We start from the raw sequence: 57,671 nt of genomic DNA on the forward strand, positions 1-57,671 counted from the left end.
CATGTTGCCGAAGAAGCGCAGCAGCAGGATGCGCTTCTCCCGCGGAGGCAGGTCCTCCAGGAGCGGCTTGAGCGACTCGCGGTACTCGACGCCCTCCAGGGCCTCGTCCTCGGCGCCCAGGGTGTCCGCGACGGCCGGGGACTCGTCGTCCGTGTCGGGGACGTCCAGGGACAGCGTGGAGTACGCATTGGCGGACTCCAGGCCCTCCAGGACCTCCTCCTCGGAGATGGCCAGCTTCTCGGCCAGCTCGTGCACGGTGGGGGATCGGCCGTGCAGCTGGGACAGCTCGGCCGTCGCCGTCGTCAGTGCGAGCCGCAGCTCCTGGAGACGCCGCGGGACACGGACCGCCCACCCCTTGTCGCGGAAGTGCCGCTTGATCTCGCCGACGACCGTCGGGGTCGCGTACGTGGAGAACTCCACGCCGCGCTCCGGGTCGAAGCGGTCCACGGACTTGATCAGGCCGATCGTGGCGACCTGGGTGAGGTCGTCCAGCGGCTCGCCGCGGTTGCGGAAGCGGCGGGCCAGGTGCTCGACGAGCGGCAGATGCATGCGGACCAGCTGGTTGCGCAGCTCCGCGTACTCCCGACTGCCGCCGTCCAGGGTGCGCAGCTCGATGAACATCGCGCGTGCGCCGCTGCGGTCCTGCGGATCGTGCCGACCGTGCTCGCTCATGTTTCCCGCCCGTCGCCCGCCGCCCCGGCCGGAGAGCTGCTTGAGCTCGTCCTTGGCGGTCGGCTCTGCCTGCTCCGACACATCGGCCACCCTCAGCGGACCTGACCGGTCCGGCTCCTCCGGGTGCGGTTTGGCCTGCTGTTCGGGGATTCCGGTGGTCATACGGCGCAACCCCTCCCTGCCGTCGGCGGGCAGACCTCGTGTGCCGCGCTCTTCGTCCCGCACCGGCCCGTCCCCGTCCCTCACGCCGGCCCGGGTCCCGCGCCGCGCTTCTTGTAGAGGCTGATCGAGACGGTCTTGTCCTCGGCGACGGTCGAGTCCACCTGGCCCGCGAGGGCCGACAGCACCGTCCAGGCGAAGGTGTCCCGCTCCGGGGCCCGGCCGTCGGTCGTGGGCGCCGAAACCGTCACCTCCAACGAGTCGTCGACGAGGCGGAAGACGCAGCTGAGCACCGAGCCGGGCACGGCCTGCTGGAGCAGGATCGCGCAGGCCTCGTCGACCGCGATGCGGAGGTCCTCGATCTCGTCGAGAGTGAAGTCCAAACGCGCTGCAAGGCCGGCCGTGGCCGTCCGCAGCACCGACAGGTAGGCACCCGCAGCCGGAAGGCGGACCTCCACGAAGTCCTGATTCCCGGGCTCGCCTGCGATCTGGGACACCCTCACCTCCAAGGTGGTACAAGCACTTTCGGGGTTCCGGAGCCGCCGTCCAGCGGCGGTCCGGGCTGCGTCACACGGGTAACGCCCCACGTCGTTCTGCGGTGACGCTACCGCGCTCCCCAGCTCCGTGTCCCGGGGACCCCGGCCTGATGCTGTCACTCATAGTAAGCCTATGAGTACGGACAGTGGCTAGGGGTCGCGCAGGCCCAATTGGAAAGAACGGGCGCCGGGTTGACGTACCCAAACGTCAGACGATCGAACCGTCCACGAAGCACCAGCGCCAGCTCTCGCCCGGCTCGAAGGTCCTCATCACAGGGTGTGAGCTCTCCCTGAAATGTGCCGTCGCGTGCTGGAAAGGGGAAGAGTCGCAACAGCCCACATGCCCGCACTCCAGACACAGCCGCAACTGGACCGGGTGGCTGCCGGCGGCCTGGCACTCGAGACACGTTTCGCTCAGCGGGGGCACCTCGGGGTGCGGCAGCGCTGTGACGTGCGGGCACTCGTTCATGATTGCCAGGTTACGACGGGAACACGGAGGGCGGAGGGGTCTGTCGATGGATGTATTGCCGCTGGTGGCACTGATCGCGGCGAGCGCCGTAGTGGCCGGGGCAGCACGCAGGACTCCGGTGCCGGCGCCGCTGCTCCTCGTCGGGGTCGGGCTCATCGCCTCGAACCTCCCCGGCGTGCCCGACTACCACCTCGACCCGCACATCGTGCTGCCGCTGATCCTGCCCCCGCTGCTGCACACGGCCGCCCTGGAGAGCTCCTACCTGGACCTGCGGGCCAACATCAGACCCGTCGCGCTCCTCTCGGTCGGTTACGTCCTGTTCGCCACGGTCGCCGTCGGCTGGCTCGCGTACCTGCTCATCCCCGACCTGCCGCTGACCGCCGCGCTCGTCCTCGGCGCCGTGATCGCGCCACCGGACGCGGTCGCCGCGACCGCCATCGCGCGCAAGGTGGGCCTCCCGTCGAGGATCACCACGATCCTCCAGGGCGAGTCCCTGGTGAACGACGCGACCGCGATCACCGCCTACAAGGTGGCCATCGCGGCGGCGGTCGGCGAGGGCGCGAGCTGGTCGGGCGGTGTCCGGGAGTTCCTGGTGGCCGCGGTCGGCGGGGTCGGCGTCGGGCTGCTGCTCATGGTGCCGATCCACTGGCTGCGCACCCACCTCAAGGAGGCGATGCTGCAGAACACGCTGTCCCTGCTCATCCCCTTCGTCGCCTACGCCGCCGCGGAACAGGTCGGCGCCTCCGGAGTGCTCGCCGTGGTCGTCGTCGCGCTGTACCTGGGGCACCGCTCCTGGCAGGTCGACTTCGAGACGCGGCTGCAGGAGGCCGCGGTGTGGAAGGTCGTCGCGTTCATCCTGGAGTCGGCGGTCTTCGCGCTGATCGGGCTGCAGCTGCCCGTCGTGCTCAAGGGGCTCGGCGAGTACAGCGTGGCGCAGGCCGTCTGGTACGCGTTCGGAGTGTTCGTCTTCGTCGTGGTGGCGCGCTTCGTGTGGTCGTATCCGGCGACGTACCTGCCGCGCGGGCTCTCGGCGCGGATCAAGGAGCGCGAGGCCGACATGGACTGGCGGCGGCCGCTGATCGTCAGCTGGGCGGGCATGCGGGGAGTGGTCTCGCTGGCCATCGCCTTCTCGATCCCGCTCGTCACGGACGACGGGGAGCCTTTCCCGGCGCGCAATCTTGTCCTGTTTCTGACGTTCACCACGGTGATCGGAACGCTCGTCGTGCAGGGGCTCTCGCTGCCGTGGCTGATCCGCGTCCTGAAACTGCCGGGCCGGGACGCGCAGGCGGAGACGCTCGCCGAGGCGCAGGCGCAGAACGCCGCCTCGCAGGCCGCGGAGGCCCGGGTGGAGGAACTCATGCAGGACGAGCGCAATCGCCTCCCACGGCCCCTCCAGGACCGTCTGCGCACCGTCCTGGAGCGCCGCCGCAACTCCGTGTGGGAGCGGCTCGGTCAGGCGAACCCGGTGACGGGGGAGTCGGCGGACGGCACCTACCGGCGGCTGGCGCGCGAGGCGATCGCCGCGGAGCGCGAGGTGTTCGTGAAGATGCGGGACGAGCGGCGCATCGACGACGAGATGATGCGGACGCTGCTGCGCAAGCTCGACCTGGAGGAGGCGGCCGCCCACCACGAGATCGAGGACTGAACCGAGGGCTGAGACGCCTACCCGCGCGTGCCGGTGATGACCGCGGTGAGGCGGGTGCCGGGCCGGAAAGCGCCCTCTTCGGAGAGGACGGTCAGGGCGTACAGCAGTTTGGCGACGTAGAGGTGTTCGACCAAGAGGCCGGTCGAGGGCCCGTGCCGCTGCTCGAAGTCCTCGGCGAAGGCGATGAGTTCCGGCGGGGTGCGGGCGTAGCCGCCCCAGTGGAAGCGCTCGTCCAGGTGCCAGTTGGCGGTCGGTTCGCCGAACGTGCGCCGTTGCAGGGCGGCTATGTCGTCGCCCAGGAAGCCGCCTTTGAGGACCGGTATGCCGAGGGCCTGCCGGTCCGGGCCGAGCCCCGCGGCGAGGCCCGCGAGGGTGCCGCCGGTGCCGCACGCCACGGCCGCCACGTCGGTGTGCCCGCGCAGTTCCTCGCCGAGGGCCGTGCAGCCCTGGACGGCGAGGGGGTTGCTGCCGCCCTCCGGGATCACGTACGCGCCCCGGCAGCCCGTCTCGCCCAGGAGCGCGGCCAGCGTGCCGGGCTCGGTCTTCTTCCGGTACGTCGACCGGTCGACGAAGTGCAGGCGCATGCCGTCGGCCGCGCAGCGGGCCAGCGAGGGGTTCAGCGGGCGCCCTGCGAGTTCGTCGCCGCGGACGACGCCGACCGTGGCGAGGCCCAGGAGGCGGCCCGCCGCGGCGGTGGCGCGCAGGTGGTTGGAGTAGGCGCCGCCGAACGTGAGCAGGGTGTCGTGGCCCGCGTCGGCGGCCTTCCGCAGGTTCAGGACGAGCTTGCGGTACTTGTTGCCCGGCAGGTCCGGGTGGATCAGGTCGTCCCGCTTGAGCGACAGCTCCACGCCATGGCGGCCGAAACGGTCGTCCGCAATGCGCTGCAGCGGCGACGGCAGCCGCGGGAGCGGTCCGAGCGGGGCGGGCGGGGTGTGGTGCACCCCGCCATTGTCACTTGAGGCGCTCCTCGATGCGGTCCCGCATCGAGTCCATCGTGAAGCCGCGCGGGTCGACCTTGCCCGGCTGCCACTCCAGGTGGCCGATGACCGAACGCTCCGTCCAGCCGTGGTGACGGCAGATCGCCGCAGAGACCTTCTCGATGGCCTCCAGCTGCTCCTCGGGCCACGGGTCCTCGCCGTCGCCGAGGTTCTCGCACTCGAAGCCGTAGAAGTGGCGGTTGCCGTCGGTGTTCGCTTCGTTGTCCGGGGGCAGGCGCTTCTCCGCGATGACTGCGCGGAGCACGTCGTCGTCGCCGAGGCCCGCGTGGTTGGCGCGGCCGTACCCGACGAGGTGGACGCGGCCGTCCTTGGTGATGACGCCGTGGCAGAGCGGCCCGGGGAGCGAGGCGAAGCCGTCCCGGCAGATCTCCACCGTGCGCTGGCTGCCCGACGTCACCGTGTGGTGGATCACGACGCCGTGAACGGGGCCCCAGGGGCCTTTGTGGTTGCGGTTGTGGTGCTCCCAGTCGCCGACTTCGACGACGGTCACGCCTTCGTCTCGCAGGATGTCGAGGAACCGGCCTGCGGACATGGGTGGGGCCATGACCGCCTCCTTTGCAGGGCACGACGGCCGCTGGCCGCGGGCCGTCTCGTACGCCCTGCTTGTACCGGAACTCCGGTGCCCGGACCAGCCGTTCGGAAGCGATCCGTGGCCTGTTCGGGCACCGTGCGAGCCGATCCGGTCAATTGCCGTGCAGGAATCCGTCCCCGTTCGTCGCGATGTGGGACTCCAGGGCCTCCAGTGCCTGCTGGGTGGCCTGCGAGGAGCCGGTGCCCCGGCGCTCGGCGTAATAGGCGGCGCCGAGCTTCTTCAGGAGAGCGTCGCCCGCGCGCTTCTCCTGGACCTCGTCGATCTTCTGCTTGCCCTGGGTGAGGCCCCGCTGGGCCTGCTCTTTGGCGCGATCCAGGAAGCCTGCCATTGCTCTCTCCTGCCGGTTGGTACCAAAGGTTCTGGTGGTGCGGTGTTCCGTATCGGTTCAACGGTCGCGCGGATCTTGTGGTTCCCCGGCCGCCGTGGGCTAGCCGGTCAGCTTGCGCATCAGGCGCACTCCCTGCGACGGCTTCATGTGCGGGAGGTAGGCCTTGCCGATCGCCCGGGTGATGCTGGGAAGGGCGGCCGGGTCGGGGTAGCACATGTACATGGGCCGGTATTCGGGCTGGAACTTCGCCTTGAAGTTGAGCAGCGAACGGAAGCCGTAGACCGGCTCCAGGGTGCGGCCCGCGTAGTCGAGGAGGCGCTGCAGCGCGGCGGGCGGCTCGCCCGTGTCGGAGCGGGCGAGCGGCGCTCCGGAGAGGCTGAGGAACTGTGCGCCCTCCTCCTTGAAGCCGAGCGCGGCGGACGCGATCAGGAACTCCATGGAGCCGCGGAACCCGTCGGAGCGGCGCCGCATGAAGTCCAGGGTCCAGCCCACCGGCCGGGCCGGGGCCGTCCCCGGCAAGAAGGCGGCGGCCTCTCCCTCCTTCCGCTCCCCGGCGTTCGCGGAGTCTCCGTAGACCGGCATCCAGCTCGTGATGCCGTGCACGGTGCGGTCCCCGTCGACCGCGAGGAGGCACCGCACATGCGGGTCGTCGAGCTCGTCCAGGCCGCCGAGCGTGAAGCCCATCTCGGGGAGCCCCTTGTCGGCGACCCACTCCTCGGAGATCGAGCGGACCTGGTCGGTGAGCGCGATCGGGGCCTTCGGGAAGACGTGCCACTCCGCCGTGATGCCCTCCTTCTTGGCCTTGTTCAGGGCGGTGCGGACGTCCTGCCACTTCTTGCCCGTGAAGGCCAGCTCCGGGAGAGGTACGACCGTGTCCTCGGCGACCTGCACCGAGCTCCAGCCCAGCGCGTCCGTGCGGGCCTTGGCGTCGGCCGTCACGCTGTAGAAGCAGGGGGTCCAGCCGCGCCGGTCGCAGTACGCGGCGAAGCCGTCGATCGCGTCTGCGCGCGCGGTCGGCTCCCCGAAGGGGTCGCCCGTGGTGAGCGCGACTGTCGAATGCACGCGGTAGGCGACCGCCGCCCGGCCGTCCGCCGAGAACCAGTAGTGATTGCCCGGCCACGTCGTCAGATACGAGAGTGTGGTGCCCCCGTGCGCGGCGAGCAGGGCACGCGCGCGTGCGGCGGCGCCGGGGTCCGCGTGCAGCAGGGGCCGCCGGAACGCCACGAAGAGCGCGATCAGGGCGACCATCCAGAAGAGCATCCCGCAGTACTCGTACAGGGCCAGGGCGGTGCCGCCGACCGGGACGGGGGCCCGGCCCTGGAAGAAGAACGGCTCGTAACTCGGCGGCAGGAACTGCGTCGGCAGGCCCGAGACCAGCTTCGCGAACGTCGCGTCGGGCGTGTACTGGTCGCGCACCGCGTACCCGACGCCCACGTACGCGACGCAGGCCAGCAGCAGCGCCCCGCCGACGGTCCCCGCCAGCCACGTCACGGTGGTGCGCGGCAGGACCTGCGCGAAGAGCCGCCGGGTGAGGAAGAGCAGCACCAGGACGAGCAGCGGAAGCAGCATCTGCTCGACGACCGCCTGGATCATCGCCGCCTTCTGGTCGGACAGGTCGCTGCCCTCCAGGACGTACCGGTCCGGGTGCGAGGCGATGTCGCTCAGCAGATACGCCATGAGCCCCAGCCACACCAGCTGCGCGGCCACCGTGATCCGCCAGGACAGCCGCAGCCCGCGCCGCAGCCCCTCGGCGAGCACGAGCAGCAGCAGCGGGATCGCGATCCCCATGAGCATCGCGGGGGAGCCGTAGAAGTGGTCCTGCGCATGGACGCGGGCGCAGTCGGAGCTGCCTGCCTCGGTGCAGGCGTCCGCGATGTCCTGCGGGCTCGGCCCGCCGGAGACGTACAGATCGAGGACGTTGAACGGGCCGAGCGAGTCCTTGTAGAGGGTGGCGATGAGCGGGCCGATGGCGGAGGCGGCCACCACCAGGGCCACCAGGACGCGCCCCTCGGCGTGCGAGGCGTGCGGCATCCGCATGCGGTGGGTGTCCCCGTGCGCGAGGGCGCCGAGCGCCAGACCCACTACGACACCGGCCAGACGCAGCACCCCTTGCAGGTGTCCGACGTACAGCACGAGCATCAGCGGGAACACGATCAGGCCCAGCTGCAGCCTGCGCCGCCACAGGGCGTCGAGGCGGTAGCTGAGGAAGGCGCCGACGGCGCAGGCGCCGATGCCGGGCGTCGCCGTCAGATTCCGCGAGAGGTCGTCCAGCCAGTCCTCGCCGGCCAGCGCGCCCAGCTTCACGATCCCGGTGCCGAGCAGCGACCCCAGCACCTGGCCGAGGAACAGGACGACCGCCGTGCGCAGGGAGCCCATGCGCTGCTCGGCGGCCGAGCCCAGGAGCAGCAACAGCAGCGTGGAGCCGATGTAGTTGCCGATCCCCGGGCACCACAGGACCGAGGTGAGCGGGGTCCACCAGCGGCCGTCCGTGAGCGCGGGCACGCCCACGCCGATGTCGCTGAGGAGCGTGCCGGACGGACCGGAACCGAGGCTCCCGGTGAAGGCGCCGACGGCCCACAGCGCGACGACGACGAACACGGTCACCGGCGCGCGGCGGACCGGCTCGAACGCCCGGCCGACGGCACGCAGCAGCCGGACAGGACCGCGCTCGCCCGGCGGCGCGAGCGGAGCCGCCGGGTCCGGCCCCTGCGCACCGGTGCCGGGAGGGGCCGCGGAGGTGGTCATCTCCCGAGCCCACCAGGCAGTGGAGCCCGACACCTCCCGGGTTGAGCCGAACGAGTGGAAACGCCCCTCCTGCCCCGCCGGAGCGTGATCCATTCCCGCTCGTTTGTGTAATGGCGCCGACACGTTCCGTGCTGGAAGGGTTGGGGGCGCAGACGACCGCTGGTATCCGGGAGGGCATAGCCAATGTCGGTAGGCGAAGAGATCCGTTCTGAGTCGGAGAAGCCGCAGCAGAGCCTCGGCACTTCCGCCGCACGGAATCTGGCCACCACCACCAAGTCCGCGCCACAGATGCAGGAGATCAGCTCGCGCTGGCTGCTGCGGACGCTGCCCTGGGTCCAGGTGCAGGGTGGTACGTACCGGGTGAACCGAAGGCTGAGCTACTCGGTCGGCGACGGCCGGGTGACCTTCGTGAAGACAGCCGACCGCGTGCAGGTCATCCCGGCGGAGCTCGGCGAGCTGCCGGTGCTGCGGGACTTCGAGGACCAGGAGGTCCTCGGCGAGCTCGCACAGCGCTGCAGGCAGCGGGAGTTCGCCGCGGGAGAGGTCCTGACCTCCTTCGGCAGCCCCGCGGACGAGGTGTTCCTGCTCGCGCACGGCCGCGTCGAGAAGATCGGCACGGGTCCTTACGGGGACGACACCGTCCTGGAGACCCTCGCCGACGGCGCGTACTTCGGCGAGCAGGCGCTCGTCGACTCCGAGGCCATCTGGGAGTACACCGCGCGTGCGGTCACCGCATGCACGGTCCTCGCCCTGCCCCGCCAGGACCTCGAACAGGTCGCGGAGCGCAGCGAATCCCTCCAGGGCCACCTCCAGCGCCTGCGGTCGCTCCCGGCGCAGCGCACCAACACCTTCGGCGAGTCACCCATCGACCTGTCCGCCGGTCACGTCGGTGAAGCCGTGCTCCCCGGCACCTTCGTGGACTATGAATCGGCGCCGCGTGAGTACGAACTGAGCGTCGCCCAGACCGTCCTGCGCATCCACACGCGCGTGGCGGACCTCTACAACCAGCCGATGAACCAGACCGAGCAGCAGCTGAGGCTCACGGTCGAGGCGCTCAAGGAGCGCCAGGAGCACGAGCTCATCAACCACCGCGAGTTCGGCCTCCTCAACAACTGCGAGTACGACCAGCGGATCCAGCCGCACGACGGCGCGCCCAGCCCGGACGACCTGGACGAACTGCTCAGCCGCAGGCGCGGATCCAAGCTCTTCCTCGCCCACCCGCGCGCGATCTCCGCGTTCGGCCGCGAGCTGAACAAGCGGGGACTCGTCCCCGAGACCATCGACATGAACGGCAACAGGATCCCCACCTGGCGCGGCGTGCCGATCTTCCCGTGCAACAAGATCCCGGTCACCGAGGCCAGCACGACATCCATCATCTGTATGCGTACGGGCTTGGAGGAGCAGGGCGTCGTCGGCCTGCACCAGACCGGCATCCCGGACGAGATCGAACCGAGCCTGTCCGTCCGCTTCATGGGCATCAGCGAGCAGGCGATCATCTCCTACCTGGTGTCTACGTACTACTCCGCCGCGGTGCTCGTGCCCGACGCGCTCGGCGTCCTGGAGAACGTGGAGATCGGCCGCTGGTGACCCCGCGGCCGTGTCCCCGGTCGTGGCACGGGGTACACCCCCTCCGTACGCGCCCACACGCCGAGGAACAGCCACCGTCCGCATCCTTCCCGGGGTGAGTCCATGACGGACACGACGACGGACACGGCAGGCACGGTGCACATGGAGGGGCACACCCCGGAGCCCGGTGACGGGCCGGAGGCCGCGGACATCCTGGCGTCGACCCGGGCGCTCGTCGATCCGGAGCTGCGCAGGGCGATCGACACCCTGCCCGGGTCCCTGCGCAGGGTCGCGCGCTACCACTTCGGATGGGAGCACGCGAACGGCACACCGGCCGCGGGGAACGCGGGCAAGGCCATCAGGCCCGCGCTCGTGCTCACCGCGGTGCGCGCGCTCGGCGGGGACCCCGCCGGGGCGGTGCGGGCGGCGGCCGCCGTGGAGTTGGTGCACAACTTCACGCTCCTGCACGACGACGTGATGGACCGCGACACCACGCGCAGGCACCGGCCCACCGCCTGGACCGTGTTCGGCGACGCCGACGCGATCCTCGCCGGTGACGCCCTGCAGGCACTGGCGCAGCGGATGCTCGCCGAGGACCCCCACCCGGGGGCCCCGGCGGCGTCCGCCCGCCTCGCCAGCTGCGTCATGGAGCTCTGCGCGGGCCAGCACGCGGACTGTGCACTGGAGCGCCGCGGCCCGGACGAGGTCACGCTGGACGAGTGTCTCGCCATGGCCGAGGCCAAGACGGGGGCGCTGCTCGGCTGCGCCTGCGCGCTCGGGGCGGTGTATGCGGGCGCGGACCTCGACGAGGTCGACTCGCTCGACGGCTTCGGCCGGGAGGCGGGGCTCGCCTTCCAGCTCATCGACGACGTCATCGGCATCTGGGGCGATCCCGGGCACACCGGCAAACCGGCGGGCGCCGACCTCGCCGCCCGCAAGAAGTCCTTGCCGGTCGTCGCGGCCCTGGCCTCGGGCACACCGGCCGCGGCCGAGCTGGCCGAGCTGTACGAAAGCCCGCCCGACAAGGCGGAGAGCGCACCGGAGCAAGCGGCGCGCGCGGCCCGTGCCGTGGAGAGCGCGGGCGGCCGCGACTGGGCGCAGGTGCACGCGGCCGACCGGATGTCCCTGGCGATCGGTCAGCTCGCCAGGGCGGTGCCGGACCCGGAGTCGGCGGGCGGCCTGCTGGCCCTCGCCGAGTTCGTGACGCGGCGTACGCACTGAAGGGCACGACGGAAACAGGTCACTCGAAAGCCGCCACAAGCGGCTCGGCAGAGGCTTAGGATCGGTCGCCGCCCCCTCGCAACGACAAGCTCAGCCGGACCGTGGACGCCGAGCGGGGCGGCACCGCCCGCAGGGCCCGCACGTCCCCGCGATCCGGCCACGCTGCGGGGCCCTCCTGTGCATACGAAGGCGATCACTTACGCTGCAACCCGGCGATTCGCGGCACGGAGTTGGCACATTGGCGGGCGCGCGGTCGGCAGTGGACAAGTGATGAGGGGCGGGCTGTGGGTGTGGCGATCCGGAGAGCCGGGGAGGGCGACCGGGCGGACGTGGTCCGGCTGCTCGACGCGGCGTTGGTGCACGATCCGGTCAGCAGCTGGGTCTTCCCCGACGAGGCACACCGCCTGCGCACGCACCGTGCCCTGATGTCCGCCTTCCTCGACATCGCCCTTGACGAGGGGTACGTCGACATCACCGAGGACGGCGCGGCCGTGGCCCTGTGGTGGTCCGTTCCCGCGGGCCCGCACGAGAACGGCGGGGGCGACGCGGGGGACGCGGCGAGCGCGGAGGACGGACCGGTGCTGCTGCGCCGGGCCGTCGACCCGGAGAACGAACGGGTCGAACTGATCGGCCGGTTGACCGAAGCGATCCACCCCACCGACCGCGCGCACGAATACCTGCACCTCATCGCCGTGCACCCGGACCGCCAGGGCGAAGGACTCGGCACGGCACTCGTCTCCGCCGTGCTCGACCGCTGCGACCGCGACGGCCTGCACGCCTATCTGGAGGCAAGCAACGCGCGCAGCCGCGATCTGTACGCGCGCCTCGGCTTCACCTTCATGGGGACGACGCTCGACCTGCCGGACGGGCCGCCGATGTGGCCGATGTGGCGCGAGCCGCGGCAGGCAGGGGCGGACAGCCGGTGAGCCCGCGAAGCTGACGTAATCGTTCACGACCGGGGAGCGCTGTGGAGTTACTGCAGGACCTGACCGTTCGTTGCGCGGACCTGCTCGGGGTCTCCGCCGCTGCCGTGCTGCTCATCGGTGACCGCGAGGGCGCGGTCGCTGCGGGTGTGACGGCCGTTGTCGAGGCGTCGGACGAGCGGACGAAGGAGATCGAGCTGGCCGCCTTCCTCCGGGGCGGGAGCCCGAGCCGGGACAGCTGTCTGTCGGGCACGGCCCTGCCGCACATCGACCTCGACGGGGCGGAGGCGGCCGCACGGTGGCCATGGTTCGCACAGGAGGCGCGGGCCGCGGGGTTCGTGGCCGTGTGCGTGGTGCCGCTGCGGCAGGAGCCGTCGGGCGATGAGCAGGCGGTGGGCTCCGAGTGGGCGGTGGGTGCGGCACCGGTGGTGGGTGCGCTCGGCCTGTTCGGGGCCAGCCGCGAGGAGCCGCTGAGCGGCGAACAGCTGGCGTGCGCGCAGATGTTCGCCGACCTCGCGGCTGCCGCGGTCGCGCGCCAGCGGTCGCTGGAGCGGAGCATCGTGGAGTGCGGCCAGCTCCAGGCGGCGCTCACCAGCCGGATCGCCATCGAGCAGGCCAAGGGCGTGCTCGCCGAGCGGTGGCAGTGCTCGGTCGACGAGGCGTTCGGCGCGTTGCGCAAGCACGCGCGGCACCGGCGGCTGCGGCTCGGGGATTTCGCGCGGCAGGTGGTGGCGGGCGAGGTCGACACGACGGAGATCCGCCAGCGGTGACCGGAGACGGGGGCCGCCGCAGGACTGCCGGGACCGGTTGAACCGGAATAGCCTGGAGCCATGGGCAGCGAAAGGCCACGTGAAGGGCCACGTGAAGGGCCACGGCCCGGCCCCGCCCCGCAGGACGAGCCGCCCGTGTGCGCGGCCTGCGGAGGGCCGGTGGGTACGGCGATCCGGCGGCGCAAGGTGCTCGGGGTGTTCGTCCCCGTGTGGGGCCCCGGGCCGTGCCGCAACGCGCAGTGCGAGGCGTGTGTCGTCGAGGCGGACGAGGATGCGGCAGCGGGCGCACGGGGCGGCGGCAGTGGGAGCGGGCGCGCCATGCGGTCCCGCTCACGGAACGACAAGAGGCATGCGCAGCCCGGCGGGGAACGGCATGCGCCGCCCAGCGGCGACGGGCACGCGCCGCCCGGTGGCGAGAGCAAGTGACGTACTCCTGGCCGCCAGGCCGTCCCTTCGATCGCGGCGGTAGGGTCCCACGGATCGGCGCCACGGCCGTCCGGGAGGGGTCCGATGAAGGTGCGGTGGGGCGTACTCGCCCTGACGGGTGCGGTGTTGGCGGGGTGCGGGTCAGGATCCGGTGCGGGCTCGGAGGGCTCCTCGCTGCCCGGGTACGCGCGGGAGCCCGGCGTGCCGCGGGTGAAGAGCGCGGCCGACTTCCCGGAACTCCCTCTTGACCGCTACGAGTTCAGCGGCAGGGAGGAGAAGCGCCTGCGGGAGGCCAAGAACCGGTTGCAGCGGGAGTGCATGCGGAGCTTCGGGTTCGAGGACTTCCCGCTCGAACCCGACACCTGGATCCGCGGGACCCGGATGGCGAACAGCTTCACCTCGACGCTCGTCTACGTGTCCCCGTACGGGACGCTCGACCTCGACCGGGCCCGCCGCTGGGGCTACGGCAGCGACCCCGGCCGTACCGAGTCCATGACCGCGGAGCTGCTGCCGAAGGGGCGCGAGGTGACAGACCGCGAGGACCCCGTTCTGAACGGGACCGAGGCGGGTGAAGGCGGCCGCTCGGTGGTGCACGGCCGCAGGGTCCCGGCGGGCGGCTGCTCCGCGGAGGCGACACGGCGCACCATGGCGACGGTGGGCGACGAGACGCGCCTGTGGGCCTACGTCCCCGAGCGCACCGAGCAGATCGACACGGCCGTCGCCAAGGACGAGCGGGTCCGCAGGGCGTTCGCCGACTGGTCGCGCTGCGTCGAGGACAAGGGCTTCAAGCGGTACGCGAGCCCGGCACGGGCATTCCGCGACGAGGCGTGGCGCAGGGGGCGCGAAGACGGCAGCACCCACCGTACGAAGCGGGAGCTGGGCACGGCCGTCGCCGACGTCGAGTGCAACCGCGACCTGAACGTCGCAGGTGTGTGGTGGGCGGTCGCCGACGAGAAACAGCGCGACGACCTGCGCCGCAACAAGTCCCGGTACGAGGCCGTGCGCACGGACCAGAACCGGGTGCGGGCGGAGGTCCGGAAGGTGCTCGGGTAGGCGAGGGCGCCGGGCGAGCGGTGGGTGGAGGGAGCCGTCTGCCGTCCCGCAGGGGCGTGATAGACACATGGGATGACGATCCGCGGCCGGGCGTTCGACGCCGTACTCACTGACCTCGACGGCGTGATCCGTTTCTACGACATGGCGGAACTGGAGCAGGCGGAGCACTCGGCGGGTCTGCCTGCGGGCAGCACGGCCGAGGTGGCCTTCCGGCCCGAGACCGACCTGCCGCTGATGCGCGGCGAGATCACCAAGGAGCGGTGGATCGAGTCGATCGCCGACGGGCTTGCCGACCGGGTGCCGTGGGCGCGCGGCCACGAGCTCGGGACGACGCTCGCCGAGACGAAGTTCCGGGCCGACGACGTCGTGGTGGGGCTGCTCCGGGGGGTCCGCGCGGCCGGGCTGCCCGTCCTGCTCGTCACGAACGCGACGCCGTGGCTCGCCGACGACCTCGCCCTGCTCGGGCTGACCGGCCCCGACGGCATCCTGGACGATGTGATCAGCAGCGCCGACCTCGGCATCGCCAAGCCGGACCGGCGCATTTACGAGACGGCGGCGGAGCGGGCCGGTGCCGCCCCAGGCCGTTGCCTCTTCGTGGACGACCGCCGGGAGAACGTGGACGCCGCGGTCGCGCTCGGGATGAGCGGGCTGCTCTACCGTGAACCGGCGGATCTGCGGGGGGCGTTGGCCTCGGTCTGCGGTCTTTAGAGTCTTTGGCTTTCAGCCCGCAGCCCGCAGCCCGCAGCCCGCAGCCCGCAGCCCTCAGCAGGAGTCCTCAGCAGGAGTCCTCCAGATACGTGCGGGCGAGGGCCGCGGCGCCGGTGAGCCAGTCGGTGATCACTGCGAGCTCGTCCGCCGAGTACTTCGCGCAGAGCTCGGTGAGCAGTGCGGAGTACGGGCCGTAGACGGCCTGCACCCGCTCGGCGGCGGCCGGTTCCGCGGTGACGTGCACCCGGCGCCGGTCGGTGGGGTCGGGCCTGCGCGCCACGAACCCGCCGCGCTCCAGACGGTTGAGGATGCCGGTGACCGCGCCCGTCGTGACGTGCGCGCGGTCGGCCAGATCGCCCGCGGTGACCGGGGCGTCCGCCTCCAGGACGTGCGCGAAGCAGACCAGGTCCTTGACGCTCAGGTCGAGGTTGCGGGCCAGCTCCTGGCGGCCGATGAGGTTCGTGGCGACGAGATCGTCCAGTGCACCGATGGCGTCCGCGGCGGAGGCGGCGGGGTGGGTCTTCCCCTGCATGGAATGCATTGAACTCCCTTACTGCCTAAGATAAATTCCTTACTTGCTAAGACATCGTACGGCGTGCACAGGCAAGAAGGAGGCAGGGACGTGAGTGGACACCACGACGAAGGCCACACCGTCGCGGGGTGGACGGGATCCCTCATCGCGATGCTCGGGACCGTGGCTGCGGGTGTGGGCGTCGTCGGCTGGCGCCCGGGGATCTGGCTGGGGCTGATACTCCTGGTGGCGTCGGTGCTGGTCACCTGGGTTCTGCACCTGGCGGGCTGGGGCAAGCCGCCGACGCCGCGCAGCCCCGATCAGTGGCGGTTGTCGACGCGGGACCTCTCCGTGCGGGCCGGGCACGCGAACTGCCTCGGGTGCCGACTGGCCGGTCGGTCCGGTCGGTCCGGCGGGTCCGGCGGGTCCGTCCGGGAGGCCGAGGCGTCCTGAAGGGCTGATGCCTGACGGGCCGCGAGGGGGCTGAACTCCGGCGGGGCGAGGCCTGGCCGCTTGAGGCCCGGTGGAGTCCGGCCACATGAACGTCCTCCTCCGGTCCGCCGCCTACCTCCGGCCCACCGCGTCCAACGCCGGTGCGATGACGGCGAAGACCCGGTCGGTCAGCACGGCCGGGTCCTCCGCCCCGTCGCCCGCGCTCCACCTCTGCAGCACGGCCCCGAAGGCGGACAGGGCGATGCGGGCGGCCAGTTGGGGATAGAGGTCCGTGCGCGGATCAAGGCCGAGGCGGTGGGCGAGCTCCTCGGTGAGCTCGTCGCCCCACTGCGCCTGGCGCTCCAGGAAGCGGGCGTGCAGGGCAGGGCTTTCCAGTATCAACTGCGCCACGCGCAGGGCCTGTTGACTCGGGCCCGCACAGGCACTCACCGAGACCCAGACGGCGTGGCGCAGCGCCACCGACGGTGGCTCGTCGGCCGGGCGGGACGCGAGCTCCGCGCGCATGCCGGTGCCCACGTCGGCCAGGAACTGGATCACCACGTCCTCTTTGGACGCGAAGTACCGGAAAAAGGTCCGCTTGGACACCCCCGCGACGGCCGCGATCTCGTCGGCCGTGACCGCGTCGAACCCCCTCCGGGTCAGCAGCCGCAGCGCGGCCGACGTCAGCTCGTCCGAGACGAGCTGGCGCTTGCGTTGGGCGAGGCTCACTTCCGGGTGGGTACTCACTGCCTCAGTGTACATTTCGTGCCCTGTGCGGCATCAAGAGTACGTTCCGGCATCGAGGGAACTGCTTGACACCGAGTGCCACTTCGGGCAGCTTGTGTCGTATGAGTAATCAGCGTGGCTGGACCGCCGAGCAGATCCCTGACCAGAGCAAGCGAGTCATCGTCGTCACCGGGGCCAACAGCGGCCTGGGTCTTGCGACCACCCGGGCCTTGGCGCGCAAGGGTGCGCGCGTGATCCTGGCCGTGCGGGACGAGGCAAAGGGGCGGGCGGCGGTCGAGCAGATCACCGCCGAGGTCCCGGGCGCCGCCCTGGAGGTGCGCCGCGTCGACCTGGCGGACCTGGACTCCGTCCGCGCCTTCTCCGAGGATCTGCACGCGGATCACTCGCGCCTGGACGTGCTCGTGAACAACGCCGGTCTGATGGCGCCGCCGAGCCGCCTCCTCAGCCCGCAGGGCCACGAGGTGCAGTTCGCGGCCAACCACCTCGGCCACTTCGCGCTCACCGGGCTGCTGCTCGACCTCCTGGAGGCCGGGGAGGACCCCCGCGTCGTGACGGTGAGCTCGCCCAACCACCGCCAGGCCGATCTGTTCTTCGACGACATCAACGGCGAGCGCAAGTACTCGCCCATGGGCTACTACAACCAGTCGAAGCTGGCGAACGCCGTCTTCGGCTGGCAGCTCCACCAGAAGCTGACCGCGACCGGGAGCCCGGTGCGCAGCGTGCTCGCCCACCCCGGTTACACGTCCACCAACCTGCAGACGAGCTCGCCTGCGGGCATGGTGAAGTTCCTGTTCGGGCGGCTGCTGCTGCCGCTCGCCCAGACCCCGGCCCAGGGCGCGCTGCCCACGCTCTTCGCGGCGACCGACCCGAGCGTGACGGGTGGTCAGTTCATCGGCCCCGACGGCATGGGCGAGCTGCGCGGTGCGCCGAAGACGGTGGAGCTTGCGCCGCGGGCCTCGGACGCGGACAGCGGCCGCAGGCTGTGGGACCTGTCGGAGGAACTCACCTCCGTGTACTTCGCGTTCCCGGCCGCCGCCTGACCGGCAGAGGACGAGCGACGATGACTGCGAAGACCGCCGGGAGCAGCGCCTGGATCCGCCGGTACCGACCGGCCGAGCAGGCGCGCGCGAGGCTGCTCTGTCTGCCGCACGCCGGCGGCTCCGCTTCGTTCTACCTTCCGTTCGCCCGCGCGTTCGGGCCCGAGATCGACGTGCTGACCGTGCAGTATCCGGGGCGTCAGGACCGCTGGCACGAGCCGTGCGTGGACTCCGTCACCGGCCTGGCCGACGCGCTGGTCGACGAGGTACTGCCGTGGGCCGACCGGCCGTTGGCGCTCTTCGGGCACAGCATGGGCGCGATGGTCGGCTATGAACTGGCCGTGCGCCTGGAGCAGGCGGGGTCGCCGCCGCTCGCGGTGTTCGCCTCCGGCAGGCGCGCGCCGTCCCGGCTGCGCGACAACCCCTCGCCCATCCACCTGCGCGACGACCGTGGCCTGATCGACGAACTCCGGTCGCTCAGCGGCACCGACGCCCGGGTCTTCGACGACGAGGAGCTGCTGCGCAGGGCGCTGCCCGCGATCCGCAGCGACTACAAGGCGGCCGAAACCTACCGGTACGTTCCGCGACCCCGGCTTTCGGCTCCCGTCCACGTGATCGTCGGCGCCGATGATGGCCGGGTCACGCCTGAGGAGGCGCGCGCCTGGGCCGACCACACCGCGGGCGGCTTCGGGATGGAGACCCGTCCCGGCGGGCATTTCTATCTCACGGAACAGATGTCAAGTGTGGCGGAAGCCGTTTCGAGCCGGATTCTAGCGGGACTTTTGTCGTAATCAAGCGCCGCTATTGCGGAATTGCATTTATGGTGTGACCTCGATCACGGCAAAAGGTATTCCGGTAAACCGCCTTGTTTGAGCCAACCACCTTGTTAGGCTGAATTCCTCTTTCGGATGCGAGTCGTGCGAGGTGCAGGAAAACATGGGGGAAGTGGCCGAGGTAGACATTGCCGGCCTGCCGGCATATCCGTTCATTGGTCCGGACGACAATCCATTCATCCCGGTCACGGGGTCGGACCTGGAACGGCTCGAAGGGCCCGTGGGGAAGGTCAGGCTTCCCTTCGGGGGGTGGGCGTGGCTCGTCACCCGGCATGAGGACGTGCGGCAGCTGCTGCGGCACCCGGGCTTCAGTTCCGATCAGTACAAACCCGGGTTCCCGGTGCTCAACCCGATCCCGCCGAAGCAGGACGACGCGTCGGGCCTGTTCATCTTCATGGACGGCGACGCGCACAGCCGGTTCCGCAAGATGCTCACCGCCGAGTTCATGATCAAGAACATCCGGCGGATCGAGCCGCTCATCGAGGAGACGGTCGTCGAGGCGCTGGAGCGCCTGCAGGAGCTCGGCGCGCCCGCGGACCTGATGGCCGAGTTCGCGCTGCCCGTACCGTCGATGACGATCTGCCACCTGCTCGGTGTCCCGTACGCCGATCACGACTTCTTCCAGGACCACAGCCGCGTCATCATGGACCGGAACTCGGGCCCCGCGGAGGTCGAGGCGGCCCTCGGCGCCCTGGCCGGTCTCCTCGGCGACCTGGTCGACGCCAAGCGGCAGGATCCGGGCGAGGACCTCCTCAGCAGGCTCACCATCGAGCGGGTGGACACCGGCGAGCTGCGCAAGGACGAGCTCGTCAGCCTGGCCATGCTCCTGCTGGTGGCGGGACACGAGACCACCGCGAACATGATCGGCCTCTCGGCCCTGGTGCTCCTGCAGCACCCCGAGCACCTCGAAGCCCTGCGCGACGACCCGGAGCTGGCGCCGGGCATGGTCGAGGAGCTGCTGCGCTACCTCACCGTCGTGCGCACCGGGCTGCCGCGCCTGGCCATGGAGGACGCGGAGATCGGCGGTCAGCAGATCCGCGCGGGCGAGGGCGTCGTCGCGATGCTCGCGATGTCCAACCGCGACGAGTCGGTCTTCTCCGACCCCGACACGTTCGATCCGCAGCGGCGCGAGGCGCACCGCCACATGGCGTTCGGCTTCGGCCTCCACCAGTGCATCGGCCAGCCGCTGGCCCGCGCGGAGCTGCGGGTGGCGCTCGTCGAGCTGGCCCGCCGCTTCCCGAAGCTGCGCTCCGAGCTCACCCTCGCCGACGTCCCGCAGCGTCCCATGGCGGTGACGTTCGGCGTGGCCGAGCTGCCGGTGACGTGGTGACGTGACGATGCGGATCACGGTGAACAGGGAGCTGTGCGCGGGCGCGGGCAACTGCGTGGCGACGGTGTCGGAAGTGTTCGACCAGGACGAGAAGGAGGGGCTCGTGCTGCTGCAGCTCGCGGAACCGCCCCAGGATCTGTACGAACTGGTCGAGACGGCGGCCCAGATGTGTCCGGTGGGTGCGATCGAGATCGAGGAGCGCGTGCCCGCGTCGTGACATCCGGCGCCCGCCGGGCGTCACGACGACCGGCGCCCGCCGGGTGCCGCCCGGCGGGCCACCGTCTCACGTTTTGGAAAATCTAAATAGGCCGGTGCGTTCTTTTTCGCTGGGTGAAATATGCGCAACGAAAAGAGGGGCCGATCAACGGGGGGTCTTCCACTTGAACCGGGGAATTCAGGCACGAATCATCATTTGTGATCCACACCCTTATGCGCGTCTCGGAATTCGAAGATCGCTTGAGAAGGATCCCACGCTGTCCGTCGTGGCCGAGGTCGCCGAGCTCTCGGAGCTCCTTTCGGCGGCGGAATTGTACGATCCGGATGCCGTGATTCTCGACGGGCAACTGCACATCGGCCACGCCCAGGAACTCGCCGGTGTCGACGCCGCCCTCGTCGTCGTGGGGGACAAGGATTCGGCCACCCGCTGGATCGGCCTCACGCAGGTCAACGTGGGTGCGCTGGTGCACTGCTACGACCCCGTGGAGGACCTCGCCGTGGCGGTCCGCAAGGCGGTCGACGGCACGGGCTACGTCTCGCCGGGCCTCAGCGGCGTACTGCTCAAGCTCACCCGCGCCATGGCCCCGCGCCACCTGTCGGCGGTGCCCACACATGCGCCGCTCACCTCCCGCGAGTCCGAGGTGCTGCAACTGGTGCGCAGGGGGCTCGCGAACAAGGAGATCGCCCGGCGTCTCGGCCTGAGTGAGAAGACGATCAAATTCCACGTCTCCAATGTGCTCGCCAAGGCCCATGTGGCCTCCCGGGCCCAGCTGATCGCGTTGGCTCCGGCCATGTGAGCGCGGCGCGCTGCGCCTTGTGAACGAAGGTGCCCGCACGGTTCGTCCGTGCGGGCACCTTCGTCGTCGTACGGGGGCAGGATCCCCGTCGTTGTACGGGGTGGGGACCTGGCCGAAAGTCCAGGTTCCGCCGCCCGTACCTGCACCTAAGCCTGGTCGACGACCACCGTCCTCTGGCCGAAGTCCATACCCGGGTCCGAAACAGATACTCGCCGTATGAAGGCATCCAGGTCAGACGAGCAGAGGACGGGCGAGCCCCGCGACACCGCGATAGCAGTGATCGGAGCCTCCTGCCGAGTGCCCTCGGCGTCGACTCCTGCGGAGTTCTGGCGACTGCTCTCGGAGGGGACCGACGCCGTCTCGGCCTGGCCCCAGGAGCGCGGTCCCGGCAGCCGGTCCTGGCGCGGCGGCTTCCTCGACGACGTCGCCTCCTTCGACGCCGCCTTCTTCGGCATCGGCCCCGACGAGGCGGCCGCCATGGACCCCCAGCAGCGCCTCGCGCTGGAGCTGGTGTGGGAGGCCATGGAGGACGCCGGTGTCCGCGACGAGCGGCTGCGCGGTTCCCGCACCGGTGTCTTCGTCGGCGTCTCCTCCGACGACTACGCGGGCCTCGCCGCCCGCGGCGGTACGCAGGGACCCGGCGGCGCACACGAGTTCACCGGCCGCCACCGCGCCGTCATCGCCAACCGCGTCTCCTGGCACCTCGGCCTGCGGGGCCCCAGTCTCGCCGTCGACGCCGCACAGGCCTCGTCGCTGGTCGCCGTCCACCTGGCCTGCGAGAGCATCCGCAACGGAGACGCCGACCTCGCCTTCGCGGCCGGGGTGAACCTGATCCTCTCGCCGGACAGCATGCGGACCACCGCGGCGCTCGGCGCGCTGTCCGCCAAGGGGCGCTGCGCCACCTTCGACGAGAACGCCGACGGGTTCGTACGCGGGGAGGGCGGGGGAGTCGTCCTCCTCAAGCCCCTGCACCGCGCCCTGGCGGACGGCGACCGCATCTACTGCGTCATCGAGGGCAGCGCCGTCAACAACGACGGCGGCGGCGAGCGCCTCACCGACCCCGACGCCGACGGCCAGCGTGACGTCCTGCGCCGGGCCTACGCGGATGCCGGGGTCAGCCCCGACACCGTCCAGTACGTCGAACTCCACGGCACCGGCACGCCGGTCGGCGACCCGGTCGAGGCGGAGGCCGTCGCCGACGTCATCGCGCGCGGTGGCGTGGGTGGCGACGCGGTGAGTGGCGACGCGGTGAGTGGCGACGCGGTGGGTGGCACTGGCAGCGGCGGGGGCCGGGAACCGCTGCGGGTCGGTTCGGTGAAGACGAACCTCGGTCACCTGGAGGCGGCCGCGGGCATCGTCGGCCTGCTCAAGGCCGCGCTGTCCCTGCGCCACCGCCGGCTGCCGCCCACCCTGCACTTCACCGCCCCCAACCCGGCGATCCCGCTGGCCGACCTGAACCTCAGCGTGCAGACCGCGCTGGCCGACTGGCCCGCACCCGACGAGCAACTCGTCGCGGGTGTCAGCTCGTTCGGGATCGGCGGCACCAACTGCCACGTCGTCCTGACGGAGGCGCCCGAGACGCCTGAGGCCGCGCGCCGCGACGCGCCGGAGCACCGCCCCGCGGCCGCCCGCCCCCAGCCCTGGGTCCTGTCGGCCCGCACCGGCGAGGCCCTCGACGCCCAGGCCGAACGCCTGCTCGCCCACATCGAGCGGCACCCGGACGCCGAAGCCGCCGATGGTGCCGAAGCCACCGAAGCCGCCTATGCAGCCGACATCGCCAGGTCGCTCGCGGCCGGACGGTCCACGTTCGAGCACCGCGCCGTAGTCGTCGGCAAGGACCGGGACGACTTCACTGCGGCCCTGGCGCACCTGCACGAGCAGGCCGTGAGCGGTGTCGCCGAGCCGGGCCGGACGGCTTTCCTGTTCTCCGGCGTCGGCTCCCACCGCGTCGGCATGGGGCGTGAACTGTACGAGACGTACCCGGTGTTCGCGGCGGCGCTCGACGAGGTGCTCGACCACTTCGTCCCCGGCCTCGACCTGCGCGCGGTGCTGCTCGGCGATGACGGCGATGACGACGACGGCGCGGCGGCCGCGGAGGCGCTCGACGGCATGCGGTACATGCAGCCCGCCCTCTTCGCCTTCCAGGTCGCCCTGTACCGCCTGGTCACCTCCTGGGGCGTCACCCCCGACCTGCTCGTCGGCCACTCCTTCGGCGAGATCGTCGCCGCCCACGTCTCCGGCGCCCTGCCGCTCGCCCACGCCGCCGCGCTCGTCGCCGCCCGCGGTGAACTCATGGAGCAACTGCCGCCCGGCGGCGCCATGATCGCGGTCGAGGCGACCGAGGAGGAGCTGCTCGCCGCCCTCGAAGGCGTCGACGACGTCTCGGTCGGCGTCATCAACGGGCCCCGCGCCGTGGTGCTCTCCGGCGCCGACGAGTCGGTCACCCGGATCGCGGGGGCGCTCGCCGCCCGCGGCCACCGCACCAGCAGGCTGCGGGTCAAGAACGCCGCCCACTCGCCGCTGATGGCCCCCATGCTGGACGAGTTCGCCCGCCGCATCCACGGCCTCGACGTCTCCGAGCCCGCCATCCCCATCGTCTCCACCGTCACCGGACAGACCGGCGCCGCGCTCACGGAGGAGTACTGGATCGGGCACCTCAGTGCCACCGTCCGCTTCCACGACGCGCTCACCACTTGCCGCGCGAAGGGCGTGACCCGGTTCGTCGAACTCGGCCCCGGCAGCGTGCTCACCCCGCTCGTCGCGACGACCGAGACGGAACTCGCGGTGGCGCTGCAGCACCGCGACCACCCCGAACCGCAGGCGCTGCTGACCGGCCTCGCCACGGCCTGGACCGCGGGCACCCCCGTCGACTGGGCGTCGGTCGTCGGCGACGCCCGCACCGTCGACCTGCCCACGTACGCGTTCCGGCGCCGCCGCCACTGGCTCGACGAACGCCCCGCCGCCGAAGAGGCCGAGCAGCACCTCAGCTCGGCGACGCTCGCCCTGCGCGAGAGCATCCGCAGCGAGCCCGACGGCTTCCTGGTCCGCCGCCTCGCCGACCACCTGACGGACCTCACCGGCACCGCGGCCGTCGACCCCGACGCGACCTTCCGCGACCTCGGCCTGGACTCCGTGCTCTCCGTCGAGCTGCGCAACCGCCTCGTCTCGGCGACCGGACTGCGGCTGCCCGCGAGCATCCTCTTCGACTATCCGACGCTGCGCGACCTCGCCGACCACCTGCACGAACGCATCGTCGGCGCCCTGGACCCGGCCCCGGACACCGCGGCCCCGGCCGCCACCGCCCCCACCGCGGCCGACGACGACCCCGTCGCGATCGTCGGCATGGCCTGCCGACTGCCCGGCGGCATCGACTCCCCGCAGCGGCTGTGGGAGGCGCTCGCCGACGGCGTGGACGCCACCTCCGACTTCCCCGACGACCGCGGCTGGGACCTGGCGAACCTCTACGACCCGGACCCGGCCCACCCCGGCACGACGTACACGCGTCGCGGCGGATTCCTGGCCGGTGCGGGGGACTTCGACGCGGAGTTCTTCGGAATCAGTCCGCGGGAGGCCGCGGCGATGGACCCGCAGCAGCGGCTCCTCCTGGAGACGGCGTGGGAGGCCCTGGAGCGGACCGGCATCGACCCGGACTCCCTGCGCCGCAGCAGGACCGGCGTCTTCGTCGGCGCCACGAACATGGAGTACGGGCCGCATCTCGACGCCCCGACCGACGGCACGGAGGGCTTCCGGCTCACCGGAAACACCTCCAGTGTGGCGTCGGGCCGCATCTCCTACCAGCTGGGTCTTGAGGGCCCGGCGATGACGATCGACACGGCCTGCTCTTCGTCGCTGGTCGCGCTGCACCTCGCGGTGCAGTCGGTGCGCAACGGCGAGTGCTCGATGGCCCTGGCGGGCGGTGCGACGGTGCTGTCCACGCCGGGCATGTTCGTCGAGTTCTCCCGCCAGCGCGGCCTCGCCGCCGACGGCCGCTGCAAGCCGTTCTCCGACGACGCGGACGGCACCGGCTGGGCCGAGGGCGTGGGCATGCTGGTCGTCGAGCGGCTCTCGGAGGCGCGTCGCCTCGGACATGACGTCCTGGCCGTGGTGCGGGGCAGTGCGGTGAACCAGGACGGCGGCAGCAATGGTCTGACGGCGCCGAACGGTCCCTCGCAGCAGCGCGTCATCCGTGACGCCCTCGCCAGCGCGCACCTGACGTCCGCGGACGTGGACGTGGTCGAGGCGCACGGCACCGGCACGTCCCTGGGCGACCCGATCGAGGCGCAGGCGCTGCTCGCCACGTACGGCCAAGGGCGCGACGTGGAACAGCCGTTGTGGCTGGGTTCCATCAAGTCCAACATCGGCCACACGCAGGCCGCCGCCGGTGTATCCGGTGTCATCAAGATGGTGCAGGCGATGCGCAACGGCGTCATGCCGCGCTCGCTGCATGCCGACACCCCCTCCCGGCACGTCGACTGGGAGTCCGGTGCCGTCAGCGTGCTGGCGTCCCGCCAGGAGTGGCCCGACCTGGAGCGGCCGCGCCGCTCGGCCGTGTCGTCCTTCGGCATCAGCGGCACGAATGCGCACGTGATCCTGGAGGCGGCTCCCGTGCTCGATGGGGGTTCCTCTGAGGATGAGTTGGCTCCCTCGGGTGTGGGTTCCGTGGTGGTGCCGTGGGTGTTGTCGGCGCGGAGTGAGGCGGCTCTTGCGGGGCAGGCGGAGCGGTTGCTTGCGCGGCTCGATGAGGGTGGGGCGCTGGGGCTGCGTGATGTGGGGTTCACGTTGGCGGGTGGGCGTGCGGTGTTGGAGCACCGTGCGGTCGTACTCGGCTCCGATCTTGGTGAACTGACCGCGGCTCTGGAGGAGTTGGCGGCCGGACGTCAGGCTTCGAGCGTGGTCTCGGGGCGTGCCGGGGCGAATGCCTCCGGTGGTGCGGTGTTCGTGTTCCCGGGGCAGGGCTCGCAGTGGGTGGGCATGGCCCAAGAGCTGTTGGAGTTCTCGCCGGTGTTTGCGGCGCGGATGGCTGAGTGTGGGGCGGCGCTGGAGCCGTTCGTGGATGGCTGGGGTTTGTTGGATGTCGTCCGGGAGGGCGATGAGGAGTTGCTGCGCCGGGTGGATGTGGTGCAGCCGGTGTTGTTCGCGGTGATGGTGTCGCTGGCGGAGTTGTGGCGCTCGCTGGGCGTACGTCCGGCCGCTGTGGTGGGGCATTCGCAGGGTGAGATCGCTGCTGCGTGTGTGGCGGGTGCGTTGTCGTTGGGTGATGCGGCGCGTGTGGTGGCTCTCCGGTCGCGGGTGATTGTGCGGTTGGCGGGTCGGGGCGGGATGGTGTCCGTTCTGGCGCCCGAGGCGCAGGTTGTGGGGCGGCTCACGGATGGCCTTCAGGTGGCTGTGGTCAATGGGCCTGAGCAGGTCGTGGTGTCGGGTTCGCCTGGCGAGCTGGATGCGTTCGTGGCTGCGTGTGAGGCCGATGGTGTTCAGGTGCGGCGGATCGCGGTGGATTACGCCTCGCACTCGCCCCAGGTCGAGGACCTGCGGGACGAGCTGCTGGACGTGCTCGGGGAGATCGAGCCGCGGAGCAGCCAGGTCCCGCTGTTCTCCACGGTCACCGGGGATGTCATCGATACGGCGGTGATGGGTGCGGAGTATTGGTTCACGAATCTGCGTCAGACCGTCCGTTTCGACTCCGCTCTGCAGAACCTGTTGGAGGCGGGGCATCGCGTCTTCGTCGAGTCGAGTCCGCATCCCGTGCTGGTCGGGGCGGTGACTCAGGCTGCCGAGGGCGAAGGGGTTGCCGGTGTGGCGGCCGTGGGGACGCTGCGGCGGGGTGAGGGGGGTCCGGCTCGGCTGCTGCAGAGTCTGGCCGAGGTGTTCGTCGCGGGTATCGAGGTGGACTGGTCGCCGTGGCTGGCGGGTGGTCGGCTGGTGGAGTTGCCGACGTACGCCTTCCAGCGTCGTCGTCACTGGCTGCCCGCGGGGCGGTCCGTGGTGGATGCGGCCGGGCTGGGGCTGCGGCCCGCCGGGCACCCGCTGCTCGGCGCCGCCGTGGCCCTCGCGCCGCAGGAAGGTCTCGTCCTCACCGGTCAGCTGTCGCTGAACACGTACCCGTGGCTGGAGGACCATGCCGTCTACGGCACTGTCATTCTGCCCGGAACCGCCTTCGTCGAGCTGGCGCTGCACGCCGGGAGCGAGGTCGGCTGCGCTGTCGTCGATGAGCTGACGCTTGAGCGGCCGCTCGTGCTGTCGCGGGGCGCGTCGACCTCCGTACAGGTGTCGGTGGGTGCCCCGGACGCGGCGGGCCATCGGACGATCTCCGTGCACTCGTACGTCCAGAACGCCGAAGGGGACCTGGACGCCGGGACGGAGTGGGTCCGGCATGCCGTGGGCGTGCTGGCCGATGGGGCGTCGGCCGAGGTGGAGCGGCTGGCGGGCGTGTGGCCGCCGGTCGGTGCCGAGCGGGTCGATGTCGCGGATGCGTACGAGACGCTGGCCGGTCTTGGATACGGCTACGGGCCGGTGTTCCAGGGGCTGCGCGCGGTGTGGCGCGACGGCGACGACCTGTTCGCCGATGTGCAGCTTCCGACGGAGGCCGATGAGTTCGGCGTCCACCCCGCGCTGCTGGACGCCGCGCTGCACCCGCTGCTCGCCGGGGAGATCGTCGTCCCCTTCTCGTGGAGTGGGGTGCGGCTGCATTCGGTCGGCGCTTCTGCGCTGCGGGTGCGGTTGTCGCGGGACGCGGATGGTGCCGTGCGGTTGGTGGCGTTCGATGGTGCGGGTCTGCCGGTGGTGTCGGTGGACGAGTTGCGGTTGCAGAAGATGTCGCAGGAGCAGTTGGGTGCGGCGGTGGGCGTCGGGGACCCGCTGTTCGAGGTGCGGTGGGTCGACGTACCGGTACCAAACCCGGGTTCGGGGGCGGACGGTTCCGACGTCGTCGTTGCTCATGTCGAGCCCGGCGGGGATGCCGGTGCACGGGTCGCCGAGGTGCTGGAGACGGTTCAGCGGTTCCTCGCCGAGTCGGCGGAGGAAGCCCGGCTGGTCGTGGTCACGCAGGGCGGGATGACGGGCGGCACACCGGATCCGGCGACGGCCGCGGTGTGGGGCCTGCTGCGTTCGGCGCAGGCGGAACAGCCCGGACGGATCGTCGTCGTCGACTTGCTGGACGGCGCCGAGAGCGAGGCGGCCGTCGCTTCGGCGCTGTTGAGTGGTGAGCCTCAACTCGCCGTCGAAGGAGCCAGGTTGCTGGCGCCTCGGGTCATGACTGTCTCTGCAGAGGCAGTCGACGCTCCGGAGTGGGACCCGGACGGCACCGTCCTGATCACGGGTGCGAGTGGCGCTCTGGGTGGGCTGTTCGCCCGGCATCTCGTGGCCGAGTACGGCGTACGTCACCTGCTGCTGGTCAGCCGTCGTGGCGCCGAGGGTTCCGGTGAGCTGGCCGCAGAGCTGTCCGCGGCCGGTGCGACGGTGACCTTCGCCGCCTGTGACGTGGCGGACCGGGACGGTCTGGCGGCGGCCCTCGCGGGGATCGCGGACGATCACCCGCTGACCGCCGTGATCCACGCCGCGGGCGTGCTGGACGACGGTGTCGTCACCGCGCTCACCGCTGAGCGGGTCGACACCGTGATGCGCCCGAAGGCCGAGGGCGCCAGGCTGCTCGACGAGCTGACGCGGGGCGCCGACTTGGCCGCGTTCGTCCTGTTCTCGTCCGCCGCCGGTGTGATGGGCACGGCAGGACAGGGCAACTATGCCGCCGCCAACGCCTACTTGGATGCACTGGCTCTTGCCCGCCGTGCCGAAGGGCTGGCGGCGACGTCGCTGGCCTGGGGCCTGTGGGCCAGCGACAGTGCGATGACCGCGCACCTCGACGAGGCCGACATAGCGCGGCTCTCCCGCAGCGGCCTGGGGTCCATGTCGACGTCCCAGGGCCTCGCCCTGTTCGACGCCGCGCTGGCGGTCGACCGGGCGACCATCGTCCCGGCCCGTTTCGACATGCCCGCGCTGCGCGGCCAGGCGGCGCAGGACCGGCTGCCCGCCGTGTTCAAGTCGGTCGTCCGCGCTCCCGTACGCCGGGCCGTCGCCCCCACCGCGGAGGAAGCCTCGTCGTGGGCCGCCGGGATGGCGGCGCTGGACGACGGCGAGCGCCAGGAGGCGCTGCTCGAACTCGTGCGTGGGCAGGTGTCGTTGGTCCTTGGGCTTGGTTCGGGTGCTTCGGTGGAGGCGGATCGTGCTTTCCGTGATCTGGGCTTCGACTCGCTGACGGGGCTTGAGCTGCGGCAGCGGTTGCAGACGGTGACGGGGTTGCGGCTGCCGTCGACGCTGGTGTTCGACTATCCGACGCCGACCGCGCTGGTCGGTTTCCTTGAGGAGGAGGTCGGAGGGACGGACGCGGGTCCTGTGGCGCCGGTCCCGGTGGCGGGGGCGGCCGCGGACGACGATCCGATCGTGATCGTGGGCATGGCCTGCCGTTTCCCTGGTGGCATCCGTTCTCCGCAGGAGCTGTGGCAGGCCACTCTCGACGGCCTCGACGCCATCTCCGACTTCCCCGTCGACCGCGGCTGGGACCTGGCGAACCTCTTCGACCCGGACCCCGGCCACGTCGGTACGAGCTACTCCCGCCGGGGTGGATTCCTGTCCGGAGTAGGGGACTTCGACGCGGAGTTCTTCGGGATCAGTCCGCGGGAGGCCGCGGCGATGGACCCGCAGCAGCGGTTGCTCCTGGAGACGGCGTGGGAGGCCCTGGAGCGGACCGGCATCGATCCGGACTCCCTGCGCGGCAGCAGGACCGGCGTCTTCACCGGTCTCATGTACCACGACTACGGGACCTGGCTCGGCGAGGCGACCGAGGACGTCGAGGGCCTGATGATCACCGGCAACAGCGGTGGTGTGGCGTCGGGCCGCATCTCGTACCAGCTGGGTCTTGAAGGCCCGGCGATGACGATCGACACGGCGTGCTCGTCGTCGCTGGTTGCTCTGCACCTTGCGGTGCAGGCGCTGCGCAACGGCGAGTGCACCCTTGCCCTGGCGGGCGGTGTGACGGTGATGTCGACGCCCACGACGTTCGTGGAGTTCTCGCGGCAGCGGGCGATGTCCGTGGACGGCCGGTGCAAGGCGTTCTCCGACGATGCCGATGGTGCGGGGTGGGCCGAAGGTGTCGGTCTGCTGGTCGTCGAGCGGCTCTCCGAGGCGCGTCGCCTCGGGCATCACGTCCTGGCCGTGGTGCGGGGCAGCGCGGTGAACCAGGACGGCGGCAGCAATGGTCTGACGGCGCCGAACGGTCCCTCGCAGCAGCGTGTCATCCGTGACGCGTTGGCGGGCGCACGGCTGACCACGGCCGACGTCGACGCCGTCGAGGCGCACGGCACCGGTACCGCACTCGGCGACCCGATCGAGGCGCAGGCGCTGCTCGCTACGTACGGTCAAGGGCGGAACGAGGAGCGGCCGTTGTGGCTGGGCTCCATCAAGTCCAACATCGGCCACACACAGGCCGCGGCGGGTGTCGCGGGCATCATCAAGATGGTGCAGGCCATGCGCAACGGCGTCATGCCGCGCACGCTGCACGCCGACACCCCCTCCCACCACGTCGACTGGACCTCCGGGCAGGTCAGGCTCCTCACCGAGAACCAGGACTGGCCGGAGCTCGACCGCCCGCGCCGCTCCGGTGTGTCGTCCTTCGGCATCGGCGGGACGAACGCGCACGTGATCCTGGAGGCGGCCCCGGTCGAGGAGACCGTGCCGACCGCGCCCCCGGCTCTGCCCGAGGCGCCTGCGGTCGTGGCTGCTCCGGTGGTGCCGTGGGTGTTGTCGGCGCGGAGCGAGGCGGCTCTGGCGGAGCAGGCGGCCCGCGTACAGGCACACCTTGATGAGGGTGGTGCGCTGGGGCTGCGTGATGTGGGGTTCACGTTGGCGGGTGGGCGTGCGGTACTGGAGCACCGTGCGGTCGTACTCGGCGATGACGTGAGCGAACTGACCGCTGCTCTAGGTGAGTTGGCTGCCGGGCGTGAGGCTCCGGGCGTTGTGACGGGGCGTGCCGGGGCGAATTCCTCCGGTGGTGCGGTGTTCGTGTTCCCGGGGCAGGGCTCGCAGTGGGTGGGTATGGCCCGGGAGCTGTTGGAGTCGTCACCGGTCTTCGCGGGGCGGATGGCTGAGTGTGGGGCGGCGTTGGAGCCGTTCGTGGATGGCTGGGGTTTGTTGGATGTCGTCCGGGAGGGCGATGAGGAGTTGTTGCGCCGGGTGGATGTGGTGCAGCCGGTGTTGTTTGCGGTGATGGTGTCGCTGGCGGAGTTGTGGCGCTCGCTGGGGGTGCGTCCTGCTGCTGTGGTGGGGCATTCGCAGGGTGAGATCGCTGCTGCGTGTGTGGCGGGTGCGTTGAGCCTGGGTGATGCGGCGCGTGTGGTGGCTTTGCGGTCGCGGGCGATTGTGCGGTTGGCGGGTCGGGGCGGGATGGTGTCCGTTCTGGCGCCCGAGGCTCAGGTCGTGGGGCGGCTCACGGACGGCCTTCAGGTGGCTGTGGTCAATGGGCCTGAGCAGGTTGTGGTGTCGGGTTCGCCTGGCGAGCTGGATGCGTTCGTGGCTGCGTGTGAGGCCGATGGTGTTCAGGTGCGGCGGATCGCGGTGGATTACGCCTCGCACTCGCCGCAGGTCGAGGACCTGCGGGACGAGCTGCTGGACGTGCTCGGGGAGATCGAGCCGCGGAGCAGCCAGGTCCCGCTGTTCTCCACCGTCACCGGTGATGTGATCGACACGGCGGTGATGGGTGCGGAGTATTGGTTCACGAATCTGCGTCAGACCGTCCGTTTCGACTCCGCCCTGCAGAACCTCCTGGAGGCCGGACACCGCGTCTTCGTCGAATCCAGCCCCCACCCGGTGCTGGTCGGGGCAGTGACCCAGGCCGCCGAGGGCGAAGGCGTGTCCCAGGTGACCGCCGTGGGGACGCTGCGCCGCAATGAAGGGGGTCCGGCTCGGCTGCTGCAGAGTCTGGCCGAGGTGTTCGTGGCCGGTGTCGACGTGGACTGGTCGCCTTGGGTGGCGGGCGGTGAACTCGTCGAGCTGCCGACGTACGCCTTCCAGCGTCGTCGTCACTGGCTGCCCGCGGGGCGGTCCGTGGTGGACGCGGCCGGGCTCGGGCTGCGGCCCGCCGGGCACCCGCTGCTCGGCGCCGCCGTCCGGCTCGCAGGTGGCGATGACGTCGTCCTCACCGGGCGCCTGTCCCGCTCCACTCACCCGTGGCTCGACGACCACGGGGTCTTCGGCACCGTCCTGCTCCCGGGTACCGCGTTCATCGAGATGACGCTCCGCGCCGCCGACGAGGTCGGCTGCGATGTCATCGAGGAGCTGACGCTTGAGCGGCCGCTCGTGCTGTCGGCGGATGCCCAGGTGTCGGTGCAGGTGTCGGTGGGGGCGCCGGACGGCGACGGGCGCCGGACGGTTTCCGTGCACTCCCAGGTCCAGGACGCCGACGCCGACGTGACCGGGGGAGCGGACTGGGTGCGGCACGCCGTCGGGGTGCTCGCGGACGCCGGTCTCGTCCCGTCGGTGGAGCGGCTGGCGGGCGTGTGGCCGCCGGTCGGTGCCGAGCGGGTCGATGTCGCGGATGCGTACGAGACGCTGGCCGGTCTTGGATACGGCTACGGGCCGGTGTTCCAGGGTCTGCGCGCGCTGTGGCGCGACGGCGACGACCTGCTCGCCGAGGTCCAGTTGCCCGTGGACGCCGATGAGTTCGGCATCCATCCGGCACTCCTCGACGCCGCCCTGCATCCGCTGCCCTCGGGCGACCTGTGGGTGCCCTTCTCGTGGAGCGGGGTGCGGCTGTACTCGGTCGGTGCTTCTGCGCTGCGGGTGCGGTTGTCTCGTGACGCGGATGGTGCCGTGCGGTTGGCGGCGTTCGATGGTGCGGGTCTGCCGGTGGTGTCGGTGGACGAGTTGCGGTTGCAGAAGATGTCGCAGGAGCAGTTGGGTGCGGCGGTCGCTGCCGGGGACCCGCTGTTCGAGGTGCGATGGGTCGACGTACCGGTACCGAGCCCGGCTGCAGGGTCGGGGGCGGACGCTTCCGGTGGGCTTCCGTCCGGCGTCGTCGTCGCCCATGTCGAGCCCGGCGGCGATGTCCGTACGAGCGTGGCCGGAGTACTGGAGACGGTCCAGGACTTCCTCGCCGCGTCGGCCGACGACGAGGGCTCCCGGCTCGCCGCCGTCACCCGGGGCGACATCGCCACTCGTCCCGACCCGGCCACCGCGGCCGTATGGGGCCTGCTGCGCTCGGCGCAGACCGAGCACCCCGGACGCATCGTGGTCGTCGACGTCTCGGCGAAGGGTGCGCCGGAGTCGGCACTCAGCGCCGCCCTGGCTTCCGGCGAGCCACAACTCGCCCACATCGAAGACAAGTTGACTGCGCCGCGACTGGTGACGGTCGACTCCGAAGCCGCGTCGGCTACCTCATCTGCGTCATCTGCGTCATCTGCGTCATCTGCGTCATCTGAGTCGTCTGCGTCGTCGGCACCGCCCACGCCGCCCGCCCCCGAGTGGAACCCGGACGGCACCGCCCTGATCACCGGAGCCGGTGGATCCCTGGGGCGACTCGTCGCCCGGCACCTCGTGGCCGAGTACGGCGTACGTCACCTGCTGCTGGTCAGCCGTCGTGGCGCCGAGGGTTCCGAGGAGCTGGCCGCCGAACTGGCCGCGCTCGGCGCCACGGTGACCTTCGCCGCCTGCGACGTCGCGGACCGGGACGGTCTGGCGGAGGCCCTTGCGGGGATCGCGGACGACCACCCGCTGACCGCCGTGATCCACGCCGCCGGTGTTCTCGACGACGGCGTACTCACCGCCCTGACCCCCGACCGCCTCGACACCGTCATGCGTCCGAAGGTCGACGGAGCCCGCCTCCTGGACGAGCTGACGCGGGGCGCCGACCTGGCCGCGTTCGTCCTGTTCTCGTCCGCCGCCGGTGTGATGGGCACGGCAGGCCAGGCCAACTACGCCGCCGCCAACGCCTACTTGGACGCCCTCGCCCACGCCCGCCGTGCCGAAGGGCTGGCGGCGACCTCGCTGGCCTGGGGCCTGTGGGCAGGCGGCGACAGCGCGATGACCGCGCACCTCGACGAGACCGACATCGCCCGGCTCACCCGGGGCGGGCTCGCCCCGATGTCCGCCGCGCAGGGGCTCGCCCTGTTCGACGCGGCACTCGCCGCCGACCGCGCCAACCTGTTTCCGGCCCGCCTCGACCTGCCCGCGCTGCGCAGCCAGGCGGCGCAGGACCGGCTGCCCGCGGTGTTCAAGTCGCTCGTCCGCGCCCCGGCGCGCCGCGCGGCGGCCGCCGTCGGGGCCGGGCAGTCCTCCTCGTGGGTCGCCGACATGGCGGCGCTGGACAGCGCGAGGAGGGACGAGGCGCTGCTCGAACTCGTGCGTGGGCAGGTGTCGTTGGTCCTTGGGCTCGGTTCGGGTGCTTCGGTGGAGGAGGATCGCGCCTTCCGTGATCTGGGCTTCGACTCGCTGACGGGGCTTGAGCTGCGGCAGCGGTTGCAGACGGTGACGGGGCTGCGGCTGCCGTCGACGTTGGTGTTCGACTATCCGACGCCGACCGCGCTGGTCGGTTTCCTCCAGGAGGAGGTCGGGGGGACGGACGCGGGTCCGGTGGCGCCGTTCGTGTTGGCGGGAGCGGCTGCGGACGACGATCCGATCGTGATCGTGGGCATGGCCTGCCGCTTCCCTGGCGGCATCCGTTCTCCGCAGGAGCTGTGGCAGGCGACCCTCGACGGCCTCGACGCCATCTCCGACTTCCCCGTCGACCGCGGCTGGGACATCGCCGACCTCTACGACCCCGACCCCGACCGGGCCGGAAAGACGTACTCCCGACGCGGCGGCTTCCTGCACGACGCCGCCGTGTTCGAGGCCGAGTTCTTCGGGATCAGTCCGCGGGAGGCCGCGGCGATGGACCCGCAGCAGCGGCTGCTCCTGGAGACGGCGTGGGAGGCCCTGGAGCGGACCGGCATCGACCCGGACTCCCTGCGCGGCAGCAGGACCGGCGTCTTCACCGGACTGATGCCGATGGAGTACGGCCCGCCGCTGCACGAGCCGGTCGAGGGCATGGACGGCTTCCGCATGCTGGGCAGCGCGTCCAGCGTGGCATCGGGCCGCATCTCGTACCAGCTCGGGCTCGAAGGCCCGGCGATGACCATCGACACGGCCTGCTCGTCGTCGCTGGTTGCCCTGCACCTCGCGGTGCAGGCGCTGCGCAACGGCGAGTGCACCCTTGCCCTGGCGGGCGGTGTGACCGTGATGTCGACGCCCACGACGTTCGTGGAGTTCTCGCGGCAGCGGGCGATGTCGGTGGACGGCCGGTGCAAGGCCTTCTCCGATGACGCCGATGGTGCGGGCTGGGCCGAAGGCGTCGGTCTGCTGGTCGTCGAGCGGCTCTCCGAGGCGCGTCGCCTCGGGCACCAAGTCCTGTCCGTCGTACGAGGTTCCGCGGTGAACCAGGACGGCGGCAGCAACGGCATGACCGCCCCCAACGGGCCGTCGCAGCAGCGTGTCATCCGTGACGCGCTTGCCAGCGCGCGTCTGACGTCCGCGGACGTGGACGTGGTCGAGGCGCACGGCACCGGCACCTCGCTGGGCGACCCGATCGAGGCGCAGGCGCTGCTCGCCACGTACGGCCAAGGGCGGGACGAGGAGCGGCCGTTGTGGCTGGGCTCCATCAAGTCCAACATCGGGCACACGCAGGCCGCTGCCGGTGTCGCGGGCATCATCAAGATGGTGCAGGCCATGCGGCACGGCGTCATGCCGCGCACGCTGCACGCCGACACCCCCTCCCGGCACGTCGACTGGGAGTCCGGTGCCGTCAGCGTGCTGGCGTCCCAGCAGGAGTGGCCCGAGCTGGCGCGGCCGCGCCGCTCGGCCGTCTCGTCCTTCGGCATCAGCGGGACGAACGCGCACGTGATCCTCGAAGCGGCGCCCGAGGAGGCCCCTGAGGAGGCCCCCGAGGAGGCCTCGGCCCCGCACGCCGGGCAGGCCCCGGATACCGAGCTGGCTCAGGAAGCCCCGGTCATCCCCTGGACCCTGTCGGCCAGGACGGCCGACGGACTGCGCCGACAGGCCGCACGCCTGCTCGACCGGGTCGCCGGGGACGACACCGTCGACCCGCGCGACGTCGGCCACACCCTGGCCACGGGCCGGGCGTTGATGGACCACCGTGCCGTCGTCCTGGGCGCCGGACGCGACGACCTGACCGACGCGCTGGCCGCCCTCGCCCGTGGCGAGGACACGCCCGCCGCCGTCACCGGGGCCGTTCCGGCCGTCGGTGCGGGCGGGCTCGCGCTGGTCTTCTCCGGGCAGGGCTCCCAGCGGGCCGGTATGGGGCAGGAGCTGTACGCGCGGTACCCCGTCTTCGCGGAGGCCTTCGACGCCGTGTGCGCCGCGGTCGACGCGCACCTCGACGGGTACGCCGAACACCCGCTGCGTGACGTCGTGTTCGCGCCCGGCGACTCGCCGCTCGCGCCGCTGCTGCAGCAGAGCATGTACACCCAGACCGGCCTGTTCGCCCTTGAGGTCGGCCTTCTCGAACTGCTCAGGGACTGGGGAGTCACCCCCGGACATGTCATGGGCCACTCCCTCGGAGAGATCACCGCGGCGTACGCGGCGGAAGTGCTGTCGCTGTCCGACGCCTGCGCCCTCGTCGCGGCGCGCGGACGGCTGATGCAGGCCCTGCCGGAGGGCGGGGCGATGGTGGCCGTCGCGGCGGACGAGGAGGCGACCCGGGCGTACATCGAGCGGGCCGGGCTGACCGACTCCGTCGGGATCGCCGCCGTCAACGGTCCGGAGGCCGTCGTCGTCTCGGGCGACGAGTCCGCCGCCCTCGCCGTCGCCGACCACTTCCGGTCCGCGGGCCACCGCGTGCACCGCCTCGCGGTCTCGCACGCCTTCCACTCGCACCGCATGGACGCCATGCTCGACGAGTTCGCCGAGGCGATCTCCGGTCTGTCGTTCAACGCGCCCCGGATACCCGTGATCTCGAACGTCACCGGCGGCCCCGTCGACGCCGAGCGCCTGTGCACCGCCCGGTACTGGGTGGAGCACGTCCGCGGTGCCGTCCGCTTCGCCGACGGCGTGCGCGCCCTCGCCGAGCACGGCGTCCGCGCCTTCCTCGAGGTCGGCGCCGACGCCGCGGTGACCCCGATGGCGCACGCCACGCTCGACGAGTGCCTCGGGGACGACGGATACGTCGCCGTGGCGGCCCTCAAGTCCGGTCAGGACGAGGCCTTCGCCCTGACCCGGGCCGTCGCCGAGACGTTCGTGGCCGGTACGCCGGTGCAGTGGCACCGGCTGCTGCCGGGCGGCCGCCGCACCGACCTGCCGGGCTACGCCTTCGCGGGGCAGCGCTACTGGCAGGACGCCACCACGTCGACGGTCGGCATCCGGGCCGCGGGCCTCACCGGCACCCGGCACCCGCTGCTCGGCGCCGCCGTGCACCTGCCCGACGGGCAGACGGTGCTGACCGGCCGCATCCTGCCCGGCGCCCACCCCTGGCTCGCCGACCACGCGATCGGCGGCACGGTACTGCTGCCCGGCACCGCCTTCCTCGACCTGGCGCTGCACGCGGGCGCCGAGACGGGGTGCCCCGTCGTCGAGGAACTGACCCTCCAGGCGCCGCTGGTGCTGCCCGCCGACACCGCCGTCTACCTCCAGGTCGTCGTCGGCGCCCCCGACACGGGGGGCCGCCGCACGGTCACCGTCCACTCCTCGGCCGCCCCGGCCTCCGGCACCGAGCCGCAGGTCCAGCACGCGACGGGCACCCTGGCCGACGCACCCGCGGAGCCGGGCGACGGGTGGGACGCGCCGCCCGCCGACGCCGAGCGGATACCCGTCGACGGCCTCTACGCCGACCTGGCCGCGCGCGGCTACGGCTACGGGCCCGTCTTCCAGGGCCTGCGCACCGCGTGGCGCACGGCGGACGCGCTCTACGCGGAGGCGGAACTGCCCGCGCAGCCGGGCGCGTTCGGGATCCACCCGGCGCTCCTCGACGCGGCGCTGCACGCCGTCACGCTCGGTGTGCCGTCGCTGTCCGGTGGCGGGTCCGGCGCTGGATCCGGCGCCGACGGGTCGCGGCCGTTGCTCCCCTTCTCGTGGACGGGTGTGACGCTGCACGCGGCCGGGGCAGGAGCGGTACGGGTCCGGCTCACCGCCACCGCCGACGGGGCCGTCTCCCTGATCGCCGTCGACACCGCGGGGCAGCCCGTCGTCACCGTGGAGGCGCTGCTGCTGCGGCCGATGTCCGCGGCCACGGCGCCCGGCAGCGACGGCGGACTCCACCTGCGCTGGCGCCCGCTGACCGTTCCGGAGACGGGGGCAGGGGCGTCCGTGCCCGGCGCGTCCGTGCCCGGCGTCACCGTTGTCGGCGTCGAGCCCGGCGGCGACGTATCCGCCCGCCTGACCGAGGTGCTCGGACGCGTCCAGCGCTTCTTCGCCGATACGGCCGACGCCGACCACGGCGACGGACGGCTCGTCGTGGTCACCCGGGGCGACATGACGGGCCGCCCCGACCCGGCCACCGCCGCCGTGTGGGGCCTGATCCGGGCGGCCAGGGCCGAACACCCCGGACGTCTGCTGCTCGTCGACCTCGTCGACACGGACGCCCGGTCCGCCGACGCCGTCGCGGCGGCCGTCGCCACCGGCGAGCCCGAACTCGCCTGGCGCGACGGGCAGGCGTACGTGCCCCGGCTCAGCCGGACCGCCCCCGATCTGCTCCCGCTGCCGGACGACGCGTCCGAGTGGCGCCTTGAGACGACGACCGGTGAAGGCGACCACTCCGCAGGCCTCAACGGTCTCGACGGCCTTGACGGCCTTGACGGCCTTGCCCTCGTACCGGCCCCCGCCGCGCCCCTCGGCCCGCAGGAGATCCGGGTGGCGATGCGCGCCGCCGCCATCGGCCCCGACGACCTGACCGACGGGGACCGGACGCCCGGCGTCGAAGGCGCCGGTGTCGTGACCGAGCTCGGCGCGGCGGTCACGGGAGCGGCCGTCGGCGACCGTGTCTGGGGCGTCTTCCCCGAGGGCGGCGCCCTCGCCCGGACCGCGGTCACCGACCACCGGTCCGTCGCCCCCCTGCCGCGGGCCCTGACGTTCGCCGAGGCCGCCGCGGCGGCCACCCCGTACCTCGCCGCCTGGCACGCCCTGGTGGACGAGGGCGGAGTGCGGGCGGGGGAGCGGGTGCTGGTCCACGCGGCCGCCGACCCCGTCGGCCTCGCCGCGGTCCAGATCGCCCGGCACCTGGGCGCCGAGGTGTACGCCGCGGCGCCGCAGGCCGCCCACGGAGTCCTGCGCGGCCTCGGCCTCGACGGCACCCACCTCACCGGACCCGGGCCCGGCGACATCGCACAGGGGGTTCCGGCAGGGCTCGACCTCGTACTGGATCCGCACCGCAGCACCGGCGCCGAGGTGTCGGCCGCCCTGCTGCTCGCCGCCGAAGGACGGTTCGTGGCCGCCGACGCGCGCGCCGCGCTCACCGTCCCCGACGCCGGGCGGCGGCAGGCGGTCCTCGCCGAACTCTCCGGCCTGCTCGACTCCGGGGCGCTGCGGGCGCTGCCGGTCACGGCCCACGACATACGGTCGGCCGCGGCGGCGTTCCGAGGCCTGTCCGAGGATCTGTCCGAGGGACGGTCCGAGGGCCTGTCCGAGGCCACGGACGGCGAGCGGCTCCGCCCCACGGGCCGAACCGTCCTGACCGTCCCGCGCCCGATCGACCCGGCCGGCACAGTCGTCGTCACCGGCGCGAGCGGCACCCTCGGACGGCTCGTCCTGCGCCGTCTGGTCGCCGAACACGGCGTGCGCAACGTCCTGCTGCTCAGCCGCAGCGGCACCGAGGCGCCCCGTGACCTCCTGGACGTCCTCGACGCCCTGGAGGTCGGGGACGACGGCATCCGGATCCGTTCCGTGGCCTGCGACGTGGCCGACCGCGAGCAACTCGCCGCGGCCCTCGCGGCCATCCCCGAAGAGCATCCGCTGACCGCGGTGGTGCACACCGCGGGCGTCCTGGACGACGGGGTTCTCGCGGCCCTCACACCGGAGCGCCTCGCCACCGTGCTGCGGCCGAAGGCGGACGCGGTACGGGTCCTGCACGACCTGACCGCCGACGCGGACCTCGCGGCCTTCGTGGTGTTCTCCTCGGTCGCCGGAGTGTTCGGCTCGGCGGGGCAGGCCAACTACGCCGCCGCCAACGCCTATCTGGACGCGTACGCCGCCCGCAGGCACGCGGCGGGCGCCCCTGCGGTCTCCGTCGCCTGGGGCATGTGGGCGCAGACCAGCTCGATGACGGCCGGTCTGGGCGCCGCCGACCTCGGCCGGATCGCCCGCACCGGGCTGCTGCCCACCTCCACCGAGGAGGGCCTCGCCGCCTTCGACCTGGCGCTGACCGCGGCCACACCCCACCTCGTCCCGGTACGCGTCGACACCGCCGCGCTCCGGACGGCGGACACCGTGCCGCCGCTGCTGCGGGACCTGGCGCCCGCCCCGCAGCGCAGGACCGCGTCGAGTGCGCCGACGGCACCCGCCGAGTCGCTGGAGAGCAAGCTGCGCGGCCTCCCGGCCGAGCAGCGCACCGCACTCCTGCTCGATCTCGTCCTTGCGGACGTCGCCCAGGTGCTCGGGCACGGCGACCCGCGCGGCCTCTCCGCCGACGGGGCGTTCCGCGACCTCGGGTTCGACTCGCTGACCGCGGTGGAACTCCGTAACAGGATCAGCGGCCGGGTCGGCGTGAAGCTCACCGCGACCGCGGTGTTCGACCACCCGAGCCCGCGCGCCCTGGTCGACCACATCGCCGCCCGGCTCACCCCGGCCCCGGCACCGGCCCCGGCACCAGCGCAGGAAGCGGCTCCGGACACCGAACAGCCCGGCTACGAAGGGATCCTGGCCGACCTGGCCAGGATCGGGACCAGGCTCAACGGGCTGCACCTCACCGGCGGCCAGCGTGCCGCCCTGGCCGAGACCGTCCGCTGCCTGGCCGAACACCCGGCGCAGGGGCACCCCGCCCCGGCCGACGAAGAGCCGGACCCCGCGGACCTGGAAGCCGCCACGGCCGCGGAGGTCCTCGACTTCGTCACCAAGAACCTCGGCATCTCCATCACCGGCGAGTCCATGCCCGACACGCCCGACACGCCCGACACATCCGCCACACCTGCCGTATCCGGCATACCGGCCATACCCGCCATAGACCAGAGTTGAGAGTGAGTTCATGCCCACCGAAAGCGAACTGCTCCAATACCTCAAGGCGGTCTCGCAGGAACTGCACGCCACACGAGGGCGGTTGCAGACCCTCGAGGACCGTCGCAGCGAACCCGTGGCGATCGTCGGGATGAGCTGTCGGCTGCCCGGCGGGGTGTCCTCGCCGGACCACCTGTGGGACGTCGTCCTCAAGGGCGAGGACATGATCGGGAACTTCCCGGCCGACCGCGGCTGGGACGTCGAGGCCCTCTACGACCCGGAGCCCGGCAACCCCGGCAAGACCTACACCCGCTCCGGCGGATTCCTGCACGACGCGGCGGACTTCGACCCGGCGTTCTTCGGCATCACGCCCCGCGAGGCCCACGGGATGGACCCGCAGCACCGCCTCATGCTGGAGGCGTCGTGGCAGGCCCTGGAGAGCGCGGGCATCAACCCGCAGACCCTCAAGGACACCGCCACCGGCGTCTTCGCCGGGTCCTTCCACCACGACTACGACCCCGGCGGCGGCAGCGTCGGCAGCCTCGTGTCCGGACGCGTCTCCTACGCGCTGGGGCTGCAGGGCCCCGCCGTCACCGTCGACACGGCCTGCTCGTCCTCGCTGGTGGCGCTGCACCAGGCCGTGCAGTCGCTGCGTGCGGGCGAGTGCTCGCTCGCCCTGGCGGGCGGTGTGACGGTGCTGTCCACGCCCGGCGTCTTCATCGAGTTCTCCCGTCAGCGCGGCCTCGCCTCCGACGGCCGCTGCAAGTCCTACGCCACCGCCGCCGACGGCACCGGCTGGGGCGAGGGCGTCGCCGTCCTGGCCCTGGAGCGCCTGTCCGACGCGGAGCGCAACGGCCACCGGGTCCTGGCGGTCGTGCGGGGCAGCGCGGTGAACCAGGACGGAGCGTCCAACGGCCAGACCGCGCCCAACGGCCCCGCCCAGCAGCGCGTGATCCAGGACGCGCTGGCCGCCGCGCAGCTCGGCTCCGCGGACGTCGACGTGGTCGAGGGCCACGGCACGGGTACGACCCTGGGCGACCCGATCGAGGCGCAGGCGCTGCTGGCCACGTACGGTCAAGGGCGGGACGTGGAGCGGCCGTTGTGGCTGGGTTCCGTGAAGTCCAACATCGGGCACACGCAGGCCGCGGCGGGTGTCGCGGGCATCATCAAGATGGTGCAGGCGATGCGGCACGGCGTCATGCCCAGCACCCTCCATGTGGACGAGCCCTCGCACCACGTCGACTGGACCGAGGGCCAGGTCCGACTCCTCACGGAGAACCGCCCGTGGCCCGAGGGCGACCGGCCCCGCCGGGCCGGGGTGTCGTCCTTCGGCTACAGCGGTACGAACGCGCACGTGATCCTGGAGGCGGCTCCCGAAACCGAAGAGGTCCAGTCCGAGGGTGAGTTGGCTCCCCTGGATGAGGGTTCCGTGGTGGTTCCGTGGGTGTTGTCGGCGCGGAGTGAGGCGGCTCTTGCGGGGCAGGCGGAGCGGTTGCTTGCGCGGCTCGATGAGGGTGGGGCGCTGGGGCTGCGTGATGTGGGGTTCACGTTGGCGGGTGGGCGTGCGGTGTTGGAGCGCCGTGCGGTCGTACTCGGCTCCGATCTTGGTGAACTGACCGCGGCTCTTGAGGAGTTGGCGGCCGGACGTCAGGCTTCGAGCGTGGTCTCGGGGCGTGCCGGGGCGAGTGTCTCCGGTGGTGCGGTGTTCGTGTTCCCGGGGCAGGGCTCGCAGTGGGTGGGCATGGCTCGGGAGTTGTTGGAGTTCTCGCCGGTCTTCGCGGGGCGGATGGCTGAGTGCGGTGCGGCGCTGGAGCCGTTCGTGGACGGCTGGAGCCTGCTGGACGTCGTCCGGGAGGGCGATGAGGAGTTGCTGCGCCGGGTGGATGTGGTGCAGCCGGTGTTGTTCGCGGTGATGGTGTCGCTGGCGGAGCTGTGGCGCTCGCTGGGCGTACGTCCGGCCGCTGTGGTGGGGCATTCGCAGGGTGAGATCGCTGCTGCGTGTGTCGCGGGCGCGCTGTCGTTGGAGGACGCGGCGCGTGTGGTCGCTCTGCGGTCGCGGGCGATTGTGCGGCTGGCTGGTCGGGGCGGAATGGTGTCCGTTCTGGCGCCCGAGGCGCAGGTCGTGGGGCGGCTCACGGACGGCCTTCAGGTGGCCGTGGTCAATGGGCCTGAGCAGGTCGTGGTGTCCGGTTCGCCTGACGAGCTGGATGCGTTCATGGCCGCCTGTGAGGCCGATGGTGTTCAGGTGCGGCGGATCGCGGTGGATTACGCCTCGCACTCGCCCCAGGTCGAGGACCTGCGGGACGAGCTGCTGGAGGTCCTCGCGAAGATCGAGCCGCGGAGCGGTCAGGTCCCGTTGTTCTCCACGGTCACCGGGGATGTCATCGACACGGCCGCGATGGACGCGGAGTACTGGTTCACGAACCTCCGTCAGACCGTCCGTTTCGACTCCGCCCTGCAGAACCTCCTGGAGGCCGGACACCGCGTCTTCGTCGAATCCAGCCCCCACCCCGTCCTGCTCGGCGCCGTCGCGCAGAACGCCGACCACCTTCGTACGACGGGCGTGACCGCCGTCGGAACACTCCGCCGCAACGAGGACGAGAAGGCCCAACTGCTGCGCGGTCTGGCCGAGGTGTTCGTGGCCGGAGCCGATGTGAACTGGGCGCCGTGGCTGGCGGGGGGTGAACTCGTCGAGCTGCCGACGTACGCCTTCCAGCGCCGCCGGTACTGGCAGCCCGCCGCGGCCGCCTCCGCCGACCTCGGCTCCGCGGGCCTGGAAGCCGTGCGGCACCCGCTGCTCGGCGCGGCAGTCCGGCTCGCGGACAGCGACGACGTCGTGCTCACCGGGCGCCTGTCCCGCGCCGCACAGCCGTGGCTCGCGGACCACGCGGTCTTCGGCACGGTCATCCTGCCGGGTACCGCCTTCGTCGAGATGGCTCTGCGCGCCGCCGACGAGGTCGGCTGCGACACGGTGCGGGACCTGACGCTGACCGCGCCGCTGCAGTTGCCCGAGCAGGGCGAGGTCGACATCCAGGTGCAGATCGGCGGCGCGGACGGCGCCGGGCGCCCGCACGCTCTCGACGTATACGCCCGTCCCCGCCGCTCCGACGGCACCGGACAGTGGACCCGGCACGCGAGCGGTCTCCTGTCCGAAGCCGGGTCCCCGGGCGACGGCTCGTCGGCCGACAACCCGCTGTACGGCGCCGCATGGCCGCCCGCGGGGGCCGAACGGCTCGACGCCGCCACGCACTACGACACGATGGCCGACGCCAGTCTGGAGTACGGGCCCGCCTTCCAGGGCCTGTCCGACGTGTGGCGGCTCGACGGCGAGATCCTCGCGCAGGTCGCCCTGCCCGGGCGGCAGGCGGAGGAGGCGCGGCGCTTCGGAGCGCACCCCGCCCTCCTCGACGCCGCACTGCAGGCCGCGGCCGTGGACGGCCTCGACGGCGCCACGCCGCTGCCCTTCTCCTTCGGCGCGGTCACGCTGCACGGCCGGGGCGCGAACGAGGTGCGCGTACGCATTGTGCCCACCGGCGACGACACGTTCACGGTGGAGGCGGCCGATCCGTCCGGCACGCCGGTCGCGCGGATCGACTCCCTCCTCGTACGACCGGTGGCCGCCGGTGATCTCGCCACCCCGGACAACAGCACGCAGTCGCTGCTGTCCCTCACCTGGTCGCCGTACGCGCCGGGTGACGGTGACGGCGGGAAGGCCGCGGATCCAAAGGCCTCGAAGGCCTCGAAGACCTCGAAGGCCTCGGAGACTTCGGAGACCTCGGACGTGACGGTCCTCGACGTCGCCGCCACGGCCGCCGCCGTCACCGCTGCCGGAGACGACGACGCCGCCCGTGCGCGGGCCGTCCTCCACGACACCCTGGGGCGGATTCAGGAGTGGCTGGCGCAGGACCGGCCCGCCTCGGCGCGGCTGGTCGTGCTGACCCGTCGCGCGGTGCTCACCGGAGCCGAGGCGCCCGACGTCGCGCTCGACCTCGCCCAGGCCCCCGTCTGGGGTCTGGCCAGGGCCGCACGCGCCGAGAACCCCGGCCGCGTACTCCTCGTGGACACCGACACCGACACCGACACCGACACCGACACCGGCACCGACGGGCTTGACCCGCAGGCACTGTCGGACGTCCTGCGCTCCGGCTCGCATGAACTCGTGCTCAGGGAGGGGCAGTTGTACGTCCCCGCCCTCCGCCCCCAAGACGCGCAGCCGGCCCCGGGAGCCGCACCCGCCGCCGCTCTCGGCACGGGCACCGTCCTGATCACCGGCGGCACGAGCGGCCTCGGCGCGCAGGTGGCCCGGCACGCCGCCCGGCTCGGCGCCCGGCACCTCCTCCTGCTGTCCCGCCGCGGCCCCACCGGCGACGGCGTCGCCGCCCTGAGCGACGAACTCACCGCCGCGGGAGCCCGCGTCACCGTCGTCGCCTGCGACGCGGCCGACCGCGAGCAGCTGGCCCGCGTCCTGCGCCACCTGCCGCAGGAGTATCCGCTGACCGCCGTCGTCCATGCCGCGGGCGTGCTCCGCGACGCCGTCGTCGAGTCCATCGACGCGGACGGCCTCGACGCCGTGCTGCGGCCGAAGACCGACGGCGTCTGGAACCTGCACACGCTGACCGCAGGGGCGGAGCTGTCCTCCTTCGTGGTCTTCTCCTCCCTCGCGGGCGTCCTCGGCGGCGCGGGCCAGGGCAGTTACGCGGCCGCCAACGCGTTCCTCGACGCGCTGATGCAGCAGCGCCGCCGGGCCGGACTGCCCGGACTCTCCCTGGCCTGGGGCCTGTGGGCCGAGGCGACCGGCATGACCGGGCACCTCGGCGACGCCGATCTGGAGCGGATCAACCGCGGGGGCATCGCCGCCCTCTCCACCGAGCAGGGGCTCGCGCTCCTGGACGCGGCGCTCACCCGGGACGCGGACGACGCGCTGCTCCTGGCGGCGGCCCTCAACGAACCCGTCCTGCGCACCACCGAACCGGCGCTGCTGCCCCCGCTCCTCGTCGGCCTGTTCCCGCCGCGCCGCCGCCTCGCGGGGTCCCGTCAGGGGCGCCGGGCGGACACGGGCGGACGGCTCTCGCTCGACTCGCGGGACGCAGTCGTGGACCGGCTGCGGTACCGGTTCGCCGCGACGATGGGCTTCGACACCGCGGAGCTCGACACCGGCGCGGCACTTGTCGGGCAGGGCCTCGACTCCGTGATGGCCATGCAGATCCGCAGCCTGATCGAGGCCGACTTCGGCCGGTCCGTGCCGATCGCCTCGCTCTTCAACGGCGCCAGTGTGGACTCCATCGCCGACGAACTGATCGCGGGAGCGGAAGGGACGACCGAGGCGGCGTCGTCGGACGGCGCCATCGACGGTGCGGCCGACAGCACGGCCGTCGACGAGACCGTCGACGACGTCGTACGCCACCCGGCCACCCGCGACGTCGTCCGGCTCCTCCGTGCCGAACAGCACGGCACACCGGGCGTCACGCACCACATCGGACTCGCCGTGCGGCTCACCGCGCCGACGACCCCGCAGCGGCTCGCCGAGGTCGTCTCCTCGCTCGCCGCCCGGCACGCCGCGCTGCGCACCGCGATCGTCCCGGACGCCGACGGCGGGCAGCAGTTGGAGGTGCGTCGCTCGCTCGACGGCGACCTGGTGCGCTGGTCGGACGTCGCCGAGGACACCGACGTCGACGAGCGGCTGTGCGCGCTGATGGAGCCGCCGTTCGACCTGGCCACCGCCCCGCTGTGGCGGTTCGAGCTGCTCGCCCGTCCGTCCGGCGAGCAGATCCTCGTGTTCGGCGCGCACCACGCCGTCTCCGACCTGGCCTCGCTCATGCTCGTGGCGCACGGTCTGGGTGCCGGACTCGCCGGTGCCGAGCCGCCCGCCACGGTCACCAACCGCGACATCGACCTGCTGCTGCGGGCCCAGGGCGGGACCGACGCGCAGTCCGGGGCCCGGTCCGGGGCGTCGGGCGACTGGCGTACGGACTTCGTGGGTGCCCGCAGGCTCGACCTGGAACTGGCCGCCCCGCGCCCCGCGCAGCGGTCGTTCCGCTCGGCCATGCACCTGGCGGACCTGCCGAAGGACCTCCAGGAGCAGGTGGAGGGCCGGGCCAGGGCGCTCGGCATCACGCCCGCCGCGTTCTGGCTCGGCGCGCTCACCGCGCACTTGGCCCGGGTGCGCGACCGCGACCGGTTCGTCCTCGCGGTTCCCGTGGACACCCGCATGCACGTGTCCGCCCTCGACGCCGTCGGATACTTCGGGCTGCCGATCCCGTACGCCGCCCAGGTCGACGCCACGGACACCGCCGAGGACGTGCTGCGGCGCACCGACAGTCGGCTCAGCAGGGTCCTGGAGCGCGGCGTCACGTTCTTCGACGCGATGTCCGCCCTCGTCCAGGAAGGCCTGTACCGGCAGGACGCGCCTCTCGTCGAGGTCTACTTCAACTACATGCCGCCGCAGGCGGGAGCCGCGGAGGGGCTGCGCATCGTCCCCGCGGGCACGGGCTACTCCGACCTGGACCTGATGGTCACGGTGATGCCGGGCCTCGGGAAAGTCGGCCTCGAATACAACACCGACGTACTCGACGACGCGGCCTGCGCGTCCCTGGCCACGGAGTTCCTGCACCTCGCCGGGGAGTTCGCGGCGGACGCGACCATGTCGGCGACGGCGCCTACCGCCACCGGTCAGACCGAAGCCCTGCCCACCCCCACCCCCGTCCCCGCCCCCGAGGCCACCCCCCAGATCGCCCTCGCCGCGACCTTCGCCCTCGGCAACCTCCCGGCCATGCTGTCCTTCGCCATGCAGGACGCCGGAGCCGATGACGGGCCCTTCGACGTGGCGGAGGCGCCGTACCACCAGGTCCTCGCGAGCCTGCACGATCCGGGCAGCGTGTTCGTCGAGGCTTCGACGGCCGTCGGCCTCGTGCTGCTGCGGCCAGGGGACCTGACCCGGTTCACGGACGCCGGGAGCGGCCCCGAGGACGTGCTGCTCGACCAGCTCGCCGACGAGTACCCGGCCGCGCTGCGCTCCCTCGCGGAGCGCACCCGCAAGCCGCTCGTCGTCGCCTTCCTGCCGGAGAGCGTCCTCCCGGAGAGCGCCGACGCCGACGGCCGACTGCGGGACTGGGAAAAGCAGGTGACGGGACGCCTCGCCGACGTGCCCGGCATCGCCGTCCTGCCCTCGGACACCTGGACCGACGACGACTACCCGGTGGCGGACGTGTTCGACCCCCACACCGACGCCATGGCCCACCTGCCCTTCCAGGACGAGTTCCAGGCACTGGTGGCGCTGCGCCTCGCCGACGTCCTCCAGCGGGTCCGCCGCCGGGCGCCCAAGGTGATCGTCGTCGACGGCGACGAAACGCTGTGGAGCGGCATCGCCGGTGAAGTCGGCCCGGAGAACGTCGACTTCACCGGCGCCCGCGCGCTGCTCGCCGCCCGGCTGCTGCAGTGGCGGGAGGCGGGGGTCCTGCTCGCCATGGTCTCCAACAACGACGAGGAGACCGTGCACCGCATCCTCGACCGCCCCGACAGCCCGCTGCGCCGCGAGCACTTCGCCGCGATCTCCGCCGCCTGGGAACCCAAGTGGACCCGGATCGTCAGGATCGCCGACGAGCTGCGGCTCGGCCTCGACAGCTTCCTCTTCCTCGACGACAACCCCGTCGAGATCGCCGGGGTCCGCGCACAGCTCCCGGAAGTGCTCTGCCTCACCTGCCCGAGCGCGGACGAGCTCGCCGACTTCGTCGCCAGGCTCTGGCCGATGGTGCCGCGGGCCGCGACGGCGGAGGACTCCGCACGGGCCGACTTCTACCGTCAGGAGCAGGTGCGCGACGAGGCCCGGGCCCAGCTCGGCTTCGCCGATTTCCTGGAGAACCTCCGGCTCGAACTCGACATCGAGCCGGTGACCGAGGAGACGGCCGAGCGCACCGTCCAGCTCAGCAGGCGCACCAACCAGTTCAACCTGCGGCCCCGTCCCCTGGACCCCGCCGAACTGGCGCGGCTGCGGCAGAGCGGCGAGGTGTGGACGGCGACCGCGCGGGACCGCTTCGGCGCGTACGGGCAGATCGGCGTCCTGGCCGTCACCGTCGACGGCGACGCGCTCGAAGTCGTCGCCTGGATGATGAGCTGCCGGGTGCTCGGCCGGGGCGTCGAGGACCGGCTGCTGCAGTGGCTGGCCGACCGGGCCGAGGCCCACGGCTGCACCACGGTGCGCCTGATCGCCGACAACACGCCCCGCAACATTCCCGCCCGACGCCTGGTGTCCCGCCTGGGCGGCGGCGACGTCGACGCACCCCGCCTGGAGACAGCGGTGGGGCTCGCACCACTTCGGGAGTTCCGTTCCTGGGACTCCGCATCCGATCACGCAGCGGAGGACAGCAATGCCTGAGGCGGCCAGCGGCACGAGTCGCAACCGCAGTGTCAACCGGCGTCCCGAGGAGGAGGCGATCGAGCGGCGCGGCCCCGGCAGGGCCGCCGCGTCCGATCTCCTCGCGCACTTCCGGAAGCCGCCGGCCGGACCTGCCGCCGCGCAGCCTGCCGGCACGACGACGCCGACGAATCCCACCGATCCCGCGGCGGCACGCCCGGCGCGAGGCGTTGCGGAGGTCGCCGCGGACATCGCGGCCCGCGCCGCCCGCTTCCTGCCCGGTGGCGCACCCGACTCCGAGACGGACCTGTTCGACGCCGGTCTGTCCTCCGTGGACGCCGTCGAGCTCGTCGCGCTGATGGCGCGGGAGCTGGACGTACAGCTGACCCTCGACGACGTCTTCGCCGACGCCAGGCCGCGGCGCCTGGCCCAGCGCTGGGCCAAGGCCCTGGGCCTGCCCACGACGGCCTCCGCGGCCTCCGCGTCGGCCTCCGCGACAGCCCCCGCGCCGACGCCCGCCGCGGCACCCACCGTCGCGGCCGCCCCCGTCGTGCTCCCCAGTACCCCGGAGAGCACAACAGCCCGCCCGAACGCGTCGATCGCCCCGGTCGTCGTCCGCGCCTCGGACGACGGCGCGAACGAGGACCTGGAGGCGATCCTCGCCGACCTCGCGCTCGCCGACCGGCTGCCGTTCAGCCGTCAGGCCGACCCCGTGCCGCCCCGCCGCATCCTGCTGACCGGCGCCACCGGCTACCTCGGCAGCCACCTCCTGCTCGACCTGCTGCGGCAGGGCGACGCCCACGTGGTGTGCCTGGTGCGCGCGGCCGACGACGCGGCGGCCGAACGGCGCATCGGCGACGCCCTGGCCGGCTTCGACCAGCCCTGGACCGCCGAGGTGCGGCGCCGCGTCACCGTCCTCGCCGCCGACCTCAGGCAGCCGTGCCTGGGACTGTCGCAGGAGGTCTGGGACGGTCTCGCCCAGGACGTCGACTCGATCGTCAACGTGGCCGCCGCCGTCGACTTCCTGCGCGGCTACCCCTCGCTGCGCCAGACCAACGTCCTGGGCCCGCTGGCCCTCGCCGAACTGGCGATGACGGGCCGCGCCAAGCCGCTGCACCACATCTCCTCGGTCGCCGTCTTCAACGAGGTCGGCATCGAGAAGATGGGCGAGGACGACCCGGTCGCGCACATCGACCGACTCTTCGCCGGTTACGACAAGTCGAAGTGGGCGGCCGAGGCGGTGCTGCGGCGCGCCCGTGAGCACGGTCTGACCGTCACGTTCCTGCGGCCCGGCGCGATCGGCGGACACACCCGCACGGGCGTGTACAACCCGCACGACCTCAGCACAGGGCTGATCGGCGCGTTCTCCCGCTACCGGACCGTGCCCGCCTTCAAGTTCATGAACCTCGCGCCGGTGGACTGGATCAGCAAGGTGACGGCGGCCGTGGTCTTCGACCCCGCCGCGTGGGGCCAGAACTACAACGTCACCGGCCGCGCGGAGACCCTGCCCCAGCTGGTGAAGGACATGAAGCTGGCCGGGATGAACGTACGGGTGGCCAACTGGCGCGACTGGCGCGACGACCTGCTCGCGCGGCACGCCTCCGAGCCGGTGCCCGAACTGGACTTCCTGATCCGCATCCTGCGCAGCCCCACCGCCATGAAGCTCTTCGAGGCGCTGATGTTCGGCCCGGAGGCGGGCTCGGAGCGCACCGACCGCTTCGTCGCGCGCCACCGGCTCCCGGAGGCCGAACGGTACGGATCGCAGGCGCAGTTGAAGGCCTTCGAGCGGATGGCGAAGGACGGCGTCGCCCGGCTGCCCAGCCGCGAGGACCCGCCCTACCTGCAGTTCCGCGAGCGGACCAAGGGCCGGGTCGGCCCGGTCGGCGGGGAGCGCGACGCCAAGTGCAGGATGGCGCTCACCCTGTCCATCGCCAGCATGTACCAGGTCGTACGCCACCGGAAGATCGATGTCCGCGGTGAGGTGTTCTGCGAGCGGCTGCACCCGGAACCGCTGACCGTGGAGGCGGGCGAGATCTGGGTCCGCCCCGACGAGGGCGTCCCGCTGCGGCACGGCAGCGACCACCCGCTGCTGCGCTACCGGCTGGTCCTGGTGGACCGCGACGGCGGCCGCTGGTGGCTGGAGGGCTGGAAGACGGCCCGCGCCAGCCGCGACTTCTGGAAGCAGACCAGGACCATCGAGGTCACCCTCGGCCGCGAGAACGAACCGGCGACCCTGGCCGGTGTCGTCAAGGTCCCCGGCAAGAGCTACGTGCCCGACCAGATCGACGGCATCGAGGTCGACCCGAGGCTGTCGTCGCAGGAGCGGCGGCTCGCCAAGCTGGCCTGGCTCTCCTGGTTCTTCGTCCAGGTCGGCATGGGCCTCGCGGAGCCGTCCCTGCGCGCCGTCGCCGAACTCCTCGACCTGCGCAAGGACGCCATCGACCGGGACCAGGACAAGCTGCAACGCAAGATCAGGAAGCTGATGATCAAAAGGGAGCAGACCCGATGACGACGCTGAGGCCCCTCCACCACGCACTCGGCGACCGCGTCGAGGACATCCCCTTCACCGCCTCCGACGGCACCCGGCTCGGCCTCACCCGGGTCGCCCCCGAGGACGGCTCCACCGACCGCCCGGTCGTCCTGGTCCTGCACGGACTGACCGCGTCGGCGGACATGTTCACGCTGCCCGAGACCCGCAACCTGGTGGACGTCCTGCTCGACTCGGGCTACGAGCCCTGGCTCCTGGACTGGCGGGGCAGCTGCCGACTGCCCTACAACGAGGGCCGGGTCCGGTACACCTTCGACGACGTGGCGCTCTACGACATCCCCGAGGCCGTGTCCCTGATCAAGGAGCGCATCGAAGGGCGCGAACTCCTCGTCGTGGCGCACTGCATCGGGGCGATGTGCCTGTCGCTGAGCATGGCGGCCGGTCTGGTGCCGGGCCTGTCCGGAGTCGTCGCGCAGGGCGTGTTCCTCACCCCGAAGATGTCCTGGAAGACGCGGGCGCGCCTGCACTTCGGCGGGGAGCTGCTGCGCTCCCGCTTCGTCAACATCCCCACCGACTTCAAGAAGGTCGGCATGTGGTCGAAGCACTCGCTGATCTTCGCCGAGGTGTCGCTGGGCGCCGAGTGCAAGGACCCCAACTGCCAGATCCTGCACAACGACTCGTGGGGCGTGGGCGGTTCGCTCTTCGAGCACGACAACCTCGACGAGGTCACCCACGACCGCCTCGCCGACCTGTACGGCACGGTGCCGATGTGGATCCTGCCGCATCTGCGCAGCATCGAACTGGCCCACACGATGATGCGGTACAACGACAGCGACGGCCGCTACGACGCACTGCCGAAGAACGCCCTCGACGAGGCCGGTTCGTTCGGGACCCCGCTCATGCTGCTCTCCGGCAGCGACAACCGCTTCTGGTACGACTCGAACGAGATCTGCCACGACGTCCTCAAGCGCCGGTATCCCGAGATGGACGTCAGATACGTGGAGGTGCCGGGCTACGGCCACCTGGACGCGTTCATCGGCCGCAACGCCGCCCTTGACGTGTTCGGACACATCGTCGACTTCCTCGACGAGTGCCGTGTGTCCGCCGCCGATGAGCTCCACGCGTGAGCGGCCGGGCGCCCCGGCGCCCGGCACGCGCCTGCTCATGCCCGTCATCCTGCTCGCCATCTTCACGGTCCCGCTGTCGGTGTCCGGCACCGCGGTGTCCCTGGGCGACATCTCCGACGACCTGGGCAGTTCGTCGGTGGGCGAGCAGTGGGTCCTCAACGGATACAACCTGACGTTCGCCTGCTCGACCCTCGTGTGGGGCTCCGTCGCCGACATCATCGGGCGCTGGCAGGCGCTGCTCTTCGGACTCCTCACGTTCGGCGCGGGCTCCGCGCTCAGCCTCGTCGCGGGCAACTACTGGGTCCTTGACGGGGCCCGGCTGGTGGCGGGGGCGGGGGCCGGGGCCGTCTTCTCGGTGGGCTCGGCCGTCGTGTCGTCGAACTTCGAGGGCGAACAGCGCACCCGCGCCTTCGCCTTCCTCGGCTCGGTCGCCGGTCTCTCCCTGGCATTCGGCCCGTCCCTGTGCGGACTGCTCACCCAGCTCTCCGGCTGGCGCCTCGTCTACGGCTTCCAGCTGGCCTGCCTGGTCGTCGCGTGCGCGGGCATGCCGCTGATCCGCCGGGCCGCCGCCCACGAGAAGCGGCGCGCCGCCCGCATCGACTGGGCGGGCGCCGCGCTCTTCTGCACGGCGACCACCGTCACCCTCGGCGGCCTCGCGCTCGGCTCGGCGACGGGCTGGGCCTCGCCGCCCTTCCTGCTCTGCACGGCCGTCGGCATCGGCTGTTACGGCCTCTTCGCCTGGCGGGAGTCGACCGCGCCCAACCCGCTGCTGAGTCTGGGCACCCTGCGCAGCAGGCGCTTCTCCGGCATCACGCTGGTGGTCGCGGTGGCGTCGTTCACCTTCACCAACGCGGTCGCCTATCTGCCGGTGTTCTTCCAGGGCGCGTACGGCGCCTCGGCGGGCGCCAGCGGCGCGTACCTGATGTTCCTGACGCTGCCCGTCCTCGTCGCCCCGCTCATCGCCGCCCGCATGACCGCCCGCGGCACACCGGCCCACACCATCTTCACGTGGAGCATCGGTCTGCTGGTCGCGGGTCTGGTCCTTGCGGGCGCGACCGCCGCTCCCGGGCTCGCCTGGATGGCGCTGCCGATGGTGGTCGTCGGCATCGGGTTCGGGCTGCAGGCGGGTCTCGTCGACGGCGAGGCGCTCGCGCACGTCCCGGCGGACGAGGCGGGCATGGGAGCGGGCTGGATCAACACGGTGCGCCTCGGCAGCGAGGCCATCGCGGTGTCGCTCTTCGGCTCGCTGTTCGCCAGCTTCGCGGGCGACGCCGACGACGCCTCGCGCAGCGGGTTCGCCGCCATCACGATCGGTTCCACGCTGTGCGCGGCGGTGCTCGGGGTCGTCTCGGTCCTGCTCATGCGTCGTCCTGGACCGGTGGCCCCGGCCGAGGATCCCAGGGCGGCGGACCGCGTCGGCTGAACCTCCTGTTCAATTGAAGGATGAACGAGAACGGATCGGCTCAAGTCGCCCTCGCGGCGCGGTTCGAGGAGCACAGACCCCGGCTGAACGCGGTGGCGTACCGCATGCTCGGCTCGCTGAGCGAGTCCGAGGACGCGGTGCAGGAGGCGTGGTTCCGGCTGAGCCGCACGGCGGACGCCCCGGACGCGGAGGAGGTGCGGAACCTGGGCGGCTGGCTGACCACCGTCGTCGGCCGCATCTGCCTCGACCTGCTGCGCACCCGGCAGTCCCGGCGCGAGGACTCCCTCGACGCGTCCGTGCAGGCCTTCGGCGAGACCCACATCCCGGACCCGGTCGTGACCCGCGCCGACGCGGCCGACCCCGAGGCGGAGGTGCTGCTCGCCGACTCGGTGGGCCTCGCGCTCCTCGTCGTACTGGAGACGCTGGCGCCCGCCGAACGGCTCGCGTTCGTGCTGCACGACATGTTCGCCGTGCCCTTCGACGAGATCGCGCCCATCGTGGAGCGTTCGGCGGCCACCACCCGGCAGCTGGCCAGCCGGGCCCGCCGCCGCGTGCAGGGCTCCACACCCGCGGCGGAGACCGACGTCGCCAAGCAGCGCGAGGTCGTCGAGGCATGGATGGCCGCCACGCGCGCCGGTGACTTCGACGCGCTGCTCGAACTCCTCGACCCGGACGTCGTGCTGCGCGCGGACACCGGCGAGCTGTCGTCCGGGCTCTCCAAGGTGGTGCGCGGCGCCGCGGAAGTGGCCGGACAGGCCGCGATGTTCGCGCGGGTCGCCGCGGACCAGCACCTGGTGTTCCTCAACGGCATGCCGGGCCTGGTCGCGCTCCCCGGCGGCGAGGCGGTCTCGCTCGGGTCCTTCACGGTCGTGGACGGCCGGATCGTGGAGATCAACATCATCGCGGACCGCGAGCGGCTGCGGGCGCTGACCCGTCCGCTGCGGGACGCCTGAGGGGCGCCCGCAGCATCGGAAGTGTCACCGGGCCGCAGTGGCGGCGGTCCCCTCCCGTCCGCCGCCACTCGTCCTGCGCACCACCCGCAGCAGGTACTCCTTGCGGTGCAGCGGATCGTGATCGGTCCGCTCACGCGTCGGTACGGCGCCGCCGCGCACCCGCTCGTAGTGGTCGAAGGCGGACTCCAACTCGCCCTCGCCGCGCGTGAGTCCGGGCAGCTGCTGCTCCAGCGCGTGCACCTGCTGCGCGGGGATGTCCCCTTCCAGGTGGTACGACGCCCCGCTGGTCGTCTGCGTGTGTGGGACGGCGCGCAGCCGGGCGAGGACGGGCAGGACCGCCCCGACCGTGTCGGCGGGCACGTCGAGCCGGAACCGGTGCATCGGCTCGTGCACCGCCGTGCCCGCCGCCCGCAGCGCGTCCATCAGGACCAGCGGCGTCAGGTTCCGGAAGTCCCCCGCGGTGCTCGACATGCTCTTGTCGAACGTGCCGTGGGCGTGGCTCTGCCGCGGCCAGTAGCCGCAGTGCGTCATCGTCACCGTGCAGTCGGGGATGCGCCAGCCGTGGACTCCCTGGTGGAGCGTCTCCCTGACCGTGTCCTCGACGGCCCTGAAGAACGCGTACGGCATCGAGCCGAGCTCGACCCCGAGGCGGAACTCCACCCCGGCGCCGACCGGCGCGGGCGCCACCCGCAGCCCGACCGTGGCCAGGAACGGATTGGGGTCCTTGTCGATGATCTCGTACGCCGAACCGGTCCCGACGACCCGCTCGACGCAGATCGTCGTGGTCTCCCGGAAGGAGACGTCGAGCCCGAAGTCCTCGGCGAGCGTCGCCTGGACGACCTCCTTCTGCACCTCTCCGTAGAGCGAGACCGAGACCTCCTGGCGGACGGCGTCCTGCCGCAGGCCGATCAGCGGGTCCTGCTCGGCGAGCTGGGTGAGCGCGAGGTGCAGGGCGCCGCGGTCGGCGGCGCGCAGCGGGGTGACGACCGTTTCGAGGGTCGGCGGCGCGAAGAAGTGCGCGCCGTACTCGACTCCCTCGCGGGGTACGCCGATCACGTCCCCGATCCGTACGTCCCCGAGCCCGCGCAGCTTGCCGATCTGCCCCGCGCGGACCTCCGTGCGCTGGACGTCCGTGCCCGCCTCGAAGACGCCGATGCCCGTGACCTTGCCCTCGCGGGCCGCCCCGCCCCCGCCGTCGCCGATGGCCAGGCGGTCGCGCGTGCGGACGGTGCCGGAGAACATGCGGACGTACGCGATCTTCTCCCCGGCCGTGCCCCGCTCGACCTTGAACACGCTGCCGGAGACCGGCCCTTCGGCGTCCCCGGCGACGCCGGGCAGCAACTCACTGATCCCGTCCGTCAGTTCCCGCACCCCCACGCCGGTGGCCGCCGAGCCGAAGAACACCGGGTGCACGAGGGCACGCCGGGTCTGCCGGGCCAGCTCGGTGCGCAGCCGGTCGTACGAGAGGGACGCCGGGTCGTCGACGTACGCGGCCAGGAGCGTGTCGTCGTGCCCGGCGAGCAGCTCGGTCAGCCGGGCGGTGAAGCCGCCGGACCCGGCGCTGCGGGCGGTGAACGGGGCGAAGCGCGCCTCGCGCGTGCCGATGCCGGAGACCGTGCCCATCGGGACGACGTCCGGGGTCAGCCGCTCGGCGATGTGCCGCAGCACGCCGTCGTAACGGGCGCCGCCGCGGTCCGTCTTGTTCACGAAGATCAGCGTGGGGATGCGCAGCCGCCGCAGCGTCCGCAGCAGGACGCGGGTCTGCGCCTGGACGCCCTCCACGGCGGAGACCACGAGCACGGCGCCGTCGAGCACGCTGAGGACCCGCTCCACCTCGGCGATGAAGTCCGGGTGACCGGGGGTGTCGATCAGATTGACCGTCGTGCCGTCGACGGCGAAGGAGACGACCGCGGATTTGATGGTGATGCCGCGCTGCCGCTCCAGGGCGAGCGAATCGGTCTGCGTGTTTCCGTCGTCGACGCGGCCGACCTCGTCGATGACACCTGCGGCATGCAGGAGCCGCTCGGTCAGGCTGGTCTTACCGGCGTCGATGTGGGCCAGAATGCCCAGGTTCAGGGTGCGCGGAAGGCGCGGGGCAGGTGAATGCACGTACCGTCATGTCCTTTGGGGAAGTGGGAATTCCTTTCGCGTGGGACATGCACGAACGCCGCATTTCCTGCTCCTTCGCAGACTCCACCGGGCTCGCCCCGGCTGCCGCAAGTGCAGCAGCGCGGGGCGGGGCGGGGCAACTGATTAAGTACGCGCCTCGTGGGACCGGCTCAGTGCGAGACCCATACCGGCGGGGCCGGGGCGGGAGCGGGCGCGGGGAAGGACGCGGGGTCGGAGACCGCGGTGATCCGGCGCCGTCCCGCGAGGCGCAGCACGATCGCCGCGTACCCGAGCAGCATCACCACGTCGACGCCCACCGACATCCAGTCCAT

The 57,671-nt window shown here is 72.1% G+C and carries 31 protein-coding genes (2 of these 31 running past the window's edge); 20 read left to right on the forward strand and 11 right to left on the reverse strand.

All coding sequences use genetic code 11. The features are described 5' to 3' along the window. The 3 genes from ABZV77_RS15895 to ABZV77_RS15905 all read right to left on the reverse strand — a co-directional run. On the reverse strand, nt 1–918 hold the 5' portion of the coding sequence (locus ABZV77_RS15895) for an RNA polymerase sigma factor SigF (protein WP_356256220.1). The gene continues 108 nt to the left of window position 1, outside the view; the window shows 918 of its 1,026 coding nt (coding positions 1–918); its start codon is at nt 916–918; its stop codon lies beyond the left edge, outside the window. Continuing rightward, entirely contained in the window at nt 915–1,328 is a 414-nt protein-coding gene (locus tag ABZV77_RS15900) for an anti-sigma regulatory factor (protein ID WP_356256223.1), read from the reverse strand. Before ABZV77_RS15900 ends, ABZV77_RS15895 begins: the two co-directional genes overlap by 4 nt. A gap of 247 nt (nt 1,329–1,575) precedes the next feature. Continuing rightward, nucleotides 1,576–1,836, reverse strand: a complete 261-nt coding sequence (locus tag ABZV77_RS15905; protein WP_356256226.1) for a UBP-type zinc finger domain-containing protein — start codon at nt 1,834–1,836, stop codon at nt 1,576–1,578. A 46-nt stretch (nt 1,837–1,882) separates the two neighbouring features. On the opposite strand from ABZV77_RS15905, the gene ABZV77_RS15910 reads away from it, so the two are divergent. Then, complete coding sequence (locus tag ABZV77_RS15910) at nt 1,883–3,481, forward strand: Na+/H+ antiporter (protein WP_356256229.1); 1,599 nt, start codon at nt 1,883–1,885, stop codon at nt 3,479–3,481. A gap of 17 nt (nt 3,482–3,498) precedes the next feature. On the opposite strand, the gene ABZV77_RS15915 is transcribed toward ABZV77_RS15910, so the two are convergent. The 4 genes from ABZV77_RS15915 to ABZV77_RS15930 form a co-directional block, all read right to left on the reverse strand. Beyond that, on the reverse strand, nt 3,499–4,422 hold the full coding sequence (locus tag ABZV77_RS15915; protein WP_356256231.1) for a pyridoxal-phosphate dependent enzyme: 924 nt from the start codon (nt 4,420–4,422) through the stop codon (nt 3,499–3,501). 10 nt (nt 4,423–4,432) lie between these two features. Then, nucleotides 4,433–5,023 (reverse strand): N-acetylmuramoyl-L-alanine amidase, encoded by a 591-nt coding sequence (locus ABZV77_RS15920; RefSeq protein ID WP_356256234.1) that lies wholly within the window; start codon nt 5,021–5,023, stop codon nt 4,433–4,435. A 139-nt stretch (nt 5,024–5,162) separates the two neighbouring features. Further along, the gene (locus tag ABZV77_RS15925; RefSeq protein ID WP_356256236.1) at nt 5,163–5,399 is read right to left on the reverse strand and encodes a hypothetical protein; all 237 of its coding nucleotides are present in this window, start codon (nt 5,397–5,399) and stop codon (nt 5,163–5,165) included. 99 nt (nt 5,400–5,498) lie between these two features. Beyond that, a complete protein-coding gene (locus tag ABZV77_RS15930) occupies nt 5,499–8,144 on the reverse strand; it encodes a DUF2156 domain-containing protein (protein WP_356256239.1) in 2,646 nt (881 codons plus the stop codon). Between the two features lie 183 nt (nt 8,145–8,327). Here ABZV77_RS15930 and ABZV77_RS15935 point away from each other — a divergent pair, with 183 nt between their 5' ends. The 7 genes from ABZV77_RS15935 to ABZV77_RS15965 all read left to right on the forward strand — a co-directional run bounded on the left by ABZV77_RS15935 (nt 8,328) and on the right by ABZV77_RS15965 (nt 14,811). Further along, the gene (locus ABZV77_RS15935; protein WP_356256242.1) at nt 8,328–9,731 is read left to right on the forward strand and encodes a family 2B encapsulin nanocompartment shell protein; all 1,404 of its coding nucleotides are present in this window, start codon (nt 8,328–8,330) and stop codon (nt 9,729–9,731) included. A gap of 141 nt (nt 9,732–9,872) precedes the next feature. Next, complete coding sequence (locus ABZV77_RS15940; RefSeq protein ID WP_356257591.1) at nt 9,873–10,931, forward strand: family 2 encapsulin nanocompartment cargo protein polyprenyl transferase; 1,059 nt, start codon at nt 9,873–9,875, stop codon at nt 10,929–10,931. Nucleotides 10,932–11,215: 284 nt separating this feature from the next. Continuing rightward, nucleotides 11,216–11,857, forward strand: a complete 642-nt coding sequence (locus ABZV77_RS15945) for a GNAT family N-acetyltransferase (RefSeq protein WP_356256245.1) — start codon at nt 11,216–11,218, stop codon at nt 11,855–11,857. A gap of 41 nt (nt 11,858–11,898) precedes the next feature. Further along, nucleotides 11,899–12,624: an ANTAR domain-containing protein gene (locus ABZV77_RS15950; RefSeq protein ID WP_356256248.1), complete on the forward strand. Its 726-nt coding sequence runs from the start codon at nt 11,899–11,901 to the stop codon at nt 12,622–12,624. A 159-nt stretch (nt 12,625–12,783) separates the two neighbouring features. After that, on the forward strand, nt 12,784–13,050 hold the full coding sequence (locus ABZV77_RS15955) for a hypothetical protein (RefSeq protein ID WP_356256251.1): 267 nt from the start codon (nt 12,784–12,786) through the stop codon (nt 13,048–13,050). Nucleotides 13,051–13,134: 84 nt separating this feature from the next. Next, nucleotides 13,135–14,103 (forward strand): hypothetical protein, encoded by a 969-nt coding sequence (locus tag ABZV77_RS15960; RefSeq protein ID WP_356256252.1) that lies wholly within the window; start codon nt 13,135–13,137, stop codon nt 14,101–14,103. Nucleotides 14,104–14,175: 72 nt separating this feature from the next. After that, a complete protein-coding gene (locus tag ABZV77_RS15965) occupies nt 14,176–14,811 on the forward strand; it encodes an HAD-IA family hydrolase (RefSeq protein ID WP_356256255.1) in 636 nt (211 codons plus the stop codon). Nucleotides 14,812–14,878: 67 nt separating this feature from the next. Here the strand turns inward: ABZV77_RS15965 and ABZV77_RS15970 are convergent, their stop codons facing one another. Next, complete coding sequence (locus ABZV77_RS15970; RefSeq protein ID WP_356256257.1) at nt 14,879–15,343, reverse strand: MarR family transcriptional regulator; 465 nt, start codon at nt 15,341–15,343, stop codon at nt 14,879–14,881. 90 nt (nt 15,344–15,433) lie between these two features. Here ABZV77_RS15970 and ABZV77_RS15975 point away from each other — a divergent pair, with 90 nt between their 5' ends. After that, nucleotides 15,434–15,775, forward strand: a complete 342-nt coding sequence (locus ABZV77_RS15975) for an HGxxPAAW family protein (RefSeq protein WP_356256260.1) — start codon at nt 15,434–15,436, stop codon at nt 15,773–15,775. 111 nt (nt 15,776–15,886) lie between these two features. Here ABZV77_RS15975 and ABZV77_RS15980 read toward each other — a convergent pair whose 3' ends face one another. Continuing rightward, complete coding sequence (locus ABZV77_RS15980) at nt 15,887–16,516, reverse strand: TetR family transcriptional regulator (RefSeq protein WP_356256263.1); 630 nt, start codon at nt 16,514–16,516, stop codon at nt 15,887–15,889. Nucleotides 16,517–16,602: 86 nt separating this feature from the next. On the opposite strand from ABZV77_RS15980, the gene ABZV77_RS15985 reads away from it, so the two are divergent. The 11 genes from ABZV77_RS15985 (at nt 16,603) to ABZV77_RS16035 (ending at nt 55,230) form a co-directional block, all read left to right on the forward strand. Beyond that, nucleotides 16,603–17,541 carry an oxidoreductase gene (locus ABZV77_RS15985; protein ID WP_356256265.1) on the forward strand — a complete coding sequence of 313 codons (939 nt, stop codon included), beginning with the start codon at nt 16,603–16,605 and terminating at the stop codon, nt 17,539–17,541. Between the two features lie 20 nt (nt 17,542–17,561). Continuing rightward, a complete protein-coding gene (locus tag ABZV77_RS15990) occupies nt 17,562–18,329 on the forward strand; it encodes an alpha/beta fold hydrolase (protein WP_356256268.1) in 768 nt (255 codons plus the stop codon). Nucleotides 18,330–18,651: 322 nt separating this feature from the next. Then, complete coding sequence (locus tag ABZV77_RS15995) at nt 18,652–19,701, forward strand: cytochrome P450 (RefSeq protein ID WP_356256271.1); 1,050 nt, start codon at nt 18,652–18,654, stop codon at nt 19,699–19,701. Nucleotides 19,702–19,708: 7 nt separating this feature from the next. Then, nucleotides 19,709–19,918, forward strand: a complete 210-nt coding sequence (locus ABZV77_RS16000; RefSeq protein ID WP_356257594.1) for a ferredoxin — start codon at nt 19,709–19,711, stop codon at nt 19,916–19,918. A 265-nt stretch (nt 19,919–20,183) separates the two neighbouring features. Then, the gene (locus ABZV77_RS16005; protein ID WP_356256273.1) at nt 20,184–20,714 is read left to right on the forward strand and encodes a response regulator transcription factor; all 531 of its coding nucleotides are present in this window, start codon (nt 20,184–20,186) and stop codon (nt 20,712–20,714) included. A 216-nt stretch (nt 20,715–20,930) separates the two neighbouring features. Further along, a complete protein-coding gene (locus ABZV77_RS16010; protein ID WP_356256276.1) occupies nt 20,931–40,910 on the forward strand; it encodes an SDR family NAD(P)-dependent oxidoreductase in 19,980 nt (6,659 codons plus the stop codon). A gap of 10 nt (nt 40,911–40,920) precedes the next feature. After that, on the forward strand, nt 40,921–49,260 hold the full coding sequence (locus ABZV77_RS16015; RefSeq protein ID WP_356256279.1) for an HAD-IIIC family phosphatase: 8,340 nt from the start codon (nt 40,921–40,923) through the stop codon (nt 49,258–49,260). Further along, on the forward strand, nt 49,253–51,748 hold the full coding sequence (locus tag ABZV77_RS16020) for a thioester reductase domain-containing protein (RefSeq protein ID WP_356256281.1): 2,496 nt from the start codon (nt 49,253–49,255) through the stop codon (nt 51,746–51,748). The genes ABZV77_RS16015 and ABZV77_RS16020 overlap by 8 nt, the downstream gene beginning before the upstream one ends. After that, nucleotides 51,745–52,854, forward strand: coding sequence for an alpha/beta fold hydrolase (locus ABZV77_RS16025; protein ID WP_356256284.1), 1,110 nt, complete (start codon nt 51,745–51,747; stop codon nt 52,852–52,854). The genes ABZV77_RS16020 and ABZV77_RS16025 overlap by 4 nt, the downstream gene beginning before the upstream one ends. Next, nucleotides 52,838–54,277, forward strand: a complete 1,440-nt coding sequence (locus tag ABZV77_RS16030; protein ID WP_356256287.1) for an MFS transporter — start codon at nt 52,838–52,840, stop codon at nt 54,275–54,277. The genes ABZV77_RS16025 and ABZV77_RS16030 overlap by 17 nt, the downstream gene beginning before the upstream one ends. Before the next feature lie 20 nt (nt 54,278–54,297). Then, nucleotides 54,298–55,230, forward strand: coding sequence for a sigma-70 family RNA polymerase sigma factor (locus tag ABZV77_RS16035; protein ID WP_356256290.1), 933 nt, complete (start codon nt 54,298–54,300; stop codon nt 55,228–55,230). 24 nt (nt 55,231–55,254) lie between these two features. On the opposite strand, the gene ABZV77_RS16040 is transcribed toward ABZV77_RS16035, so the two are convergent. Both ABZV77_RS16040 and ABZV77_RS16045 read right to left on the reverse strand, forming a co-directional pair. Next, complete coding sequence (locus ABZV77_RS16040; protein ID WP_356256293.1) at nt 55,255–57,339, reverse strand: translation factor GTPase family protein; 2,085 nt, start codon at nt 57,337–57,339, stop codon at nt 55,255–55,257. 170 nt (nt 57,340–57,509) lie between these two features. Further along, nucleotides 57,510–57,671: the end of a CPBP family intramembrane glutamic endopeptidase gene (locus ABZV77_RS16045; protein ID WP_356256296.1), read on the reverse strand. 870 nt of this gene lie beyond the right edge of the window; only the last 162 of its 1,032 coding nucleotides appear in the window; its start codon lies beyond the right edge, outside the window; the stop codon is at nt 57,510–57,512.

The sequence above is a fragment of the Streptomyces sp. NPDC004732 genome, from assembly GCF_040609235.1.
GTDB lineage: Bacteria > Actinomycetota > Actinomycetes > Streptomycetales > Streptomycetaceae > Streptomyces.

Coding starts and splice junctions, on each gene's coding strand:
- ABZV77_RS15905 (WP_356256226.1), bottom strand. CDS start 1,836: ATGAACGAGTGCCCGCACGTCACAGCGCTGCCGCACCCCGAGGTGCCC.
- ABZV77_RS15910 (WP_356256229.1), top strand. CDS start 1,883: ATGGATGTATTGCCGCTGGTGGCACTGATCGCGGCGAGCGCCGTAGTG.
- ABZV77_RS15920 (WP_356256234.1), bottom strand. CDS start 5,023: ATGGCCCCACCCATGTCCGCAGGCCGGTTCCTCGACATCCTGCGAGAC.
- ABZV77_RS15925 (WP_356256236.1), bottom strand. CDS start 5,399: ATGGCAGGCTTCCTGGATCGCGCCAAAGAGCAGGCCCAGCGGGGCCTC.
- ABZV77_RS15930 (WP_356256239.1), bottom strand. CDS start 8,144: ATGACCACCTCCGCGGCCCCTCCCGGCACCGGTGCGCAGGGGCCGGAC.
- ABZV77_RS15935 (WP_356256242.1), top strand. CDS start 8,328: ATGTCGGTAGGCGAAGAGATCCGTTCTGAGTCGGAGAAGCCGCAGCAG.
- ABZV77_RS15940 (WP_356257591.1), top strand. CDS start 9,873: ATGGAGGGGCACACCCCGGAGCCCGGTGACGGGCCGGAGGCCGCGGAC.
- ABZV77_RS15960 (WP_356256252.1), top strand. CDS start 13,135: ATGAAGGTGCGGTGGGGCGTACTCGCCCTGACGGGTGCGGTGTTGGCG.
- ABZV77_RS15965 (WP_356256255.1), top strand. CDS start 14,176: ATGACGATCCGCGGCCGGGCGTTCGACGCCGTACTCACTGACCTCGAC.
- ABZV77_RS15970 (WP_356256257.1), bottom strand. CDS start 15,343: ATGCAGGGGAAGACCCACCCCGCCGCCTCCGCCGCGGACGCCATCGGT.
- ABZV77_RS15980 (WP_356256263.1), bottom strand. CDS start 16,516: ATGTACACTGAGGCAGTGAGTACCCACCCGGAAGTGAGCCTCGCCCAA.
- ABZV77_RS15985 (WP_356256265.1), top strand. CDS start 16,603: ATGAGTAATCAGCGTGGCTGGACCGCCGAGCAGATCCCTGACCAGAGC.
- ABZV77_RS15990 (WP_356256268.1), top strand. CDS start 17,562: ATGACTGCGAAGACCGCCGGGAGCAGCGCCTGGATCCGCCGGTACCGA.
- ABZV77_RS16000 (WP_356257594.1), top strand. CDS start 19,709: ATGCGGATCACGGTGAACAGGGAGCTGTGCGCGGGCGCGGGCAACTGC.
- ABZV77_RS16010 (WP_356256276.1), top strand. CDS start 20,931: ATGAAGGCATCCAGGTCAGACGAGCAGAGGACGGGCGAGCCCCGCGAC.
- ABZV77_RS16015 (WP_356256279.1), top strand. CDS start 40,921: ATGCCCACCGAAAGCGAACTGCTCCAATACCTCAAGGCGGTCTCGCAG.
- ABZV77_RS16020 (WP_356256281.1), top strand. CDS start 49,253: ATGCCTGAGGCGGCCAGCGGCACGAGTCGCAACCGCAGTGTCAACCGG.
- ABZV77_RS16025 (WP_356256284.1), top strand. CDS start 51,745: ATGACGACGCTGAGGCCCCTCCACCACGCACTCGGCGACCGCGTCGAG.
- ABZV77_RS16030 (WP_356256287.1), top strand. CDS start 52,838: ATGAGCTCCACGCGTGAGCGGCCGGGCGCCCCGGCGCCCGGCACGCGC.
- ABZV77_RS16035 (WP_356256290.1), top strand. CDS start 54,298: ATGAACGAGAACGGATCGGCTCAAGTCGCCCTCGCGGCGCGGTTCGAG.